General features: G+C 59.9%; 57 protein-coding genes and 2 pseudogenes (1 of these 59 running past the window's edge). 30 read left to right on the top strand and 29 right to left on the bottom strand.

Annotation, left to right across the window (positions count from 1 at the left end; translation table 11 throughout):
- The 6 genes and pseudogenes from FS320_RS02250 to FS320_RS02230 form a co-directional block, all read left to right on the top strand.
- Positions 1-960: the final stretch of a BREX-1 system adenine-specific DNA-methyltransferase PglX gene (locus FS320_RS02250; RefSeq protein WP_152708985.1), read on the top strand. Its footprint begins 1,176 nt before the window's first position; only the last 960 of its 2,136 coding nucleotides appear in the window; the start codon falls outside the window, past its left edge; the stop codon is at positions 958-960.
- 12 nt (positions 961-972) lie between these two features.
- On the top strand, positions 973-3,504 hold the full coding sequence (locus FS320_RS02245) for a PglZ domain-containing protein (protein WP_152708984.1): 2,532 nt from the start codon (positions 973-975) through the stop codon (positions 3,502-3,504).
- 2 nt (positions 3,505-3,506) lie between these two features.
- Positions 3,507-5,549, top strand: coding sequence for a protease Lon-related BREX system protein BrxL (gene brxL, locus FS320_RS02240; protein WP_152708983.1), 2,043 nt, complete (start codon positions 3,507-3,509; stop codon positions 5,547-5,549).
- A 101-nt stretch (positions 5,550-5,650) separates the two neighbouring features.
- Positions 5,651-5,920, top strand: a pseudogene (locus FS320_RS50625) (exonuclease domain-containing protein); the annotation flags it as partial.
- Between the two features lie 276 nt (positions 5,921-6,196).
- A complete protein-coding gene (locus tag FS320_RS02235) occupies positions 6,197-8,008 on the top strand; it encodes an exonuclease domain-containing protein (protein ID WP_244626925.1) in 1,812 nt (603 codons plus the stop codon).
- A 19-nt stretch (positions 8,009-8,027) separates the two neighbouring features.
- Entirely contained in the window at positions 8,028-8,528 is a 501-nt protein-coding gene (locus tag FS320_RS02230) for a hypothetical protein (protein ID WP_152708981.1), read from the top strand.
- Here FS320_RS02230 and FS320_RS02225 read toward each other — a convergent pair.
- On the bottom strand, positions 8,497-9,039 hold the full coding sequence (locus tag FS320_RS02225; protein WP_152708980.1) for an ankyrin repeat domain-containing protein: 543 nt from the start codon (positions 9,037-9,039) through the stop codon (positions 8,497-8,499). The genes FS320_RS02230 and FS320_RS02225 overlap by 32 nt on opposite strands.
- Positions 9,040-10,142: 1,103 nt before the next feature.
- Between FS320_RS02225 and FS320_RS02220 the strand changes: the two genes are divergently transcribed.
- Positions 10,143-10,418 carry a hypothetical protein gene (locus tag FS320_RS02220; RefSeq protein ID WP_152708979.1) on the top strand — a complete coding sequence of 92 codons (276 nt, stop codon included), beginning with the start codon at positions 10,143-10,145 and terminating at the stop codon, positions 10,416-10,418.
- Between the two features lie 125 nt (positions 10,419-10,543).
- Here the strand turns inward: FS320_RS02220 and FS320_RS02215 are convergent, their stop codons facing one another.
- Complete coding sequence (locus tag FS320_RS02215) at positions 10,544-11,458, bottom strand: hypothetical protein (RefSeq protein WP_152708978.1); 915 nt, start codon at positions 11,456-11,458, stop codon at positions 10,544-10,546.
- Between the two features lie 377 nt (positions 11,459-11,835).
- On the opposite strand from FS320_RS02215, the gene FS320_RS02210 reads away from it, so the two are divergent.
- From FS320_RS02210 to FS320_RS02200, 3 genes are all read left to right on the top strand, one after another.
- Positions 11,836-13,524 (top strand): helix-turn-helix domain-containing protein, encoded by a 1,689-nt coding sequence (locus tag FS320_RS02210; protein ID WP_152708977.1) that lies wholly within the window; start codon positions 11,836-11,838, stop codon positions 13,522-13,524.
- Positions 13,525-13,802: 278 nt separating this feature from the next.
- Positions 13,803-14,915, top strand: a complete 1,113-nt coding sequence (locus FS320_RS02205; protein WP_162002810.1) for a helix-turn-helix domain-containing protein — start codon at positions 13,803-13,805, stop codon at positions 14,913-14,915.
- Positions 14,916-15,062: 147 nt separating this feature from the next.
- Complete coding sequence (locus FS320_RS02200; RefSeq protein WP_152708975.1) at positions 15,063-15,617, top strand: hypothetical protein; 555 nt, start codon at positions 15,063-15,065, stop codon at positions 15,615-15,617.
- 23 nt (positions 15,618-15,640) lie between these two features.
- Here the strand turns inward: FS320_RS02200 and FS320_RS02195 are convergent, their stop codons facing one another.
- The gene (locus FS320_RS02195; RefSeq protein WP_152708974.1) at positions 15,641-15,985 is read right to left on the bottom strand and encodes a hypothetical protein; all 345 of its coding nucleotides are present in this window, start codon (positions 15,983-15,985) and stop codon (positions 15,641-15,643) included.
- Between the two features lie 1,787 nt (positions 15,986-17,772).
- On the opposite strand from FS320_RS02195, the gene FS320_RS02185 reads away from it, so the two are divergent.
- Entirely contained in the window at positions 17,773-18,045 is a 273-nt protein-coding gene (locus FS320_RS02185; protein WP_152708972.1) for an SWIB/MDM2 domain-containing protein, read from the top strand.
- Between the two features lie 311 nt (positions 18,046-18,356).
- Here FS320_RS02185 and FS320_RS02180 read toward each other — a convergent pair whose 3' ends face one another.
- Positions 18,357-19,265 carry a hypothetical protein gene (locus tag FS320_RS02180; RefSeq protein WP_152708971.1) on the bottom strand — a complete coding sequence of 303 codons (909 nt, stop codon included), beginning with the start codon at positions 19,263-19,265 and terminating at the stop codon, positions 18,357-18,359.
- Between the two features lie 452 nt (positions 19,266-19,717).
- On the opposite strand from FS320_RS02180, the gene FS320_RS02175 reads away from it, so the two are divergent.
- Together FS320_RS02175 and FS320_RS02170 are read left to right on the top strand one after the other, a co-directional pair.
- Positions 19,718-20,371 (top strand): SOS response-associated peptidase family protein, encoded by a 654-nt coding sequence (locus FS320_RS02175; protein ID WP_162002817.1) that lies wholly within the window; start codon positions 19,718-19,720, stop codon positions 20,369-20,371.
- Positions 20,372-20,616: 245 nt separating this feature from the next.
- Positions 20,617-20,949: a hypothetical protein gene (locus FS320_RS02170; RefSeq protein WP_152708969.1), complete on the top strand. Its 333-nt coding sequence runs from the start codon at positions 20,617-20,619 to the stop codon at positions 20,947-20,949.
- A 151-nt stretch (positions 20,950-21,100) separates the two neighbouring features.
- Here the strand turns inward: FS320_RS02170 and FS320_RS02165 are convergent.
- A pseudogene (locus FS320_RS02165) lies at positions 21,101-21,292 on the bottom strand (putative PEP-binding protein); the annotation flags it as partial.
- 278 nt (positions 21,293-21,570) lie between these two features.
- Between FS320_RS02165 and FS320_RS02160 the strand changes: the two are divergent.
- Entirely contained in the window at positions 21,571-22,899 is a 1,329-nt protein-coding gene (locus FS320_RS02160; protein ID WP_338105285.1) for an amidohydrolase, read from the top strand.
- 653 nt (positions 22,900-23,552) lie between these two features.
- Here the strand turns inward: FS320_RS02160 and FS320_RS02155 are convergent.
- On the bottom strand, positions 23,553-23,993 hold the full coding sequence (locus tag FS320_RS02155) for a hypothetical protein (protein ID WP_152708968.1): 441 nt from the start codon (positions 23,991-23,993) through the stop codon (positions 23,553-23,555).
- A gap of 142 nt (positions 23,994-24,135) precedes the next feature.
- On the bottom strand, positions 24,136-25,347 hold the full coding sequence (locus tag FS320_RS02150; protein WP_152708967.1) for a coiled-coil domain-containing protein: 1,212 nt from the start codon (positions 25,345-25,347) through the stop codon (positions 24,136-24,138).
- Positions 25,348-25,487: 140 nt separating this feature from the next.
- Between FS320_RS02150 and FS320_RS02145 the strand changes: the two genes are divergently transcribed.
- The 3 genes from FS320_RS02145 to FS320_RS02135 all read left to right on the top strand — a co-directional run bounded on the left by FS320_RS02145 (position 25,488) and on the right by FS320_RS02135 (position 27,814).
- The gene (locus tag FS320_RS02145) at positions 25,488-25,976 is read left to right on the top strand and encodes a YciE/YciF ferroxidase family protein (RefSeq protein ID WP_152708966.1); all 489 of its coding nucleotides are present in this window, start codon (positions 25,488-25,490) and stop codon (positions 25,974-25,976) included.
- Positions 25,977-25,996: 20 nt separating this feature from the next.
- Positions 25,997-26,551 carry a DNA-3-methyladenine glycosylase gene (locus tag FS320_RS02140; protein WP_152708965.1) on the top strand — a complete coding sequence of 185 codons (555 nt, stop codon included), beginning with the start codon at positions 25,997-25,999 and terminating at the stop codon, positions 26,549-26,551.
- A gap of 228 nt (positions 26,552-26,779) precedes the next feature.
- Positions 26,780-27,814 carry an IS630 family transposase gene (locus tag FS320_RS02135; protein WP_152708964.1) on the top strand — a complete coding sequence of 345 codons (1,035 nt, stop codon included), beginning with the start codon at positions 26,780-26,782 and terminating at the stop codon, positions 27,812-27,814.
- On the opposite strand, the gene FS320_RS02130 is transcribed toward FS320_RS02135, so the two are convergent.
- On the bottom strand, positions 27,762-28,118 hold the full coding sequence (locus FS320_RS02130; protein ID WP_152708963.1) for a hypothetical protein: 357 nt from the start codon (positions 28,116-28,118) through the stop codon (positions 27,762-27,764). The genes FS320_RS02135 and FS320_RS02130 overlap by 53 nt on opposite strands.
- Before the next feature lie 233 nt (positions 28,119-28,351).
- Positions 28,352-28,561: a cold-shock protein gene (locus tag FS320_RS02125; RefSeq protein ID WP_152708962.1), complete on the bottom strand. Its 210-nt coding sequence runs from the start codon at positions 28,559-28,561 to the stop codon at positions 28,352-28,354.
- A 293-nt stretch (positions 28,562-28,854) separates the two neighbouring features.
- Between FS320_RS02125 and FS320_RS02120 the strand changes: the two genes are divergently transcribed.
- The gene (locus tag FS320_RS02120; protein ID WP_152708961.1) at positions 28,855-29,295 is read left to right on the top strand and encodes an Ivy family c-type lysozyme inhibitor; all 441 of its coding nucleotides are present in this window, start codon (positions 28,855-28,857) and stop codon (positions 29,293-29,295) included.
- 387 nt (positions 29,296-29,682) lie between these two features.
- Here the strand turns inward: FS320_RS02120 and glgC are convergent, their stop codons facing one another.
- The gene (gene glgC / locus FS320_RS02115; RefSeq protein WP_152708960.1) at positions 29,683-30,942 is read right to left on the bottom strand and encodes a glucose-1-phosphate adenylyltransferase; all 1,260 of its coding nucleotides are present in this window, start codon (positions 30,940-30,942) and stop codon (positions 29,683-29,685) included.
- A 560-nt stretch (positions 30,943-31,502) separates the two neighbouring features.
- On the opposite strand from glgC, the gene FS320_RS50620 reads away from it, so the two are divergent.
- The gene (locus FS320_RS50620) at positions 31,503-31,805 is read left to right on the top strand and encodes a LuxR C-terminal-related transcriptional regulator (protein ID WP_152708959.1); all 303 of its coding nucleotides are present in this window, start codon (positions 31,503-31,505) and stop codon (positions 31,803-31,805) included.
- A 554-nt stretch (positions 31,806-32,359) separates the two neighbouring features.
- Here the strand turns inward: FS320_RS50620 and FS320_RS02105 are convergent.
- From FS320_RS02105 to FS320_RS02090, 4 genes are all read right to left on the bottom strand, one after another.
- Complete coding sequence (locus FS320_RS02105; protein WP_152708958.1) at positions 32,360-32,623, bottom strand: hypothetical protein; 264 nt, start codon at positions 32,621-32,623, stop codon at positions 32,360-32,362.
- A 153-nt stretch (positions 32,624-32,776) separates the two neighbouring features.
- Entirely contained in the window at positions 32,777-33,220 is a 444-nt protein-coding gene (locus FS320_RS02100) for a DUF3574 domain-containing protein (RefSeq protein WP_152708957.1), read from the bottom strand.
- Positions 33,221-33,261: 41 nt separating this feature from the next.
- Positions 33,262-33,939, bottom strand: coding sequence for a CYTH domain-containing protein (locus tag FS320_RS02095; RefSeq protein ID WP_152708956.1), 678 nt, complete (start codon positions 33,937-33,939; stop codon positions 33,262-33,264).
- Positions 33,940-34,038: 99 nt separating this feature from the next.
- Complete coding sequence (locus tag FS320_RS02090; protein WP_152708955.1) at positions 34,039-34,290, bottom strand: hypothetical protein; 252 nt, start codon at positions 34,288-34,290, stop codon at positions 34,039-34,041.
- Between the two features lie 483 nt (positions 34,291-34,773).
- On the opposite strand from FS320_RS02090, the gene FS320_RS02085 reads away from it, so the two are divergent.
- Together FS320_RS02085 and FS320_RS02080 are read left to right on the top strand one after the other, a co-directional pair.
- On the top strand, positions 34,774-35,043 hold the full coding sequence (locus tag FS320_RS02085) for a DUF6894 family protein (RefSeq protein WP_152708954.1): 270 nt from the start codon (positions 34,774-34,776) through the stop codon (positions 35,041-35,043).
- A gap of 561 nt (positions 35,044-35,604) precedes the next feature.
- Positions 35,605-35,859 (top strand): hypothetical protein, encoded by a 255-nt coding sequence (locus FS320_RS02080; RefSeq protein WP_152708953.1) that lies wholly within the window; start codon positions 35,605-35,607, stop codon positions 35,857-35,859.
- Between the two features lie 853 nt (positions 35,860-36,712).
- Here the strand turns inward: FS320_RS02080 and FS320_RS02075 are convergent.
- On the bottom strand, positions 36,713-38,098 hold the full coding sequence (locus FS320_RS02075; protein WP_152708952.1) for an LLM class flavin-dependent oxidoreductase: 1,386 nt from the start codon (positions 38,096-38,098) through the stop codon (positions 36,713-36,715).
- Positions 38,099-38,375: 277 nt separating this feature from the next.
- Between FS320_RS02075 and FS320_RS02070 the strand changes: the two genes are divergently transcribed.
- Complete coding sequence (locus tag FS320_RS02070) at positions 38,376-39,152, top strand: MetQ/NlpA family ABC transporter substrate-binding protein (protein ID WP_152708951.1); 777 nt, start codon at positions 38,376-38,378, stop codon at positions 39,150-39,152.
- Between the two features lie 68 nt (positions 39,153-39,220).
- Here the strand turns inward: FS320_RS02070 and FS320_RS02065 are convergent, their stop codons facing one another.
- On the bottom strand, positions 39,221-39,571 hold the full coding sequence (locus tag FS320_RS02065; protein WP_152708950.1) for a hypothetical protein: 351 nt from the start codon (positions 39,569-39,571) through the stop codon (positions 39,221-39,223).
- 232 nt (positions 39,572-39,803) lie between these two features.
- Between FS320_RS02065 and FS320_RS02060 the strand changes: the two genes are divergently transcribed.
- Positions 39,804-39,959, top strand: coding sequence for a DUF1127 domain-containing protein (locus FS320_RS02060; protein WP_152708949.1), 156 nt, complete (start codon positions 39,804-39,806; stop codon positions 39,957-39,959).
- Between the two features lie 116 nt (positions 39,960-40,075).
- Positions 40,076-40,369 (top strand): hypothetical protein, encoded by a 294-nt coding sequence (locus tag FS320_RS02055; RefSeq protein ID WP_152708948.1) that lies wholly within the window; start codon positions 40,076-40,078, stop codon positions 40,367-40,369.
- Positions 40,370-40,510: 141 nt separating this feature from the next.
- Here FS320_RS02055 and ilvA read toward each other — a convergent pair whose 3' ends face one another.
- From ilvA to FS320_RS50615, 4 genes are all read right to left on the bottom strand, one after another.
- Positions 40,511-42,052: a threonine ammonia-lyase, biosynthetic gene (ilvA, locus tag FS320_RS02050; RefSeq protein WP_162002815.1), complete on the bottom strand. Its 1,542-nt coding sequence runs from the start codon at positions 42,050-42,052 to the stop codon at positions 40,511-40,513.
- 95 nt (positions 42,053-42,147) lie between these two features.
- Positions 42,148-43,371 (bottom strand): LL-diaminopimelate aminotransferase, encoded by a 1,224-nt coding sequence (locus FS320_RS02045; RefSeq protein WP_152708947.1) that lies wholly within the window; start codon positions 43,369-43,371, stop codon positions 42,148-42,150.
- Positions 43,372-43,376: 5 nt separating this feature from the next.
- A complete protein-coding gene (locus FS320_RS02040; RefSeq protein ID WP_152708946.1) occupies positions 43,377-43,733 on the bottom strand; it encodes an integration host factor subunit alpha in 357 nt (118 codons plus the stop codon).
- Between the two features lie 341 nt (positions 43,734-44,074).
- On the bottom strand, positions 44,075-44,290 hold the full coding sequence (locus FS320_RS50615) for a GcrA family cell cycle regulator (protein WP_152708945.1): 216 nt from the start codon (positions 44,288-44,290) through the stop codon (positions 44,075-44,077).
- Between the two features lie 572 nt (positions 44,291-44,862).
- Here FS320_RS50615 and FS320_RS02030 point away from each other — a divergent pair.
- On the top strand, positions 44,863-45,429 hold the full coding sequence (locus FS320_RS02030) for a TetR/AcrR family transcriptional regulator (RefSeq protein ID WP_162002809.1): 567 nt from the start codon (positions 44,863-44,865) through the stop codon (positions 45,427-45,429).
- A gap of 132 nt (positions 45,430-45,561) precedes the next feature.
- Here the strand turns inward: FS320_RS02030 and FS320_RS02025 are convergent, their stop codons facing one another.
- Positions 45,562-45,780 (bottom strand): dodecin, encoded by a 219-nt coding sequence (locus tag FS320_RS02025; RefSeq protein WP_152708943.1) that lies wholly within the window; start codon positions 45,778-45,780, stop codon positions 45,562-45,564.
- A gap of 82 nt (positions 45,781-45,862) precedes the next feature.
- Positions 45,863-46,204 (bottom strand): hypothetical protein, encoded by a 342-nt coding sequence (locus FS320_RS02020; protein ID WP_152708942.1) that lies wholly within the window; start codon positions 46,202-46,204, stop codon positions 45,863-45,865.
- Positions 46,205-46,458: 254 nt separating this feature from the next.
- Between FS320_RS02020 and FS320_RS45025 the strand changes: the two genes are divergently transcribed.
- Positions 46,459-46,632 carry a hypothetical protein gene (locus FS320_RS45025; RefSeq protein WP_153885278.1) on the top strand — a complete coding sequence of 58 codons (174 nt, stop codon included), beginning with the start codon at positions 46,459-46,461 and terminating at the stop codon, positions 46,630-46,632.
- Positions 46,633-47,239: 607 nt separating this feature from the next.
- Here FS320_RS45025 and FS320_RS02010 read toward each other — a convergent pair.
- The 3 genes from FS320_RS02010 to FS320_RS02000 all read right to left on the bottom strand — a co-directional run bounded on the left by FS320_RS02010 (position 47,240) and on the right by FS320_RS02000 (position 48,939).
- The gene (locus tag FS320_RS02010) at positions 47,240-47,524 is read right to left on the bottom strand and encodes a hypothetical protein (protein WP_152708940.1); all 285 of its coding nucleotides are present in this window, start codon (positions 47,522-47,524) and stop codon (positions 47,240-47,242) included.
- 168 nt (positions 47,525-47,692) lie between these two features.
- Positions 47,693-48,451, bottom strand: coding sequence for a proteasome-type protease (locus FS320_RS02005; protein WP_152708939.1), 759 nt, complete (start codon positions 48,449-48,451; stop codon positions 47,693-47,695).
- Positions 48,452-48,582: 131 nt separating this feature from the next.
- A complete protein-coding gene (locus tag FS320_RS02000; RefSeq protein WP_152708938.1) occupies positions 48,583-48,939 on the bottom strand; it encodes a hypothetical protein in 357 nt (118 codons plus the stop codon).
- A gap of 382 nt (positions 48,940-49,321) precedes the next feature.
- Here FS320_RS02000 and FS320_RS01995 point away from each other — a divergent pair, with 382 nt between their 5' ends.
- The 4 genes from FS320_RS01995 to FS320_RS01980 all read left to right on the top strand — a co-directional run bounded on the left by FS320_RS01995 (position 49,322) and on the right by FS320_RS01980 (position 50,871).
- A complete protein-coding gene (locus FS320_RS01995) occupies positions 49,322-49,516 on the top strand; it encodes a hypothetical protein (RefSeq protein ID WP_152708937.1) in 195 nt (64 codons plus the stop codon).
- 231 nt (positions 49,517-49,747) lie between these two features.
- Entirely contained in the window at positions 49,748-50,050 is a 303-nt protein-coding gene (locus FS320_RS01990) for a helix-turn-helix domain-containing protein (protein WP_152708936.1), read from the top strand.
- 82 nt (positions 50,051-50,132) lie between these two features.
- Positions 50,133-50,441 carry a hypothetical protein gene (locus FS320_RS01985; protein ID WP_152708935.1) on the top strand — a complete coding sequence of 103 codons (309 nt, stop codon included), beginning with the start codon at positions 50,133-50,135 and terminating at the stop codon, positions 50,439-50,441.
- A 157-nt stretch (positions 50,442-50,598) separates the two neighbouring features.
- Positions 50,599-50,871: a hypothetical protein gene (locus FS320_RS01980; protein ID WP_152708934.1), complete on the top strand. Its 273-nt coding sequence runs from the start codon at positions 50,599-50,601 to the stop codon at positions 50,869-50,871.
- A gap of 251 nt (positions 50,872-51,122) precedes the next feature.
- Here FS320_RS01980 and FS320_RS01975 read toward each other — a convergent pair whose 3' ends face one another.
- The 4 genes from FS320_RS01975 to FS320_RS01960 all read right to left on the bottom strand — a co-directional run.
- Positions 51,123-51,950: a uroporphyrinogen-III synthase gene (locus tag FS320_RS01975; protein ID WP_152708933.1), complete on the bottom strand. Its 828-nt coding sequence runs from the start codon at positions 51,948-51,950 to the stop codon at positions 51,123-51,125.
- Between the two features lie 113 nt (positions 51,951-52,063).
- A complete protein-coding gene (locus tag FS320_RS01970) occupies positions 52,064-53,275 on the bottom strand; it encodes an MFS transporter (protein WP_152708932.1) in 1,212 nt (403 codons plus the stop codon).
- Between the two features lie 13 nt (positions 53,276-53,288).
- Positions 53,289-54,767 (bottom strand): siroheme synthase CysG, encoded by a 1,479-nt coding sequence (cysG, locus tag FS320_RS01965; protein WP_152708931.1) that lies wholly within the window; start codon positions 54,765-54,767, stop codon positions 53,289-53,291.
- A partial coding sequence (locus FS320_RS01960) for a molybdopterin dinucleotide binding domain-containing protein (RefSeq protein WP_192926243.1) occupies positions 54,739-55,943 on the bottom strand: 1,205 nt, incomplete at its 5' end. The genes FS320_RS01960 and cysG, both read right to left, overlap by 29 nt.

Genomic DNA, 55,943 nt, shown 5'->3' with positions numbered 1-55,943 from the left:
GGACCGTTTTCCCCTTTGCCAGTAGTGAGTCCTGGAATGTTGCCTAAGGGCGACCCGATGTTTCATGTCAACAACGGCATCCTCGTTGAAGACCCTGGCCATCCAGATGATGTAACTTCTATCGTCGCATCCATCTTTGAAACAACAAAGATTTCATATGTGGGTGGCGCAGATACCTGGACCTTGCGGTTTGGGGAAACATCGTCGGGCTTGTTCATGCCCGAAGTCTATCGCGCTTGGCTGCGCCGGCAGGCCTTCCCTGCTCATATCAAAATGTATTCTAAGAGTCGTCGCAAAGCGCCAATCTACTGGCGTCTCGGGACAGCTTCGGGAAGCTATGCCGTATGGCTTTACATCCACAAGTTCACTAAAGATACGCTGTTCCGAGTACAAAATGACTATGTTGCGCCTAAGCTTGCGCACGAGCAAAGGCAACTTGATGCGCTGAAGTCAGATGCAGGAAGTAGCCCGTCAGCGACTCAACGTAAGGCCATCGACGCGCAAGTCGCTTTCGTCGAGGAAATCCAAATCTTCTTCAATGAACTGAAGCGAGTTGCTCCACTCTGGAATCCTGACCTTGACGACGGGGTTATCATTAACTCCGCGCCTCTCTGGCGCTTGGTTGCTCATAACAAGCCCTGGCAGAAGGAGCTTAGGACTGCATGGGAGGCACTTCAGCGCGGTGATTTCGATTGGTCGCACTTGGCGATGCATCTTTGGCCCGAACGGGTTGTGCCGAAGTGCGTCACTGACCGAAGCTTGGCCATTGCTCATGAGCTAGAGGATGTCTTCTGGTTTGAAGACGAATCCGGTAAATGGAAGCCTCGTAAAACTCCTACCCACCCAGTCAGCGAACTCGTCGGCGAGCGCACGTCAGACGCAGTCAAGGCTGCGCTAAAGGATCTCCTCAGCGCGTCAGAACCAGCGGGTGGCACGCGGCGCGGCCGTCGGAAGGTATAACCGGATAACGTCATGCATCCTCTTCACGACTATATTGCTGGCCAGCTCACCGACCGCCTCAAGGAGCGGAGTGTTATCATTTTTTACGATCCCCGCTCCGAGATGGAGGGGTTCTTCGATGAGCTAAGAGCTGGAGAGACGCGGGACTACGGTCTTTCAAGTGTGCGGATCGGCGGCCGCCTGGTGAAGCTCGTGCAGTATGTGGGATCGTACCTAGAGGTGCGATGGGCAGCAGAGCGGGCGGCCGGCAACGACGATCCCGATGAGGTTCTCGTTTATCTTCCAGGTGTCACCCGGGATGAGCATGGCTCCCTTCTAATGGAGGTTGAGAAAGCTGGCTTGGTCTACGAGCGCCCTCTCAAGCACATGGCCCGGCCAGTCCTGAAGCGTCGTTTCACTGATGTCGAGATCGACGAGATCCTCAGGTCGGAGAATCTCACCTATGCCGATCTCGCAAAGATCGCTCAAGCGAGTGCTAACGGGGAGAATGCCTCAATCCTGCGCAGCCTCTTCGACAACACCTCCGACACGCTCACTATCCTGGTCCGGTGGATCCTCAACTCCGCCACTGACGTCGCCATCCAAGAGAAGGGTGCCGTAGCCGAGTTGCGCAAACTCGCCGAGGTGCGCCTGGGACTTTCGTTCACTGAAGACACGGCGTTGCCCAAGGCGCGCTCCATCGCTCTCCGCCATGTCCTCGGCAACGAGTTCATGCTCGACCTCAACACCGAGGAGGTATCCGTCAGCCTGCCAGGCCTGACGCCCCCGACAACCCGGGACCAGGAGCATGCAATCCGAGAGGTGGCACGGCGCCTCCGTGTCGAAGCCCCAGATGCCTATGAAGCCTTGGCTGATCAGGCTGCCTCGGAACTTGGCATCGAAAAGCTCCCAATCTCCGGCGATGCCTTGGGCTCCATCGACACGTTCAGGTCAGAGGAGCGCTTGGTGATCGCGCGTTGCTTCGAACTGATAGCGGACAGGCGCTTTTCCGAGGCTGGAGCCATCCTGGATGCGCGCCAGGCAAGCTACTGGGTCAATCGCGACAAGGACAGGACCCTGGTCTGGAGCGCTTGCCGGTTCATGATCGACCTCGGGATCATCGCCGGGGAGGTCGAGGCGACCCTTGCCAAGGCAAACGGGACGCCTTCCATCTGGTTCAGCCGCTACACTGAACCGAAGGGATGGCATCGCCTCGACCGCGCCCAGCGCGAGTTGGAGGCGATCATCGCAGCGTGCGAAGAGCACGTTGATGAGCGTGCGCTTGTCACCGTACGGCAAACCTACGAGGACGTGTGCGACCGCATGGCCTCGGGTTTTGTGAAGGCCCTCGACAAGAACGAGTGGTCGGTCGCTGGCGGCCAGACCCAAATTCGTATCTTCGCTGACCTTGTCGCACCGCGCCCAAAGCCCGTCGCCTACATCCTTGTCGATGCCCTGCGGTACGAGATGGGCGTGGAGCTGTCCGAGCGGATCGCCAAACTTGTCACCGAGATGACCGTCACCCCCGCTATCGGGGCCCTGCCGAGCATCACGCCCATCGGGATGGCCGCTCTGCAACCAGGTGCGTCGTCGACATTCTCGGTCGGTGAGCGCAACGGCAAACTCGGCGCAGAGATCGATGGCACCTTCTTGGCTGACCTGAAGGCCAGGCAAAACTTTGCCAAGGGGATGCTCCCCTCCTCAGTGGACCTGACCTTGGACACTGTGTTCCAAGGCAACATCAAATCATTGAAGACCAAGATCGGTGACGCCCAAGTGATCTTCGTCCGGTCACAGGAGATCGACGAAGCCGGCGAAGGGGCATCCTCGTTCGCCCGCCGGGTTATGGGAGGGGTCATTGAAGACCTGGCACGGTGCCTGAGCCGCCTCGCCTCGGCGGGTGTCGAGCATGCCGTGATCACCGCAGACCACGGCCACCTCTTCTTCGGCCAGGACCGGGCAGAGGCAATGCGCATCGACGCCCCCGGCGGGGCGACAGTTGATCTGCATCGAAGGTGCTGGGTGGGACGCGGCGGGGCCACGCCGCCCGGGACCGTTCGCGTCTCCGCCGCACGGCTGGGCTACGCCTCCGACCTCGACTTCGTGTTCCCTCTCGGGGCCAAGGTCTTCAAGGCTGGTGGCGACCTCGCCTACCACCATGGCGGGCCGTCCCTGCAGGAAATGATCGTTCCCGTGCTGGGCGTCCGGCTTCAGGTGGAGGCCGCGGCGGTCAACGAGAAGAACGCGCTGCAGGTCGCCCATGACGATGTGATCACGAACCGGGTGTTCACGGTGCGGATCGAGCTCGGAAACTCGCTCTTCAGCGCGGCCCGCAGCATCAGGCCCACTGTCGTCAGCGGTGACCGCCAAGTCGCCCTGATGGGCATGAGCGACCCGCCAAAGGAGCCGGACGGATCCCTCAGGCTGGAACCCCGCAAGACGGCCATGGTCGGATTCCTGCTACGGGATGACGACGCCAAGTCGGTCCGGATCCAGATCCTCGACGGGGATACCGACGCGGTCCTGTACTCGTCGAAGGAAATCCCGGTTCGTTTAGGAGTTTGAATATGAATGCGTTTGATGGACCGGTTCGCGACGATCTCGATAACAAGGCCAACCGGCTGTTCGCCGGCAAGGTCGTCCGCAAGGATTTGGTGAGGAAGGTCAAGGTCGGCGCGAACGTGCCGGTCTTCGTCCTGGAGTTCCTCCTCGGCAAGTACTGCGCGTCCTCGGACGAGATGGCGATCCAGATGGGTCTGCAAGTCGTCAACGACACGTTGGCCAACAACTACATTCGGGATGACGAGTCCCAGAAGGCGCAGAGCCGGGTCAAGGAGCATGGGAGGCACACCTTCATCGACAAGGTCAAAGTTCGCCTGGTCGATTCCGACTACTGGGCGGAGGCCTCCAAATTCGGACACAAGTTCCTTCACATCCCGAGTGAGTACGTCCGCAACTACGAGCGTCTCCTCACCGGCGGGGTATGGGCGCAGCTCGACCTCAAATACGCCTACGACGAGGAAAGCCGTGGGAAGAATCCGTTCTGGATCGAGAAGCTGACACCCATCCAGATCGCCGCATTTGATCTGGAGGAATACCGCTCCGTTCGGCGCGAGTTCACCACCGAGGAGTGGATCGACCTGCTTCTGCGCAGCATGGGCTACGAGCCCGCGACGATGGACCGGCGCCTCAAGCTGCTGTTCCTGATGAGGCTCATCCCGCTTGTCGAGCGCAACTACAATCTGGTGGAGCTCGGGCCCAGGGGCACGGGCAAGAGCTACGTCATTCAGGAGGTTTCTCCCTACGCCTCGCTCCTTACAGGCCCAACCACGGTTGCCAACCTGTTTGGACACATGGGCGGACGGCAGAAGGGCATGGTGCAGATCTGGGATGTTGTTGGCTTCGACGAAGTGGCCGATCTTGAGAAGATGCCGAAGGAGGTCGTCACCACGATGAAGACCTTCTGCGAATCCGGCACCTTCCAGCGCGGCCAGGAGGCCGCCACGGGTGACGCCAGCATCGCGATGTTCGGCAACACCAACCAGCCTGTCGAGGTGATGGTCCAGACCGGACACCTGTTTGAGCCGATGCCGGGTGTCATCCGCGACGACATGGCGTTCATTGACCGACTTCACTTCTACCTGCCTGGCTGGGAAATCCCGAAGATGCGTGCGGACCTGTTCACGAACCACTACGGCTTTGTCGTGGACTATCTGGCCGAGGCCCTCAGGGAGCTGCGGAAGCACAATTTCACCGAAGTGGCTGAGCGCCATTTCTCGTTCGGCTCCCACCTGAACGCGCGCGACCGCAAGGCGGTGAACAAAACCGTCTCCGGTCTCATGAAGATCATCCACCCACACGGCGATGCGAGCCGCGAGGAGGTTGCTGAACTCCTTGAGCTCGCGATGGAGGGCCGCAGGCGTGTCAAGGAGCAGCTCAAGAAGATGGGCTCCTTCGAATATTATCAGGTGTCCTTCAGCTACACGGACCGGGAAAGCGGCGAGGAGCGATTTGTCGGCGTCCCGGAACAAGGGGGTCGCGACATGATCTCCTCGGATCCGCTCTCCCCTGGGAGCGTCTACAGCGCGGGCGTCGCGTCGGATGGCACCGTCGGGCTGTATCGCATCGAGGTTTCAACCTCCGTGGGCGGCGCCAAGCTGCGGCTGGCAGGTGGCGTGTCCGGGGCCATGAAGGAATCCATCAATCGTGCCTTCAGCTATCTCATGACCAAGAAGGGGGAGCTGGGGATCGCACGTGAGGTCGATACGGCCGACTTCCACGTTGAGGTGATTGACCTTATTGGAAACCGGGTCGATGCCGATCTCGGCGTAGCCTTCTTCGTCGCCTGCATTTCCGCCTTGAAAAAAGCTCCAGTCGCTGCGGCGACACTGGTGCTCGGTGACCTCAGCCTCCAGGGCAACATCAAGGGCGTGCGCTCTCTGGTCGAGCCGCTCCAGGTCGCGATGGATAACGGCGGCAAGCGGGCCCTCATCCCGATTGAGAACAAGCGGAGCTTCCTTGAGGTCACCGGGGACGTGGCCGAACACGTAGATCCTGTGTTCTACGGCGATCCCAAGACGGCGGCGTTCAAAGCCCTCGGCCTGAACTGAATGCCAGGAATGCCCCAGAAGGCTCAAAGGACGATGATGCTGGCTCACTGCCAGCACTTCGGACGGAACGTGCTGGTACGCGGTAGTAGGACACACGCATAATGGTGAGTGGGGCGCCTGGGGCAATTTTCTACGAGCACGCGATGCAGGTCTGCGGCGACCTCAATTTCGTTGCCTTGGCGCCGATTCGGTCTGGTGATGACGATGAGGAAATGCCGCCGCAGATCGGCAAGGTCGAAGACAGGCTCATGGTGATCGAGCCACTTCTCCGCCAGGCGGCAGAACTCGGTCACAAGGAGGCCCAATTCTGCTTCGGTGCCTTGTGGGCTAGCGGCCTGTTCGTTGAGAGAAACGGTGAAGAAGCGTTGCGGTGGTACCGCAAAGCGGCTCAAAAGGGGCACCCTGAGGCGGCCTTTCAGGTCGTGCAGTACCTTCACCTCGACTCGGACGACGAGGGAGTTCTGACCAAGGAAGAGGTCACGCATTTGCTCAGGGTGGCCGCTAAGGGAGGGCATGTTGAAGCCCAATTTCAGCTTGGGCTTCGCCAGATAAAATTCGAAAAGCGCGATGGCCGCCGTGGATCGGAGCTGATCGACAAAGGCATTTGTTGGCTCACCGCAGCAGCTGCCCAGGGACATTTGGATGCTATGTGGACCATCTCCGACATCTATGATGAGGAGAACCGCACCGCCGACGGGGCTGAGTGGTGGCATGCACACCGACAGGCCCGCATGCTCCTTGGGCAAGCGACCATTGATGCGTTTGAAGACAATGACACCGACTACCCATCACGGGTCATCGACTGGACCGTGACTGCGCTCCACTTGGGGGGCGCCGATGCCGCCTACCGCGTAGGCATGCAGTACCATGCTGGCGACATTGTTGATGAGGATCGATACGAAGCGGCGCGGTGGTTCAGGGTTGCCGCCGAACTCGGACACGCGGAAGCCGCTCACCTTCTCGGCGACTTCCTGGAGAGCTGCTGGATTTGGAACGGTGACCTTGAGGCTGGGTTAGAAGCGGCGAAGTGGTATCAGGTCGCCGTCGACAGGGGACACGCCCCAGCCCAGGCGGCTCAGGCTAAGCTGCACATGTGGCTTGCAGAGCACTATGACCCTGCGGACGGTGAGGAGCCCAATCCGGCCGAGGCCTTGCGCTGGTACAACCTGGCGGCAGCTTCCGGTCACGTGGACGCGCAGTTTCGCTTGGCCCAAATTCTCGCTGAGGAAAGCCCGGACACGAATTCCGTCATCGCCTTCTCGTGGTTTCTCAAGGCCGCAACCCAAGGCCACGCCGAGGCGCAGTGGCATGTGGCCACAATGTACGCGGACGGGAACGGCGTGACCCGAGACTTGGGAGAGGCCGCCCGTTGGTTCCGGGCGGCGGCGGAACAGGACCATGCAGACGCACAGAACATGATCGGCTGCTGCTACCTGGACGGAGACGGCGTGCCTCAGGATTATTCCGAAGCCCTGGATTGGTTCAACAGAGCTATGGCCAATGGATCAGACATTGCCGCATACAACCTGGGTTCAATGCACCTCAACGGGTGGGGCACCCTTACGGATTTAGATCAGGCGCTCCTGTTCTTCCGCAAGGCGGCGGAGACAGGAGACGAGGATGCCCTCCGCAAGATTGATGAGCTTACCCGCCCGCCCCCTGAGCCGAACGTTGCACCGGCTCCTCCGCCGCCCGTTGCCGTTCACGTTCCGGCTGACACCCAGGGCGGCGTGACAGGGAAGCGCTACGTGGTGCTCGACTTCGAAACCTCGGGCCTGTCGCCGGCAAGGGGTGACCGGGTGATTGAGGTCGGGGCTGTCGAGGTCATCGACGGACGCATTGGGCGCCAGTACCAGAGCCTGGCCAATCCAGGCTTTCCGATCTCCGCCAGGATCACCGAGATCACAACAATCACGAATGCCATGCTGCGTACCGCGCCGCCGGTGGAGCAGGTCATGCGCGAGCTGGCCGCATTTATCGAAGGGGCGACCCTCGTGGCCCATAACGCACCTTTCGACCTGAAATTCCTCCAGGCCGAACTGGAGCGCCTCGATCTCTGGGACGAATGCGACATCCTCTGTACGCTGCAGCTTGGACGTCGTACCTGCCCTGGCCTTCCAAGCTACAAACTGCGTGAACTGGCGATCCACCTCGGCGTGGAGCTGCCGGACACGTTCCACCGGGCCATGGCCGATGCCATGACCGCCGCGCACATCTTCGTCCGTATCCAGACACCCACAGGTTCGGCCACCATCGATCTCTTCCGCGATCCTCCTCGGCAACCCGAGCCGCCCCGGATACCGGCAGTACAGCCAGCGCCGATGCCACCGCCTGTGCAGACTCCCGCGCCCCCGGCTACGCCGCCGCCTCCCCGTGATCCCGTCCCGCCACCCACGGCGCCTCAGGTCCGCGATGAGCCGCCGTCGATGTGGAACCGGATTGTTCGGGTCTTTCGTTGATGCGGTCAGGAGGGCCATCATGACGCAGGGCGACGCCAGCCATCACGACGATGAGGACGCCGACGATTCGGTCCAGGCAATGGCGATGGCCGGATACACCAAGTTCCTCGCTGAGGGCCCTGGAGCAGAGTTCGATCATGAAACCAACAACTGCATGTACGACATGGCCGTCGCCGGTAAGCGGCCGTTCGAGAATCTGGAGACGTACCTGGCTCTGTACCCGACCAAGGACCGCGATGCCGTCCGCAGGATGATCCTGAACGTGCGGGAGTTCGAAAAGAACCGCCGCACCTACACCGTCCAACCGGGCGACACCGTCATGGTCGCCAAGGATCGCGAGCTTCCCCATGAAGGTCCCGACAGCCTGTCCGAGTTCATCCCGTGCCGGCTAGAGGACGCCGTCTCCGCGATAGTGGTCGAGCATGATGGCTGGTGGCTCTCTTTCAGGATGCCTGATGGAACGACGGAGCGTGTGATGGCCCTTGGGTTCAGGGATACAGGTAGGTGCACCACCGCTTGAAGAACGCGCCAGCGAGAGCGTTCCAGCCGTCGTTGGTGCAGATATGGATGTCTGCACCGTGCTCGATCAGGAAGTCGTAAGTGGCGCGATTACCGGTGATCGAGGCCCATATCAGAGCAGTCCACCCATTGCTGTCACGCACGGAGATCTCTGCACCATGGGCGACCATGAAGCGTGCTAGATCGAAATACTCGTTCTCCAGTGCAATTCTGAGCGGGCTGCGCGAACCGCCCACGATCAGGTTCAGCTTTGAGCCCTTAGCTATGAGAAATTGAGCGACATCCACGTATCCGAGGCTCACGGCCTTGCTCAAGTTGGGGCAGGCCTGCTCTCCCGGATCGAAGATTGGATCATTCGCCAGTCGGCGCGAGATCGTGGAAAAGCCGGCGTCGAGTGCGAACGTCAGGGCACCCGGTAGCTCGTGACGGAGTTCTTCAGGGTCGCCATTGACGAGGATTCTCTCGACTTCCGAGATGCAGCCAGACTCCACTGCTTTTTGTAAAACCGACATGCTTATTTGCTCTCGTGGATCGAAGGAAATTTATATTGTAGCGATTCTTTTTAGCCCGTGAACTTGGCCTGATCTTCTCTACCCGATCTCGCCGCTTGTGGGCTTAGGAGCTGCATCTCCAAGCGTCCTTGAGCCTCATCTGTAGGGCGAAACAAGGTCGTCCCACGCTGGGTGACAGGGGCATGAAAGCCTTGCGGGCTACCGCGACTGGGGCAAGGTTCTGATACCTGATCGTCGTTGCCGCATGCTCCACGCGGGGTGCTACACAAGATGCCTATAGGCGTCTCTAAGTCATTGATATTTCATAGGTTCGCGAAATTTTTTGCGGTGTCTCCCCCGCACACGCGGGGATCAGCCAGGGCATCATCACAAGTACCAAGCCGCCTCGCAGTATCCGCCGCATACGCGGGATCAACCCTTGCAGATCATGACTGCAAGTAAGAACCGTACGTCTCCCCTGCCTACTCGGGGATTACCCCATGAAGGACCTGGGCGTCATTGCTGGCATTCCGTCTCCCCCGCATACGCGGGGATTGACCTCGCATTATGCTCCCACGAGCGTCATGAAGAATCCAGGCGATGATCGAGACCTACCAGAGTTTCGTCGAACAAATGATTTCTCCCGTTCGAGAATTCTCGCGACGGTAAGGGTGCCCCAATGAGGTTGCTCTGACATCCCTGCTCAAAAATGGAATCTATCCCAAAAAGGCCGATCAGGCCTTCGTGGTGGAACTCGACAGGCTGCCGGATCCGGATGTTGCGGCGTATCGAGTCTTTCAGGCAGCGAATGAATTGTGATGGGTTACAGCCAAAAAAGTTTGGCGTGGATGGAAATTTCTAGCGCGAGGGCGCGGGCTTTCGACTTGGCATTCTGACCGTACCGGAGGGGTGCCCCGGGTAGTAGGTAGGGCACGGCCGAGTGCCGATGCCGCGGCTCGTGGCAACTCAGGAGCGAGTGCGCCAAACCGATTGCCGCAACCATTTGGAATGCCTTAAAGTAGCTGAGGCTAGGGCTCAATTTGAGTGTGCGTCTGCGGCTGCTCTTAACCCTGCCGTCCCCATGATCGTGCCCTTGATCAGATCCTCCTCCTCATCGTCTGTACTTGGCCTTTGCCGTGTATGCTTGGATCGACTTCACCGACACGGCGCGCGATGGTTTCGCTAATCTTGGTTTGTTTCTGGCGACCTATCCCGTGGCCGCGGTGGGGGTAGCCCTCACTTGGGCTCTGGGCCAGACCGGCTTTGTGCTTATTCCCAGCGGAATGGGCTACTACACTGCCCATGCGGTCTACTTTTGGCCGGCTGCGCTCCTGATTGCAGCGCTGCTCTTTGGCATGTGCTCCTGGATCAGCTGCCTTTTTGCCAGAAGGTCCAAGTGAAGCGTCTGCAGGGCCGTCGGGATCCTAGGTGATCGAATAAAGCGAATCCCCAAGAGGACGAGTCCTACGCTACAGGAGACATGCAGGATCGGTCGGTCGGGCTGACGTGCCGGTCGTGTGAACTCTTATGAACATGATCGGATTAGGAATTGGCCCTTAAGAGACTTGGAAGGGGTTGGGGTCCAGTACTCATATGCGAAGGACGCGCCCTGCTTCATCGCTTTGACAGGCTCTGACTTCTCGCAGAGCGTTTGCCGGGCATACAGTTCGAAGCCGTGAATTTCATCCGCTCCGTAGGAATCGACGATTTCATGGATGTATTTCATCGTTAACCCTTCGACGCGTACATCGACGAGGGTGACTCCTTGGCCGACCTTCCTGGGAAGCGACTGGCGTAGGGATGTGGCGGATTGAGCCAAGAGAGTTTCCTTCTCGGCACGCGAAGGCGACATAATTTTGCTCATGGTCTCGCGGCCGATCACTTTGCCAAGCCCTCCGCCAATGAGGACAATCGCCAGAAACCCTATCACCGGGATGGTTCGGGTTCCCCATTTCGACTTGAATGCGGGCGGCCGAGCAGAAGACACCGGGGCAGGCTTGCTAGCTTGGCTGGGTCCGTGGCTTACGTTCAGGGCTTTGGCGAGGGATCGCTTGACCCTATAGCTCTGCCAGAAGGAGAGGCCTTTTCTCGGCTCCCGTGTCCCGCTTCCAGATCCAGAAATGACCAGAAAGCCCGCTAAGCCAACCAGGATCAGGGGTGTAAGACCTCCTAGAAGCAAACCCTGAGTTATCGAGCGGGTGCGTCTGACGTAGAGGCCGTGCTGAACAAATATCCGGATCTGTTCGCCAGCCTTCAGGCCAAGTGTTGGCTCATCAACGGCGAGGACATGCGGTCGGGTTGTCATATAGACCGGAAGGGCCAGCCGCTCCTCGGTGTTGTCGTTCTGATCGTAGAATGTCCATTCTAGGTGATAGACGACAAGGCATGCCGCAATCGCCAGAAGAACGCCAAAAAGCCACCACCGCTGCGGTCTTGTCATGTTGCCCCACCATTCAGCCGCCTTCTTATATCCTATAGCGAAGCTTGGGTGCCGCAACTTTGATGAGCTTGCTCTTTAGAAGGGGTAGAGCACCCATTTGAATTGCAATGGCCGACCGGCCGTGAATTGGCGGAATCCGAGCTGCTGCGGGACAGAGACTGCAAAAAGGGTTAATCGCCGTTAAGGCCTTGCTTTATTGGGTTTTTGGAAACGCTGTCCGGCGGCTCGAAAACCCATCAAATTGAATCGTACGAATCTAGATTCGCGTCTGACCCCGTTTTGTGGTCATTGTAATTGCAACAAAGATTCCACCGGATGAACTGTGGAATCACCACGCACACTGCGGAATGGGGGCAAAGCCGTGAGGCTTTGGATCGATGCTGGGTGTTGAGGCTTGCAGATGGCTTTTTGAGCCTCTGAGCCTCACTGCATGCGAGCTTCCGTTCTGGAGTAACCGGAACGAGTTGATGAAGGCTACTGTCGCTATGTCTGAGACTGCCCGAGCGGAGCGCATCGTCGCTGCCGCCCCGGCAGCTCATCCAGACGGCGACGAGGTTCAGGCACTAAAGGCCGAGTTGTTCAAAGCCGCCCAGCATGCTGGTATTGGCCTGAAGCTTCTCGGCACCGATCGCGCCGTTCTTACTGCCCTGGTCGCCTGCTTCCATAGCCGGCCGCTCAACGGTAGCCCTTATGTCGTGTGGCCATCGGACCAGACCTTGGTGGACCGCACCCGACGGTCGCGCCGGACGATCCATTACTCGCTTAACCGCCTCATCGACCTCGGGCTGATTGCCCGGGAGTCCAGCGCCACTCGGCGACGGTTTGCGATCACTAGGCGTGATAGGACCGTCGTAAAGGCGTTCGGGATCGATCTTGAGCCCCTTCTGACGCGCGCCCATGACCTCTCTGCGGCAGCGGCAGGTGTACGACAGCAGCGGCAGAGGGAGACCGACCTCGGCACAATGATCGCTGCAGAGCGGGCTGGGGTGAAGCGCGCATTAGCCATCTTGGAGAAGACCAAGTCCGAAAGCGCTCGAGACTGGCAGGGCCGGTTCGCACTCCTCGATGCCGAGACGCCGCGCTGGTCGAAGTGCAATCGTCCGAGCGATGTTCTGCTTGCCCGCTGGTCGGCGGAGCGTAGCGCCATCGAGGCTGAGCTGCCTAAGCCCATGAATTTTCTCTTTTTTTCAGGCCAAATTGCGCACCAAGGCACCATCGGTTGCGCACCGGTTGAGACTCTCCCCAAGATTCTAAACGAAGTTTGTAACAACGCCGCGGGCGATTGCGTGACAGCAGCGGACCAGGACGGCACCCACTCAACCAGACGCCTCGATACGGCTTCTGTAGCGCCCAAAGGGCTTGGCGAGGCCAGGATCGGAGTTGCGGTAGTGGGAGCTGATCTCCCCTCTCCTCTCCCAGACGCGAAATCGGCTCCTTTGGATCCGATCGACATGCTCGTTCCCTTGGTAGGGCCGGCGTATGAAGCTACCAGCGAAGCTGACATCTATGATCTCGGCTATCAGCCGCATGAGGTTCAAGCGGTTCTTGGTCTAATTGCCCCTCTACGGGCGGCGATCGACAAATCCGGTCGCCCACTGGAGAGTGCCTCAGACCTGGTCCGCGGCGGCCATCGCTTGCGGCGGGTGATCGGGCTGCATCAATCAGCGTGGGTCGAGGCACTCGCCATGATCGGCGAACTCGATACCTACATGCTGGCCTACTGGACGGTGCAGCGAACCTGGCTGGCAGAAAAGGGGTTGGTCCCGAGCGTAGCGAATGCTGCAGGGCTATTCCGCTCCAGCGCCCAGAAGATGGCTTCCGGAGCGTTTGATCTGCGGAAAGCCTTGGCGTCGGTCGCACATAAGGCCGGGGCTGAAATACCGTCAGATGTTGCGAATCTGCCGCTTGGAAACCCTAACAGACGAGAAGATTCGGAATCTAATCCATTTCTTCGAGACTCCCGCGGGAGCGCGTGTTACCGGGTCAACAAGAAAGATCGGTTTTCAGGAAGATTGCACCTGCCTGAGATCCTGGAACAAACCTTGGAATCTAAGATGACGCACTAAGGATCGATAAAAAGAAAAAGCCGAACCCCCGTAAGAGGATCCGGCCTTTTCACCGAGTGGGGCAACCCGGCGCTGAACACCCGTTTTGTACCTCTCGGCTGAATTGGCTGCAAGGAATTTTTGCGCCTTTTAATGAGGTTTCTGCTTCCTTTTTTCGATCTGCGTTCTGGAGAACGTAGATGTTAGAAACAGTACAGTTCAGACCGGCATTCAGCCCAGTAAGCCCTTCGTTTCCCGCCGTTGTTTCGTCGATCAGCCTGGATCTCGCGGACGAAACTGTGGCTGATACGTGCTCGGCTCCCCAGAAGATCGACGTAAAGGCCCTTCGTGGCATCCTTTTCAAGGCTGCTGCTGACGCCGGAAAGGCTCTCCGGCTTTCGCCGGTGGAGCAGGCCGCTCTTTCCGCTCTCATCGTTTGCATCAATGTCAGCTCCATTCGGGACCAGACCATCGGGGTTTCCCCCTCGGCTCAGCAACTCGAGGACCTGACCGGTTTCTCAGCCTCCTCACTTAGTGCCGCGTTGAAGTCCCTTTCGGAGCACCATCTGATCAGGAGAGTAGCGAGCCGCGCAAACCGCCGCTTTGAGGTAGAATGCTCCGAGATCGGGCAGCGGGCTTTCTACGGCTTTGATTTGGCGCCGCTGCAGGCTCAGGCCGATCAACTCCGCGCCGGCGCCAGACGCATTGACTCTGAGCGTCGATGGCTCCGCGAGTTGCGGCATCAGATCCTTTGCCTTTCGGCGGAAGTGAGGAAGGGTCTTGATATCCTGCTGGGCCAGGCTGGGCCTGAAAAGGCCGGTGCTGTCACGCCATGGGTCGATGAATATGAGGCCTTACTCAAGAAGGGGGCCTCCCGTTCATTGCCGCTCGATCAGGCACAAACGCTCGTTGACGCTTGGTCGGACTTTGCTGCCCGGATGAACGGACATCGGTCCACGGCGGCCGAGCGTGCGGAGGGTATGACGGGGGAGCCTCTCCCCTCCTCTGCTGCCGAGGCTGCAGAATCCGTGTTGATGGACGGACGGTGTGAGAACAAGTCGGTCGACGAGGTTAGCATCCTTGCTCTGGTGAATGGGAACCTTCCTGTTGTCGCAGAAACGATAGGCCAACCGGTCGCCGAGCTGAAGGACCTGACAGAAAGCGCTCCGGTTCTGGCTCTCATGACAGGGATCGGATTGGAGACATGGGTGAAGGTTCAGCGAGAACACGGCCCGGTTATAGGAGCTCTGGTGCTGAGTTATTTTGCTCAGATCCAGGGAGAAGATGCCACGTCCGGTCGGTGGAAGATCAAAAGTCCTAAGGCCTACCTACTCTCGTTATCTGAACGCGTGCGCCAGAGCGATGACATCATCAGCTGGATTGAAGGATTACATCGACGTCCGAGGCATTAGGACAGAACCCGATTGCCCAGGCACCATTGATGCAAGCTAGCCCATGATGTCGCAGAGATCGCTTTCACACTCGTTCCCGCTTGTCACTCGCCGCAAATCGTACGATTCCTGGTTCATCAGTCTCCAGATTGATTCCCGGAAAATCGCATGTGCAATTGGTGGGCGGATCGTCGCGAATGTGACGTTGTCGAGGATGATTTGGCTCGTGCCAAGTCTGCGTTGATCGCTATTCGAGTTCGGCTCGACAAGCACGGCATAGAGAAGGCTCGCGCCTGTGGCGACGCTCTCATTCATGTGGCCCGAATGTTGTCGGACGGATTCAGCATCGGTGTGTCTGAGGCGCTGGCCGGGCGTGGGTTGCGCGCCAAGGACCTGGATGCCGCCTATCGCGATCTAGAGCGGAGCGTGCATCGCTGCCGGACATTCATGGTCGAGACGTCGCCCTGCTTTGAGGTAGCGGACGACCTGGTGAATGCCTGTTCTCTTCTAGAGCACATTTATAGGATGCGGTTCCACTCGATGATGGCGGATCCCAAGCTGCGACCTGCGTGCGAGGAGGTTGCTCAGAACCTCGTTCTTCTGGTCGGGACGCTCCCACGGCTTGGAGCGAAGCAGACGCAGACAGTCGCCGATCGTGGATCGACGCGGATTGCAGCGCGACGCGTGGCGCCAGGGTCGTTCCGGTACAAACGTGACGAGTGAGAAAGACTTTCCGCCGGTAGGGCTCAGTAGCCGACGTACTTGAGGAACGTGTAGACGCCGATCGCGAGAATGATGATCCAGCCTATGACCATGAGGATCGCGTTTCTGACAATCGGCCAGAACAGGCACCAAGCGCCGTAGAGGATGCACAGCCCAATTACGACTGCGATGAGTGAATCCCATAGAGAGCTGATTGTGGACGAGATTCCTGATCCTGAGCTGGGTCCGGCCAGGAGGTAAACAATAAGGCTGCCGGCGATGAGACCGACAGCTAGGGCAGGATAGGTTCTCGGTCTCGCAGGTTGTTCTAGTGGTCCGTCTCCCCTGCCAGAGCGCGTTAACTGGGATTGCGGATCGACAGTCGTCATTTCATGCTCATAGGCAGATCTGATCCTGCCCCATATAGACTGTTGTGACGAGGTTTGATCATCCCCCCTGCCCTCATGAGAGCCGCTCGTATGTGAAATGCGGTTCGACATCCTGACCTCGTCCGCCGATAGGTTCGGCGGCCGGATTATTGCCGAGGTCAAATGGTTTGTGAACTAGGTCGGAGGTCGCCGGGGGCGACGTTCTCGTGTGTCCATCGGCTCTCCAAGCTCTCGATTTGCAGCAACCCCTCTCGCCGACACCGTGCCGCGTGGCTTCAATGCTTCCTGTCTCCAGCGCCGTTAGCCTGGAGCCTACTGAATATCGCCTTCTCTGCCAGTCGACGTCGCCAAACCTCAGAGAGATTGGCTACTGCGGTAGTGCGGATCTGACTTCACCTCATAAGTATGCGCATCCAAGCCGAATTCGTTGATTATCCGAGTCAAGCTATGAGGATGTTGCAACTTTCTGTCAGCATAGAGAGTGAAGTATTGACTTGTCGTATTGAAGACAATTCGACCGCGGGGCCACTCTTCATATTCATATGATAAGATCTGTAACGGCCATCCTTGTTTCTTGAGGAAAGCTGCGCCTTTCCTTCGCAATTTTTCCCAGAACTCGTAGTGACCTCTTGGATGGGTGAGAAATTCTCCATAGATCTCAGCCTCACTTAAAGTCGACTTGTCTGTGACGAGACAAGTGTCCGTGAACCCTCTGATTCCCCAAAAGATACCGACGCAGGGGTCGCAGATCATGGGTTTTACTCCGGTTCAAATTGCGACCATTAAAGATTGTGCTTGATCCACCCACGCTGATAGTGAGCTTTTCCTTTTTCCTTGTGGGTGAGCTGTCCAGAGCATGCCAGGCGAACCCTGGTAAGGTGGGCGGGTCTGGGCACCACTTGGGCTTAGTTCCCAACTCCGCAATGAATTGCTCTGTGTGGCCTTGGCGATAATGTCTGGAGCATAAGTGCCAGTGACAAAGACAACGAGCGAAGGCTGGTAGGCCTCGATCTCTGCTCGTAAGCTTTCGACAGCCAAGTCGCGCTGGATCGCCAGAAAACGCCCCTCAGGGTTGCCTGTCCGGACACCAATCTTGCACAAGTTTGACCAAATAAGATTACTGAGAGGTGGCGCTCCATGCTGCGTGAACGCTTGAGACAGGCACTTTGCGTGGTGCCAAAACGCTGAGCTGTAGCCCCCGTTTCTGACCCATTCAACGAAGCTCCGCGTACAAGCCTTCCGACCTTCCGGAGAATTATCCTCAGCGTACTCCCGGTCATACCATGAGCCCGCTGTCGCTTTGCCAACGTATAAAATGGTTCCTGGTGCCCCCGGGGTATAGCCATCCATGGGCGCAGAAAGAAAAGGAGAAACCAAATTATTCGATCCAAGCTCGGCACAGGACCGTCCATGTAGGGCGATCCATTCATTCTCGATCTCAGATAATTTCTTATTCATTTGCCCCTCAGACGAAGTTGGATTTCGCTCCCGTATTTAGCGGATGCATACATGAGCCGTTTTGGGAGTTCCAATTCAGACTTTTAGCCGGAAACTTTGTTGGACGACGGAATCGACTCAGGACGGGGCGTAGTTCGAAGCCGCCATTAGGCCTGCATCACCAAGGCGTTGGTCAAGGGGGTGAATGAGGACCTCTGGCTGATCAACAAGTCACACATCTAGATTGGGAGTACTAAAGCGAGGTTAGGAAGCTATTAGGTGCTGGTTCGTCATCGTCCCGCCCCTTTTACGCCTAAACAGGGCGAATTGGACAAGTAGAGGAGTTGTGAATGACCGAAACCAAAGCAACCAAGAAACCGAACCCCGCCCTGGCCAAGCCGCTGCAGCCGTCGAACGAACTTGCGGCCGTTGTCGGATCGGCGCCGCTCCCGCGGACTGAGGTCGTGAGCAAGGTCTGGGAATACATCAAGGCCAACAACCTGCAGAACCCCGCAAACAAGCGGGAGATCCTGGCAGACGCGAAGCTTCAGGCGGTATTCGGCGGCAAGGACAAGGTCAGCATGTTCGAAATGAACAAGCACTTCGCTCAGCATCTCTCCTGAACCTTCCTGCGGTGGCCGAGGATACTTCGTGGGCGGTGTGCACGATTTTTTAAGCGTGGCCATATGAAGATGCCCCCATCGGGCGTGTAGCGTATTAGCCCGCACATACTCCATTGCCCCCAACGCGTGGAGCTAGCCCTGGCCGAGAGCCCCTACCCTCTCAGCCGGGGCATTTTGCGCTGAACCGATTTTAGTTCAAAGCTGGAGCTGCTGCTTACGGGTGGCTGGGAGGACTCGACTTCTGCCGAAGGAGAACCTCAGGATCTTAAGAGGACCACAGCCTGCGACTTGGTTCAGCCAGCGTGAACCTGCTATGCATATCCGTACATCAGGACTGCAGCGATGGTAATCTCGGTATCCGCACAAGAAATAGTCCTGAAGCACCCGGAAGTGAATTGACCTGAGTCATGAGCGGCGAGGATCTCAGCGACGGCACGCGAAATCTTCGGCTCGCAACTCGAACGTATCGGCACATCGTTGTCGTGCCAACCGTCGAATTGGGCGCTGAACGCAGCAATCGCGTTCCCAATATCTGGGTGAACAGAGCCGAAGTTGCCACTAGGACCGCAATTGATGACCACGTAGAGGGTGTGACCCCATGTGTGGGCCCCTATGACCGCATCGCTCTCGGAATCGGTTTCGATTTCCAAGTCGCAGCCACCATCTTGGGTCCAGATGCTCAGATGGTCTGACCCCAAGTTGCTCAGATTCACAAAGAAGGAGAACCTAGGCGGCGGTCTGTTGTGCTCTAGCAGCAGCCCATACGCTTCAGCCATGAAACTTTCTGCCTCTGCAAGGCTGCTGGTAGCGCCATAAGTTCTAAATGGCACTCTCTTAGTGGTGCTGTGGGCGTACATGGACCATCCCCAGACCTCCCATTTCTCGGGATAAATCCAGCGGCCCATCAACTCGTTGAAAAAAGGCGAGTCATCGTTCCTATGTATCCGGAAGACTCTCCCGACGTTCTTATCGCTAAATTTATCGAAGGCGAGGAAGTCAGGTTGGGTCAAAACGCTAGGATCAACTGCATCAGGATAAACGTCGATACGAGATCGCCAAGAGATATTGACGCCCCGTTGTTTCGCTTTTGCGAGCCTCTCTTCCGAAGTTGTGCTGTCTTTCTCCTGGGCTGAGTCGATATCTTCTTCCTGGTCGGAGTAAGCATCTATTATTGATGCAGCATCTGCGCCTGCGCCGAATGTTCTCTCAAAGTCGCCCATGTTCTGCGCCCACACTGCTAGTCATTATCCGTATTCTCGTCATATTGCCCTGTCTCACGGCATCTTGCCAGATCTTCCGCCCTGGCAATGACCCTTTTCAGACCCCGTTTGCCTTCGTCCTTCCTTGCCGGATCTGGTTTCTGAACGGACCTAGAAGGGTTATTTTGCCGCTCCTGAACCGGATCCCACGGACTGTGGGGCAACCCTGACTGGACCAGAACGGTAGACTAGGAGGACCCGCAATTCCTTGGTTTCGGTTCACGGTCTTATCTGAAAATTGCGAAGCGCTGTTTGCACGCGTGACGGTGTAAATCCGCAGTCGCGCGGACTCCAGTCGATTGAAGTCTATAGCTGCAAGGGTTGCGCATGGCAGGACTTCTTGTAACTTTGGGCAACGAGATAATCGCAGTTGTGAGACAAAACTCGGAATGCCGAGACGGAAGGTGCCGCCGGTGTGCAATCTTTATAGCTCCTACGCGACCCAGGCGACGATGCGGCAGGCCTTCAATGTCACCCGCGACAGTGCAGGCAACCTCCCTCCCCTGCCGGCGATCTTTCCGGACCAGATGGCGCCGGTCATCAGAACTCATGAGGGTGAGCGCGAGCTGATCCAAATGCGCTGGGGCTTCCCCCCTCCCCCGAAGGTCGGGAACCATCCAGTGACGAATGTGCGGAATGTTGGATCGCCGTTCTGGCGTGCGTGGCTCAAGCCGCAGTATCGAGCGCTTATTCCGTTGACTAGTTTCAGTGAGTACAAGGATACTCGTCCACGCAAGACACCCGTTTGGTTTGCCCTCAATGAAGAGCGCCCCCTTGCTGCGTTTGCTGGCATTTGGCGGCCATGGACCGGCGTACGTGGAACGAAGGCCGATCCTGTCGAAGGTGAACACCTGCTCTATTCATTTCTGACATCGGAACCGAATGGCGTGGTGGGGCCGATCCATCCGAAAGCGATGCCGGTCATCCTGACCACGCCCGAAGAATATGACGTTTGGCTCAACGCGCCGCCGGAAGAGGCCCTGAAACTTCAGAGACCCCTACCCGATGAAATGCTGCAAATTGTTGCAGAAGGGGAAAGATCAGACCAAACCAAGGTGTCAGCGTGAACGCTCACCGTCACAGCCAAAGTGTGAGGCACTACCCTTGTTCGGCGCTACGCCGGGAAGCGAGCGATGTTCTGACGTCATTACAGCGACAGCTAATCTAGGGGTTCGTTCGCATTCCTGACGGTGATGATCGACCCTTTGTGAAACATCTCACAGAATAGTCCTTGCGACGTCTGCCAAAGTGACCGTTCGCCGTCGGAGAACTCCTCGGCGGAAGCGAGCAGACCTTCTGGAAAGGACATCTCATGAGTGGCTACAATCTACTCTACGAATCGAGCACCAACGAAATGCCGTCCGGCGGCGGAGCGCCTGCAATCGCTGTGGGAGAACCCAATCCGGGAGCACCCATACCGGTGGAACCGAACGGCGGCCCTGGCGGTGACGTGGGTCCGTTGTACGGCGGAAATCCGTTGTCACACCTGTTGGAGGATCTCTCGTCCTGGTTCCCTCACGGCGATGACCATGGCGGCGGCTATCCTCCCTTTTATGCAGCGCCTCCCGCTTCGGGAGATGGACCCTACATCATCCCTGGTTATGGCGAAGCCTCTCCCGGCCACGGTGACGGTCTGGATTGGTGAGACAGTCCGGAGCGTCGCTGGTGGAACGCTGCGACGCTCCGAGTTGGTCCACAAACCCTCAACAAGGGGCGAGCCGAGTGGCCTATATTATGGGTTTCTGCAAAAGGCTTTAACTTAGATCCTCGAGCGCGGCCGCAAGCCGTGCGATAGACTAGCGGTACGGCGAGCAGGAGATGTAGTCGAGCCCGACCGACTGGCAGAAGTGGATCGACCCCGGATCGCCCCCGTGCCCGCCGCAGATTCCGAGCTTGATGCTATTGCGGGCGGTCCTGCCGCGTTCGGCCGCGAGCTTCACCAGTTCGCCCACGCCTTCCTGAGCGATCGTGACGTAGGGATCTCCGGCAGCAGAAAGACGACCGTGATGATCCGGATGGATTGTAGGAGAACGAGGTGGCTCGTCAGAGTTCGGAGTTGCCTTTTTATCGGAACAGCAGGCTCACGAGAACGCCCATAACCGCATCGCACCCGTGCGAGTTCCCATCTTGCCAAGCCGCTCAGGGAACCTAGTGTCAAAAGGTGTAACCAACCCGGGGAGGAACGATGCTTCATATCGGTGACAACAGAATGGTCCGGCAGTTCCGGGCTGACGAGGTCTTCCCGGAGACGTCGCGCCGAGGCTTCCTGAAAGGGCTGGCCTGCGCTTGCTGCGTTATTCCAGTCTTCAAAACACTCCCAGCCGGAGCTGCTGCAAATGTACAGGCCGCCGCGGCTCGGCCGATCCACGCGAAACTGGATGAGGCCGCGAAGGCTGTCGAAGCCAAAATGATCGCTTGGCGTCGCGACATCCACGAGAACCCGGAACTCGGCAACCAGGAAACCCGGACGGCCGCTTTGGTCGCAAAACACCTCAAGGATCTCGGATACGAGGTTAAGGAAGGTGTGGCCAAAACCGGCGTTGTCGCGGTCCTGAAAGGCGAGGGCGGACCCGGCCCGGTCGTAGCCCTAAGAGCCGATATGGACGCTCTACCAGTCAGTGAAGAGGTTGACCTGCCATTTGCTTCGAAAGCCCGCACGAAGTGGGAGGGGCAGGATGTGGGCGTGATGCATGCCTGTGGTCATGATTGCCATGTGGCCATTCTGATGGCGGCTGCCGAGGTCCTTGCGCAGCATAAAGCGGAGCTTAAAGGGACGGTCAAACTGCTGTTCCAGCCGGCAGAGGAGAAACTGCCCAACGGCGAAATCGGCGGCGCAAGACTGATGGTCGATGAAGGCGCTATGGAGAACCCAAAGCCGGATGCCGTCTTTGGCCTCCACGTGACCAGTGCGGTGAGCATCGGATCGATCGGATATCGTGCTGGTGCCGTGAATGCGAGCTCGGATGGCTTCCGGCTGATCGTAAATGGCAAGCAGACCCATGGAGCCATGCCCTGGAACGGCGTTGACCCGGTCGTTGTCGGATCGCAAATCGTCTCTGCCCTCCAGACGCTCGTAAGTCGCGAAACCGACCTTACGAAACAGGCTGTGGTCCTCAGCGTCAGTACCTTCCATGCTGGCGTCCGGTACAACATCATCCCGGACAAGGCAGAAATGTCCGGTACCCTCAGAACCTATGATGAGAACACCCGCCAAAGAATCCAGCGGCGAGTGAAGGAGGTCGCAGAAGGCGTGGCATCCAGCATGAACGCGTCCGCGGAGGTGATCTGGGAAGCCAACGGATACCCGCCCATCATGGCAGATCCTGATCTGGTCGCGAAGATGGCGCCAAGCCTGGTGCGGGTTGCCGGAGACAAAGCTAACGAAGCAGAACGCAGCTCCGCAGGCGAAGACTTTTCCTACTTCGCGCAAAAGGCCCCGGGGATGTTCTTCTTCGTCGGCATCACCCCCGAAGGAGTGGAGAACGCCGCTCCAAACCATTCTCCTAGGTTTAAGGTCGACGAAGCTGGCCTGATCACCGGCCTTCGGGCCATGCTCCACATCGTGGCCGACTATACAGGCACTGGAGCTGCCTAGACGAGGGATCATCAGCAACAGCAACAAGAAGAGGGCGGCGAGCAATCGCCGCCCTCGTCACTTTTAACGAAGGAAAATTGGGTACAGAGTTGTGATCTGAGCTTGTCAATGGGCACGTTGGCGTGAGATCACTGATTTTCGAACAGTCATGGGCATCTTGGCGTGAGACTCGGAGGCGTTGGAATCTCACGTTAACTGCCAGTGAAAGACAGCTTCGGGAAGCCCTCTGCTCTCCTCCACTCCAGATAACGCAATGATCTTCTTGGCTTTGATGCGCGACTAAACACACAGATCGTTTGTTGGTCGGATGGTCTCAACCCATTCCAAATCCAGGCGACGTTTGTGAGCCGGAATCTCACGTTAACTGCCCAAAGCCAATGCGAATCTCAGGGTATGTGCCAAACTGTCGTCTCAGGGCCCAAGCTAAGTTACGGAAATCATTAGATTTCCTGTCTCACCCCGAAATGTCCAGTGACACTGATCAAACATTACAGACGATCAGCGCTATCCTATCGCCAAACGGTCGGAACCATTGTGACATTTTAACTTTGGGGCTACATCGAAATCGCGCTGAACAAACATTTTGACAAGAAGTCTGCGGTCGATGCCAAGGTAAGATTGCATGGCCAAGGGGCTTCCATCTGCTCCATCGTTCAACGTTTCGAGCCGGTTTGCTGTTTTCCCATTGGAGAGCCGACGGAGGAAGTGCTTGGATGTGAAGCCGCGTTCTGGTTGAAGTAGGTATTGATCAGAGCCACAACCTTTCGGCCCAGCGCCTGGTCCTCTTCACGGCTGCCCGTATCGAGTATCTCGAGCCGGATCTCGAAATCAGGGTCACAAATGAGAATGCCCGGATCCTGCTCGTTACCTTCTTCCAGGCTGTCCAGGAACCAGCCTTCATCAGGATTCGGATCTTCGACATTCACACCCGCATTCAGGCTCTCGACAAGAAACCTCGCCAGACGATCGTTGATCTTCGTGCCATCGTCTTCACCAAAGATGAGCCGAGGCTCGCCTTGGGGATCGCGAATGACGTGCTGCCGATCTCTTCCGGGGCGGGCGATGAACAGCGTCCATTGTGAGGATGGGACCATGGCTATTCTTCTCGTGAGCTTCGGTGAAGACCTTGAGCAAAGCTACGTTCCTGCGTCAAGCACTGCCCTTTTGCGTCGAGTTTGTTCACGACAGGCTTTATGTCGGGCACTGAAGCACCAGCAGCCGGAACGAGCGGGCTTGTCACTGGGGTGTTTCGGGTGACATGGGAGCTGCATCGGTTGGAGCACCAGTTCCAGATGTACCCTGAGCAGGGGGTGGCGCTGCAAGCTGCTGCCTTGCTCCAGCCAATTGGCCCTGAGCATCAGCAAGCTCCTGACGGGTGGCCTGAAGCCGCCCCTCCAGCTCTGCGATCTCTCGGTTGCGGGCGGCCAGGTCATCGGTTGCCCTCGCCAGCTGAGCCTGAAGATCGGTCCGTTGCTGGGCCGCTTGGTTCTGGGCTTCAGCCTGCTCCCTCGTCAGGCGCTCCCGCTCCGAGCGAAGGTTGGCAAGATCCGTCTGCGTGGATGCTTGCGCCTCACGTGCCTGCTGGAGGCGTTGCTCAGTCTCGCTGAGCTCGGCTCGCCGAGATGACAGTTCCTCGGTGGCTCGACCCACCGTCTCGCGGGCTGCTGCCGCCTCACGACGAGCCTCCTCCATCTGACGGCTTAGATCACTTAACTCCTGTTTGCGTGCCATGCCGGTTTGTTCGCTTGTCACAAGCTCCTCCTTCACCGTGGCCAGCCGTTGCTCCGCCTGCGGCAGTTGGTCCTGGAGTTCCGACAAACGTTGCGATAGGGCCGTGACGTTGCGGTTCAGCTCGGCGGCCCGTTGCTCATTAGCCTGCAGGGCCTGCTGCGCTGCGGAGGTCTGAGACTGAACCTCGGTGCGCGTCTGGGTGAGCTGCGTCAGTTGCAGCTGTTGCGCCTGCAGGTCCTGCAGAGTGGCGGTAAGCTGCGATTGGGCCTGCTCACGCGCTTGTATGACCTGGGCCAGCTGCTGTTGGGTTGCCTGGAGCGACTGCTGCAGAGTACCAAGCTGCGCCTGAAGCTGATCGCGCGACTGAGCTGTCTGCGTGAGCTGCTGCTGAGACGCCTGGGTTGTTTGTTGCAGGGTAGCAAGCTGGGTCCGCGCCTGCTCATGCACCTGTGTGACCTGGGCTAACTGCTGCTCCGCACCAGCTACCCTGGCCTGCAAGTCCGCGAGGGTTCCTCCGGTGCGCTGCTGCTCATCAACCTGGCGGCGCAGGGTGGCTTCAGCCTGCTGCAGCCGCGTTGTTTCCGCTTGGGCTTGCTGCAGTTGGTCGGAGGAGGAGAGCCCAAGGCTGAGTGCCAGAAGCCATCCCAGGATGGCAACTCCAGCCAACGCCAGAGACAAAGGCCGCTTCAGCTCGGAGCGGTAATCAAATGCCATCATGGTTCTCCTGCGTGTTGGCTGCTCGATCTAACGCAGGAGCCTCATGAGCGTTGCCCGCCCAAGGCTGGCGAGCTGCGCGGAACACCGAGGTGCCTGACGGATTGTCCGTATCGCTGCACCATCTGACCAGGAGACCGACCATGGCCGACAAGGATCTGAAAGCGCTCTTCTTGCACCAGCTCAAAGATACCTACTTCGCCGAGACTGCCATTCTCAAAGCCCTGCCGCAAATGGCAGACGCCGCGCAGGCTGAGGAGCTCAAGGGCGCTTTTGCCGTCCACCTGAAAGAAACCGAGGGGCAGGTGAAGCGCCTGGAGCAGGTATTTCAACTGCTCGGGGAAAAGCCTGCGGGTGTTGAATGCAAGGCCATTCAGGGCATCATCGAGGAAGGACAAGAAGTCCTGCAGGAGTTCAGCGGCGGCGAGGCTCTCGACGCCGGCCTGATTGCTGCCGCCCAAGCGGTGGAGCATTACGAAATTACCCGCTATGGCACCCTGCTGGCATGGGCCAAGCAGCTTGGCCTCACAGAGGCCGAGGGGCTCATCCAGGAGACTTTGATCGAGGAAGAAAACACGGACCAGATCCTTTCTGAGTTGGCCGAGGATGCCATCAATCCTGCCGCCGCTTAGGAGGTGACGCTGACGGGCGCATGGCAACAACGTTGCCTCAGTCGTACTTCGCGCGCGATGCGGTAGCGGTCGCCCGCGAGCTCATCGGAGCCATCCTGCTTGTCGATGGGATCGGAGGACGGGTCGTCGAGACTGAGGCCTACACCAGCGACGATCCGGCCTCCCACAGCTTTCGTGGCCCGACGCCGAGGAACGCAGCCATGTTCGGTCCTGCGGGCAACGCTTACGTGTACCGGTCGTACGGCATGCACTGGTGCCTGAACTTCGTCTGTCTGCCGGGCAGCGCGGTGCTGGTCAGAGCTCTTGAGCCAACCACCGGCATCGAGATCATGAAGGTGCGACGTCACGTCGACGATCTTCGCCTTCTCTGCTCAGGTCCCGGTCGCGTGTGCCAAGCTCTTGGCGTGACCATCACGCACAATGAGCTGCCGCTGGACCAAGTACCCTTTCAGCTCTTCCGCCGAAAGAGCCCGGTTGAGATCACCACAGGAATGCGAATCGGGATCACCCGCGCCACTGACATGCCCTGGCGCTTTACTCTCGCGGGATCACGCTTCGTCAGCCGGAAAATCTGATTACATTCTGAGGGCCATCCGATGCTCACCATCCGTGCCGCGGTTCACTATGCCGCGGGTCATCGGCAACGCCGGGCGGCCGCTCATAGGGCTCGCCGCGACGGGTGCGCTGGGGCTCATCAGGCAAGCCCGGCTCGCGCCCTGGTCCCGGTTCGGACACGCCATTTAATGATCTTCACGAAGGTGGTGTAACATAGGGCGGTGTCGATCCTCGTGAGGAGGTGCGCGATGGATGACGACGTGTGGCGGCCGACGCATTTGACATCCGAGCAGATGGAGGAGCGGCGTCTGGCAGGCGCGAGGCTGTTGCGCCAAGGGCGGCTCTCCCAGGCCCAGATCGCCCGCAAACTTGGGGTCAGCCGCGCCAGTGTCTGCCGCTGGGCCGCAACCCTCGCCCAGGAGGGCGTGCATGGCCTGGAGGCTCGCCCCATTCCGGGTCGGGACCCTCGGCTCGATGAGAAGGCCTGGGCCCGTCTGGGTCGGCTGCTGGACCGGGGCGCCATGGCGGCGGGCTTTGCCACCGAGCGCTGGACCCTCAAGCGTATCGCGGCCCTGATCGAGTGCGCGTTCGGAGTGCGCTACCATCCGCGTTATCTGGAGCGACCCCTCAGGGCGCATGGCTTCAGCGTGCAGCGCCCCGCCACCCGAGCACGAGAGCGCAATGAGCTTGTCATCGCCGTCTGGCCCAAGCGGGACTGGATAGCGCTCAAAAAAAGTCGCAGCGGGAGAAGCGCACGCTCCTCCTCTGGGACGAGACCGGCCACAGCTTCCGGGCGCGGCCAGGCACGACCTGGGGCGCGGCGCGGGATCACCCCGGTCCTCCAGCGGCTGAGCAAGCGGCGCGAGGTGTCGAGCATTGTGGCGATCACGCCCGACGGGCGGCTGTATGCCCGTCACTTTCGCACCAGCGTGTCGAGCAACACCGTGATCTCGGCCCTGCGGTATTTCCGTCGCAAGATCGGCACGCCGCTGCTGGTGGTGTGGGATCGGCTCAACGCCCATCGCTCACGAGCCACCACCGACTTCATCGCAGCGCACGCGCAGGACTATGCGGTCGCCTATCTGCCGGCCTATGCCCCCGAGCTGAATCCGGAAGAGCAGTGCAATGCCCTCGTCAAGCGAGCCATGGAGAATGCACTGCCCGGATCAGTCGCCGATCTCCACCGTCTGGTGCGCCGCGAGTTCTGTCGCCTGCAGCGCCGACCCGAGATCATCGTCCGCTTCTTTGGGCACGCAGGTCTCTCGGTTGCAGGATTTCCGTGAAGATCAATAAGAGGGCAAGGCTGCCCTGCAGCACAGAACGAACTGTATCGACAGCGATGTCGGCGATGTCGCGCAGGCGGAGATCGCCGATGTCGGCATCGGAGCGATGCTGAGTTTGGCCGTATGAGGTGTACGGGTCTGCAGGAGAGCGCTCCGGCATCAGGCCCGAGAACACACCGGCCCCGCCCAAGATGGCGAGCAGAACCAGTGGAATCACAAGTCGGAGTGCCAATCCGACGATCCTGGACACGATGACGTAGCCGATGATGAGGACAATTGCGGTTGCGATGATGCCGGTGCTCAAGGTGCTTGTAACCTCGTAAGGGTCGAAGCGGAGCGCAGGCCATTCAGGATATCGGCGGCTTTTTTGTGAGCGTGATCGACGAGAAGGGCAAGAGCAATGGGCGAGCCCCGCCTTAAGCTGGAGCCGTGCCCCTGCCTTTCTCAGCGCTTGAAGGGGAGACGACGATCAAAAAAGCCCGCTCAGTCAGGAGCGGCTTGAATAGTTCGTCCTAAGTCCGCCAAGCTATCTGCTCATCAAGCCTTTTGCAGGTTGGTTGCAGACTCCTTGCCGGTACGCCGGTCGGATTCCACCTCATAGGAGATCTTCTGGCCTTCAGCGAGGCCGCGCATGCCGGCCCGCTCAAGCGCTGTCGCATGGACGAAAACATCCTTGCCGCCATTGTCTGGTTGAATGAACCCATAACCTTTGGTGTCGTTATACCACTTCACAGTACCGGTCGCCATTGAATGTTCCTTCAGTCACGTCAGATGCGCTTCCGCAAGAGCATCCTGCCGCGTCTAGTCAAGAGGTCAAGCGTCTGCCGGACGCAGGTGCGCACATCAGCCTCCTTTCGGCGGCCTCTTCCGGGCACTAGCATCAGAGCAGAGTGGCTCTGAACCCCACACCGGCATTTACCCTCTCGTGAATTCTCTCTGGAGACCTAACATGCGGTCTAGACTGCCTCCGTTGCGGGGCTAACGTCCTGCCGGGTTCGTGAGACGGTCGACATGCCGGAGCGAACTCGGAAGGCTCGGCGATGGCATTTTTGAACTTCAGGTCCGGATGGGTCGTCGGGATTATCCTCTCCGGTGCAGTTCTTTGTTTGGGATTGCCCGCTGAGGCTGCATCGCCTGGTATGCCGGATTACGTATGGGATCTGCGCAAGAAAAAGCCATCCCATTATCGGGCGTATTTGAAGATACTCCCTGCGAAGCTGAAGCACCTATCCTGGTTCGGGCGTCTCGATGGTACGGGAATGCCACTTGAACGGGTGATGGTCAATGGGAATACCTATTATGCCAGCTCGATCTGCAAGCCGCACGATTGCGCTGACAATTTTCTGACCTTCCTGGTGGAGGTGGACGGATCGCGAGCCGTCGCGATGGTGAAGGCGCCGGAGATAGGCAGTCGGGTTGTGGAGCTTGGACGTCCAACGGCGGCAGAAAGAAAATTTATGGAGAAAGAGTTTGAAGACTGACACGGCCGCAGACGTTGAGTGCTCCTGGCTCATATACCTCTTCCATATCCTGGCTCCTCACAGAATCGAGGCTCCAGCATCCTTCGAACGGTGCGAGTCTTTGAAGCCGTTCCGGACATCTTGAACGATCGGCGTCCGTGTGGCGGCTGTGGTTAGGGAACGATCCGTCTCACGCTGATCATGGAGACACATCCGGCCATAGGCTCGCGACTGAGCAGGCTGGGTGAGGCGACAAGGAAGGCAGTGCCTCCGTGCCTGTCCTTGTCCCTCAGGCCAAACGGCCACAGGGCTCACCTAAAGTGACTCGATGACAGCCTCATGACGCGGCGGTGGCTGATCTTTGGTCGGGCGTAACAGCGTGAGCAGAAACAATCCGCACCAGGAATGTTACTCGAGCCGATCGAGCATGGGCTGGGTAATCAGGCAGATGCCACTGTCCGTGCGCCGGAAGCGTCGCGCATCAAGATCCGGATCCTCTCCCACCACAAGTCCCTCCGGGATGTGCACGCCACGGTCAACAATGACCTTGGATAGTCGGGCAGAAGGGGCGATCTCAACTCCGGGCAGCACCACAGCGTCCTCCAGATGGGCATCTGAGTGGACACGAGTTCCGGTAAACAAAATCGAGCGCCGCAAGACGGCTCCCGATACGATGCAGCCGCCGGAGAGAACGCAGTCGATCGCCTCCCCTCGCCCGGATCCATCCCGCGTCAGCTTTGCCGGTGGCGTGATCTCGGCATAAGTCCAGATCGGCCAGGCCGTGTCGTAGAGATCCAGGCCTGGTGTTGCTTGGGTCAGGTCAATGTTGGCTGCCCAGTAGGCATCGAGCGTGCCGACATCGCGCCAGTAGGCCTCCGTCTCCGCTGACGACCGCACGCACGAGTGTGTGAAGCGATGGGCGACGGCTTTGCCGTGCTCCACGAGGTACGGGATGATGTCTTTGCCGAAATCCCGGCTGGAGCCTGGCTCGGCCGCGTCCCGCCTGAGTTCATCCAGCAGAAACCGGGTCGTGAAGACATAGATGCCCATGCTGGCCAGCGCCATGTCCGGGTTGTCGGGCATGCCGGGCGGGTTCTTAGGCTTCTCCAGGAACGAGACGATGCGGTCGGTCTCGTCAATGGCCATGACGCCGAAGCCGGTCGCCTCCAGGCGCGGCACCTCGAGACAGCCGACCGTCACGTCAGCCCCTTGGTTGACATGCTGCTGGAGCATGACCTCATAGTCCATCTTGTAGATGTGGTCGCCGGCCAGGATCACGATGAACTCAGGGGCATAGCTCTCGATGATGTCGATGTTCTGGTAGACCGCATCGGCCGTGCCCTCGTACCACATCGTTTCGGACACCCGCTGGCTCGCCGGCAGGATGTCAAAGCTCTCATTGCGCTCAGACCGAAAGAAGTTCCAGCCGCGCTGGAGGTGGCGGATCAGGCTGTGAGCTTTGTACTGGGTGGCAACTGCGATGTGACGGATGCCGGAGTTGAGGGCGTTCGAGAGGGCAAAGTCGATGATGCGCGACTTTGCCCCGAAGTAAACCGCCGGCTTGACCCGCTTATCAGTCAGCTCCAGCAGGCGACTGCCGCGGCCTCCGGCCAGAACATAGGCCATGGTGCGGCGAGAGAGCGGGGCAGAGGCAGGGCTCGTCGGCATCAGCTTTCCTCCCATTCAAGCGGGGCTCTTCTGGTCCGCTAAGCTTCTATGCTCTGAGATGAGGGGAAGTTCCCCAGGGGCAAGGGAGGGCATCCGCCAGAGCAGGCTCCCTAAGCCAACAGAGTATGGATCAAGAGGACACCGCCATCGGCTTCTTTGCCTCAGAGCTACACGCGGGAGCGTACGCAAAGCGCACGTGAGGTCAGGTTCCCAGCTTCAGCAGTGTGCCACGCTGCCGCGCCTTGCTCGAAGCGCTTGTCACCTCCGGCAAATCAGCTCACTCTGACTCCAGCTGCCTCTCAACGACAGCTGTTGACGAGCCCCGGGAGTTGGCACGGATGGACTGCCCTCCCGGGCTCCTCGTCGGAGGTCAGCGCCCGTTGTACGATCCACACGGGAGAGTTAGACCACTGTCACTTCACTCCTTCATGTCATTCCTTCAGCAGGACCTACACGTTCTCCGAAGAGTGGGACGGGCGGCTGCTCTACCTCCGAAGCGCTGTGGCAACTCCTCTCGCATCAAGGGCAAAGTTTTACCAAAGGGTTGATCCGTAGGGGCGATGGTGGCCAGGTTCATTTCAACAATTCAGTACCCCGGCGCAGTTGGGCCGCCACTCGCGGCCAATCTCAACCACTCCCGGAACCGGTCCCTGACAGATCCAGAAGCTCAGATTCTTCTTCTCTTGAAAGCCGGTAGGGCGAAGGCCGAGATTGCTGCTGAAGTTGGCGCGGACGAGGCCGCCGTGAAAGAGCACATCAAGGCCATCTTGCGAAAGGCTGTTGGGTCATCCAGCCAGAGGCTTAGTCCGAAAAGACCTGTATGCCTCGTCCCGGATGCATCTCGTCCTGTGGTGGAACAATAAAGGCTCAGCGACCGGCTGAGGCGTCGAGTACGCCCTCCTCGACACCCGGAGCAAGCGACATCCGCACAGCCGATATTCCAGGTTCGTCTCTCGAGCATCACGGAAAGACGGCTTCGAGGTTCCGGACGGCTGGCGGCGGAGAGATCGGCAGCCGGGGTATACAGGCAGACGAGGATCTGCCGCCGTACCTGACGCGGCTTCAGGAGGCGCGGTCCCAATGATGGGTAAAGTCCCGGGCCTGATGATCTTCATCCTGCAAGCGCTGTGCATCGTCGCGATCGCTCTTGCCCCGCGCATCATCGACACTCTGGGGCTGGCATCGCGCTAGGTTCCAAGCAACCCATGCCGGCTGTCCGACCATGCATCTTCAGATGGAAGTACGTTCGGTCTGCACAGAAAGAGAACCCGACCAAGTCCAACGATGAGAGAGATCGAGGTCCTGGGCTTGGCCGGGAGTACGGTCGGGCAACCGGTGTCCCAAGATGCGCGTCGACCCCTGAACTATCGGTGAACGCAGATCAGCGTTCTGGCTGAATTTCACTGAATGGGATGGCTCAGCCCTCCCAGGCATCGCCATGGCGATTGTTGGTTTTCATCTGTGGCTGGCCGAGCCACTCACAGAGATCCTCCAACGAGGCGAAGACATGTTCGAGCTCCGTGAAGGGCGCTGGCCTCCGAGATGGAGGGACATCCTCGAGCAGTTCCGCTGTCCAGGTGTAAGGCTGGAATGAGGTGGTACGCACCACACTGCCCACAACCTCTCCATGCAGGAGGAGATCATAGGCCCCGGGCGCGAGTTGGATCAGGCTGTAGCTCATACCGAGTTCATATCAGGGGCCAGCTCTCATCAAGCCACGCATAGATTCGAAGCCATGGTGAGGGTCGGGCGCTGTTTGGTTATCGCCCCAAAGTCATCCATTCCAGGCCACTTGGACCAAGGCGGATCTGATACCCTCAGCCGCTTTGCCGGATCAGAAGCGTGCGCAGGTCGCGGTACGCTCGCGCAGGACGGCCTCCTGGTCAAAGCGCTGTCGGTAGGCGGCCATGACCTCTGAGATCTTCCCGCGTGTCGTGGGGTCACCGGCATGGAGTACGGTCACGACTTGGGAGACTTCTTGCTCGATGTGGCCGTTGGCATTACGCCATTGCCCGGTCGCCTTCATCACCGTTAACCCATCTGGAAAGCGTGGCGTGATGACTTCATTCAGGAACTGCCGCCACTCGGCCTCGCGGACTCTTCCCCCGTTGGGGCGGTTATGGCCAAAGTAGAGCGTGTCGCGAACCATCGACTGATCGCCCGCCTCGCACGCCCATCCGCTTGGATGAATGGGCGAAGAGGACGAAGCGCAGCCTGCCAACCCCAGCAGGAGCAGAGCCAGAACTGCGTGCCGGTGCATGGGATTGGTGTGGTTCATACGACCGCCACTCCGTTAACTCCATGAATCGGAGGAGAGGTTCAGCGCCCCTGCGGCTGCAACGAACGGGCGAGTTCCCGGATCACGCTGTCCTCAATCTTGAGCCCATCGAGTTCGCGTTCGGCGTCTGGGTCCAAGACGGTCTCGGATGTCTCAGGTTCAGGAGCCACCCAGGTCGGCTGCGGCTGCGGCTCCCCAGCCCGGTTCCCCAAGGCATCGAGGAGGCTGTTAAGGGCCGCATCCGTGACTTCCACCTCCGGGGTAGAGGGCGGGCCGGCGAGTGCGATAGCGCGGGTTCCATAGCCGAGATCGCTGGTGACCTCGGGACCAAACCAGACCGGCGGCTGGAACTTTCGCGCTGCCTTTTCGTGCTTGAACGCGACGCTGATCAGATCGAGCGACGCTGGAGCGACGAAGCGCTGGATGGTGGCACTGTGCGAGCCGGTGTCGATCGGGATGCTCAGATACTCGGTCCGTCCGGCGGTCAGATCGAGCAGCGCCTCAGCCTGAGCACGAGAGATTTCAGCAGGCTCCTCGAGTGGGCCGGCAGCATGATGGGAGACCAGGATGAGGTGCCCAGTATCGCCTGCCAGCTGCACATGGGCACTCCGGCCTGGTCGATCCGGGAAGAAGCCCTGCCGGACGAGGTGGCCTCCCCTTTCCCTCTCGATCAGGCGAGCCAGGGCAGAGGCGAGCAGAAAGACACGGGTGGTACTCATCGGGGGCTGCCTTCCGCAACAGGTGATGCTGACTAAGCCAGCTCTTCTCAAGCTAGGGTGTCATAACGGGTCAGGGAAGGGAGTTCGGCACTGTCTCTGTCAGACGGGAAGGGAGCCGACTGATCTTTGCTCAAGGAGGGCTGTCAATTCGCGGAGATAGTTTTCCCGCCGTTGGTGGTGCCGAGATTCAAGCATCGCGAGCGCGCGATCCTTCACGCCCGTGTTGGGCAATGTCGCGATGAGGCTCTGTCGCTCCCGCTCGTATTGGTCATCCAGCTCCTTCAAAATGGCTCGAAGGGATTTCACGAGAGGATGATCCTCGACAGCTGGACGGCCTACGTTCTGATCCATCACTCCCCGCTCCTCTTGACCACTACCCTTCAACAGTCTGGGAAAATAAGTGCGGTGTCTGTCGGGAAAACGACAGATCCGATGAATTCAACGGGGTTTGGCATCTATTTCCGCAAAGAGCTCCAATGATGACCAAGCTTTGCCGAAACAATGGCCATTTCAATCGTCACGAAGACGTGTTGGTCTGCGGCGGGTATCGGCCCATACCTCACGGATGTTCTTGTAGCATTGTCCATTAGACAGATACGGATTGTTTACCACGGCCGCGACAGGATGCTTGCGCCGGGCGCGTGGCGTATCAGCCCGAACAGACACTCCGGTGCCATTCGTAATGGCATTGAGGTGGGTGGAGGGCTTCCTCTCCGCTGACGCCCTGGCTGTGAGGATTTTGAGGCAGCACTCTCAGCCAGGGCGCTTTGACGTGCCGAATGCCCGTCGATCGCAATCTCAGACAGAACAGGGGCCGGCCCAGAGGAGAGTGCCGTGGCCCGCTACTATTTCGATGTCCAGAACGGGAAGCCGCTCGTGCGCGATGACGAGGGCCCCGACTTCGACAGCCTGGACGCTGCCGTGCATGCGGCGGCCCGCTCGGCGGCTGAGATTGGCACGAGCCAGCTGGCGAAGGGCAATACCAGCGATGTTGTCATCGAGGTGCGGGACGAGCAGAACCAGCGGGTCTGCACGGTAACCGCGTCGATGCGGATCGAGCGACACGGCCCATCTCATCAGGGGCCGCATTCCTGGAGCGCGTGAGCCCGAGCAATGACTCTCTCGAATCCGAGGACCGAGTAAGGGTTCGGGGATCTGTGGGTAGCTTGGCCATCGGCAACCAACTGTCGGCCAGCTAAGTTGTCTTCGATGTGTGACGCACGGAGGGTTCCCTGATGACCCGGAAGGATCGTGTTGCGCTGTGGGGACGCGTTGGACTTGTCATGCTGTCTCTTGCCTTGATAAGCGGAATCGTGGCCGAGCCGCTGCTCCGGCCCTTGTGGTCCCCTCAGTTGACCATTGCCCAACGTTAAGGGTTTGGGGTGATCACCAATGAGAAACCCGACGGCTGAAGACGGCTTCAACCGTTGTTGACGATGCGGACGCGAGCGGCTGGCTGGTGGAAGACCGCCTTGCCTTGTCGCGAATCCGACCGGGATCGCCGAAGAAGACGATCTCGTATAAGCTTCTGTCAGTGTATCGAGGTTGCCTTCACGGTGCGCTCAACCGTCTCCAGCAGCTCTGTAAGGCGCGAGCCAGAAGCAAACCACATCTGGCAATGGCGTCCCAGGAGCAAGTTCGCTCCTTCGAAACAATGATGCCTCTGTGACCGGGTTCGAGAGCAATCAGCATGGTGCAATCAAAGCATACGATGGGCGATCGGTTTCTAAGGACGCACAGCCTTTGAACGTTGCTTGGGGCGGACATTTAACCCTGTGCCCACAAGCCACCCAGCACGCTGACGTTATGGAACTTGCGTCTGCAGCTGATCACATCTTCAACGCCACGATCATCACTGTGCTTGCGCTTCTGCTGACCTTGTCAGCCGGCGCAGGCTTGCGGCATCCAGCTCAGGTGTGATGGCCGGTGCCGTATCTCGTTGAGACCTCTCGATTGCTCCGTGTCCGCCCGGCGTTGGGGTTTTGACGGCCGCTACCTGACCATTGCGGTCCTGTGGCTGCGGCTTGTCTCCTGAGGCTGCTTTTACGGGCGGTGATTTGCCTGTCTTTGCCGCGATTGATCCCGTCTGGGATCCTGTGTCACTGATCTCGCTGGTGCGGAGACTTTCCTTGGCATCAGGTCTCACGGGAGGCAACGCCGGCTTGGTTTGATCCATCGGCTGAGACAGTCGGGCGAGCCCTGTGCGTGCAGCTGCAAGATCTGCACGCAACTGCCCCATTTCGGACAGCGACGCTCGCGTTTTCGCCCGCTCCGAGAGGAGCTTTGCTTGGGTATCCTGCAGGCTTGCCACCTCACGCCGAAGTTGACCCTCCAGCTTGGTCGCGGACTGGCTTGAGACGGCAAACGAGGCCCATCCTGCAGCGGCCGACAGGCTGAGCGACAAAACAAGAACACAGTGGACATTTAGGATGCGGGTTGAAAGGTCTCGGAACATTGGGCCCTCCTCTCATACGCAACACAGCCGATCTCCGGTGCGACTCATTCATGTCGAGCAGTGTGGGCACAAAGAGGCGGGCAATGCTTCTGTCCGCGCAATGGCAGGATTTTCGTTGATGTGGTTAAGACTATGTTGCCAACGGCGAGCGCTTGTCGGGCTTCAGATCAGATCACTGAGGGAGCGGCTAGGCCGGTCCGTCGCCCCTCGTGCTCCGTCGGAATGATGGTGACGCCCCGACCAAGTGGCGCATGGCCTGCTTGAGGTCATCCGAGGGGATTATCGAACTCTCGCGTTGCCCTTGCATCGCGGCAGCGTCTACTCAGCCGCATCAAGGCCCTGTCCGAGCCTGCGATAAGAAGCGCCGGGATGCGTGGCAGGCAGGAGCGCCTGCCCCTGGCCAAACAGCTTCTCACGCAGAGTGCCCTCGGCATAATCCCGCTTGTAAATTCCGCGCTCCTGCAGGATCGGCACGACGAGTTCGACGAAATCCTCGAGCGTCTCCGGCGTCACGACGCGGCTGATGTTGAACCCGTCGACGCCGGTCTCCTCAACCCAGGACTGGAGCTCGTCCGCCACCTCTTCGGCGGAGCCGACCAGGGGCGGATTGCGGGCCCCGAGGCCCTTGTCGAAGATCTTGCGCAAAGTCCAAACCTGAGAGCTGTCGCGGGTGAACGCCTCAAGCATGGACGCCATCGCGTCTGTCTTCTGGTACTGGAGCGGCTCATCCAGATCATACTGGGAAAAGTCGATGCCGACCGTGCTCGAGAAATGCGCCAGTGCGCCTTCGGCGCTCGCATAGCGGTAATACTCCTCGTACTTCTCCTCCGCCTCTTTCCTCGTGCGACCAACCACGATGGCTCGCCCAAGAAAGAACTGCACGCCATTCGGATTACGTCCCAGTTTGGCCGCACGCTGCCGCACATCCTCAACCGCTTTGCGCGTGTGTTCCTTATTAGGGCCATACAGGAAGACGCATTCCGCGTGACTGGCGGCAAAGTCCTTGCCGCGCGCCGAGGCGCCGGCCTGATAGAGCACGGGTGTCCGCTGCGGCGACGGCTCTGACAAATGGATCGCATCGACGTTGTAGTGCCGGCCGGCATGCTGGATGCGATGCACTTTGTCGGGACGGGCATAGAGGCGCCGCTCCCGGTCGCGCACGACTGCGTCGCTCTCCCAACTGCCCTCCCACAGCTTGTACATCACTTCCATGAACTCATCGGCCACATCATAGCGGTCGTCATGCTCCCGCTGCGCCGTGAAGCCCATGGCACGGGCAGCGCTGTCGAGATAGCCGGTGACAATGTTCCACCCGACGCGACCGCCGGTAAGGTGATCCAGCGTCGACATGCGGCGGGCAAAGAGATAGGGCGTCTCGTAGGTAAGATTGGCCGTGACCCCGAACCCGATGTGCTTGGTGGCGGCGGCCATGACGGGAACGACGAGCAGCGGATCGTTGACGGGCACCTGCACGGCATTTTCCAGCGAAGGGGCCGGACTGCCCTTATAGACGTCGTAGACACCGACGATGTCGGCCAGGAAGATGCCATCGAACTTGCCGCGCTCTGCTGTCTTGGCGAGGTTCTGCCAGTATTCGATGGTGTTGTAGGCCGTGGAGCGGTCACGCGGGTGGGTCCACAGGCCATGCTGGATATGGCCCACACAGTTCATGTCGAAGGCGTTGAGGCGGATCTGCTTCTTCATCTCGATCTCTGTTGGGCTGGCATCGGGTTGTCGCTCTTACCGAGCGTACTTTGTATAGAACGTATCCGGGATCTGCCAACCCCTTTCAGCGCGGTAGGGCCTCGCTTTTCAGAGTTTTAGCCGTCAAGCTTGACCGGGAACGGAACAATTTTACCCTAGGTAGCCCTATCATGTTCTTTATGACGAACGATTCCTTGACAGAAAACGGGCGCCTGATCACACTGCTCAACATTCCTGCCGTTCGATACGGAAGCACCCAAACCCAAAGGGAACCCACATGCTGCGACGCTTGCTTGCTGTCTCCTGCTTGGCGCTGTTTACACTCACAGGTGCTCAGGCCGAGACAATCAAGGTCGGGGTCACGGCGGGCCCCTTTGCAGAGGTCCTCGACGTTGCCAAGGCAAATGCGGCTCGCGATGGACTTATCATTGAGTCAGTGGAGTTCAGCGACTTTGTCGGGCCGAATGCCGCCCTTGCGGCCGGAGATCTGCACGCAAACTCCTATCAGCACCGGCCCTTCCTGCAGGCTCAGATCGATGCCCGCGGCTATGATCTTGTCCCAGTCGGCAAGACAATTCTGGTTCCGATTGCCTTCTACTCCAAGCGCTACAAGAGCGTGGATGAGATCCCGGCGGGCGCAACCATCGCGATCCCGAATGATCCCAGCAACGAGGCGCGCACGCTTCTGCTTCTGGAGACGACAGGGTTGATCAAGCTGCGCCCCAATGCCGGCTTCAAAGCCACTCCGGTCGACATTGTCGAGAATCCCAAGAACATCAAGTTCATCGAGCTCGAAGCCGCGCAACTCGCGCGCGTGCTCGATGATGTTCATGCTGCGGCCGTGAACACGAATTATGCCCTTCAGGCAGGGCTCAACCCTCTGGAGTCGCTTGTCCGGGAGGGGCCGCAATCCCGCTATATCTGTGAGGTGGTGGTTCGTCGTCAGGATGTCGACAAACCTTGGGTCAAGCAGCTGGTGGCTGCATTCCATTCCCCCAACGTGAAAGAGTTCATCGACAAGCGCTTCAAGGGTGCCGTTATTGCCGGCTGGTAGGCCGGCACGCCTGCAGTGGACTGGCAGATGGCTATTGACGGCCCACTACGTGCTCCACAGCGCCCCGTCTATGGATCAGGATCTACACCCGTACTGGGTGCGTCAAACCATTCAGAGTAAGGCGTATTTCTTGCGAGCCGCCGGTTATAGTCAGGGGCGCCATCGGTCCACCAAACCGGGCCGCGTTCACCAAGGGCATGTTTCGCCGCGTCGACCTGAGCACGCGCTTTGGCAAGAGCCTCGGCATCGTTCCTGGCCCTCCGGACGGCCCGGCGTGCTGCCATCAGCTCGCGGACAAGGACCTCCCGCACCTCGGGGGCGAGCCCAGGATTACTCAGCCGCCAAAGCCGACCTCCGACCAGGAAGTAGCGACCATCGGGCGTGTGCGGGTAATGGTTAGGCAAGGGCGTACGGCTCATTAACTTCTCAGGGCGACTGGGTCTTTGTCAGGACAGCCATTGGACAATTCACGACGGCCACGATGAGGGTGCGCCCGTGAATGAACACGGGCAGGATGCCCTTATGCCACTAAAGCATAACAGGGCTTCCGGATCGCCGCTCCTCAGGACTCCGGCGCATCCTTATATGCGGCCTGAAGCAAGAGCATTGATCACCGGCCGCTGGGGCCGGTCACCTGCTGGGGGGATTTTCATGTTCGTCACCTACATTCTGTCCAAGATCCGCGCCTATAAGGTCTACCGTGAAACCGTCCAGGAGCTGGCCCAGCTTTCCGACCGTGAGCTGGCCGATCTCGGCATCGCCCGGTTCGACATCACCCGGGTCGCCCGCAAGGCGTCGTTCGCGTAAGTCGCACCCACGGCGCCTGATCCAGGTTCGCGCCCGCCCGATGGCGGGCGTTCGCTTGTGAAGGGCTTGCATTTCCCGGATCGAACCATCTTCACAGTCCGTACAGAAACAGCATCATGCCGACGACCAAGAAGAAGCTGCAGGGGACTCGCTCCAGCCTTCGCTTTGAGTCGCCCACATTGGACGAGGCCATCTATGCCGCGCAGGGCTTGGCAACCGACGTGGACGGGCAAACGGAAATCGCCGCCATGCTGATGGGTTTGCCGGAGGCCGAGGTGAAATCGGCCATTCTGAAAGCTGCTGCGCCAGCAGCCCGGAGTGCCACGCAGTCAGCGGTACCGTTCCGATCCGGCTCCAATCGATCGATCGTCGTAGTTGAACGGCGGAACCCCCGTTTTGTGATGCGGTAAGACGTAGGGCCTGATTAGACCTGGCCTTTGGCGAGACGGCAGAACCAGCGCCCAATTACGAGCGCCCTACAGTTGAACAGGGCTGCCGCCCCTGTGCCAATTAGCAGAGCGTGAGACAGGAAGCCTGCGAAGAACACATTCTCAGAGGATAGTGGACACACTCATCGCGTCACGGTTCAGGAACGAGCGGTATGCCGGATTGTCACTCTCGTCCCAGTACGGGTATCCCAGCTCATCCAAACTGCGCTTGAGTTGCGCCCGCTCTGCAGCGGGCACCTGGATCCCGGCCAGAACCCGCCCGTAATCAGCGCCATGGTTGCGGTAGTGAAACAGCGAGATGTTCCAGCTGCCGGACAGCCCGTTGAGGAACTTCAACAGGGCGCCGGGCCGCTCCGGGAACTGGAAGCGGAAGATCAGCTCATCCTCTAGGCCAGGAGTATGACCGCCGACCATGTAGCGCACGTGGAGTTTGGCCATCTCGTTGTCACTCATGTCGAGCACCGGATAGCCCTGCTCCTGCAGCATCGTGATGATCTGCCGCTTCTCGAGGTCTCCTTCCGAGAGTTGCACACCCACAAAGATCTGCGCCGCCCGAGGATCGGAATAGCGGTAGTTGAACTCGGTGATCGAGCGCTTGCCGAGCAACTGGATAAAGCGGCGGTAGCTGCCCGGCTGCTCGGGAATGGTCACCGCCAGCAGGGCCTCGCGATGTTCGCCGAGCTCAGCCCGCTCGGCGATGTGGCGGAGCCGGTCGAAGTTCATGTTGGCACCGCTGTTGATCGCAACCAATCCTTGCTGTCGGGCCCCTAACCGTTCCACATACCGCTTCAAGCCGGCGAGGCTGACGGCCCCGGAGGGTTCGGCAATCGCACGGGTGTCCTCGAAGATGTCCTTCACGGCCGCGCAGATCTCGTCCGTACTGACCGTGATCACCTCGTCGAGCAGCTCACGGCAGAGGCGGAAGGTCTCCTCGCCCGCCTGCCGCACCGCGACCCCATCGGCAAACAGCCCGACCTGGTTCAGAATGATGCGCTCGCCGGCCGCAAGCGCACCGGCCATGCTGGCGGCGTCCTCCGGCTCAACCCCGATGACCTTCACCTCAGGCCTCAGGAACTTGGTATAGACAGCAACGCCCGCAGCCAGCCCGCCTCCTCCAATCGGCACGAACACCGCCTCGAGCAGATCGGGGTGCTGACGCAGGATCTCCATGCCGACGGTGCCCTGCCCGGCGATGACGTCGGGATCGTCATAGGGATGAATGAAGGTCAAGCCCTTCTCGGTCTCAAGCTGGCGGGCGTGGGTATAGGCCTCATCGAAGCTCTCGCCGTGGAGCACGACGCGGCCACCCTGCCCTTTCACCGCTTGAACCTTGATGGCCGGTGTGGTGCGCGGCATCACGATGGTGGCCTTGGCGCCCAGCTTCTGAGCCGCCACTGCCACGCCCTGAGCGTGATTGCCGGCCGAGGCGCAGATCACGCCTCGCTCGAGGGCCTCGCGTGGCAGGCTCACCATCTTGGCGTAGGCGCCACGCAGCTTGAACGAGAACACCGGCTGGAGATCTTCGCGCTTGAGCCGAACAGGACTTCCCAGGCGCTGAGACAGGCGCGGCATGGGATCGAGCGGGCTCTCGATGGCCACGTCATAAACCCGAGCGGTCAAGATCTTGCGGATATAGTCCTGCACGTCAGAGATGCCTTCTCGTTCAGCAAGGAAGCGCACGCGCTCTCCTGTGCTTCTTGTACTCCCTAAACCAAGCACGGCATCGGGTTCGAAAAAACCTACTTTGTCCGTGCGGATCGTGGCACGACGTTATGGAGCGTCTGGTCCGCATTGTCGAAGAACTTGCGGATGTTCCGCGCGGCCTGGCGGATGCGCTGCTCGTTTTCCACAAGCGCGATGCGGACATAATCGTCGCCGTGCTCGCCGAAGCCGATGCCGGGAGCGACCGCCACGTCGGCCTTCTCCACCAGGAGCTTCGAGAATTCGAGGCTGCCCAGTGACCGGAATTTTTCCGGGATCTGGACCCAGGCGAACATGGAGGCGGTGGGCACCGGCACGGTCCAGCCGGCCTTGGCGAAGGAATAGACCATCACGTCGCGGCGGCGCTTATAGGTGGCGCGCATCTCGCGGATGCACTCGTCCGGGCCGTTGAGGGCGGCGGTGGCCGCCACCTGAACCGGCGTGAAGGCCCCGTAGTCGAGATAGGACTTCACGCGCGCCAAGGCCGCCAGCAGACGCTCGTTGCCGACCGCGAAGCCGATACGCCAGCCGGCCATGGAAAAGGTCTTGGACATGGAGGTGAATTCCACCGCCACGTCGATGGCGCCCGGCACCTGCAGGATGGAGGGCGGCGGGTTCGATTCGTCGAAATAGACCTCCGAATAGGCCAGATCCGACAACAGGATCAGCTCATGCTTCTTCGCGAAGGCCACGAGATCCCGGTAGAAGTCGAGAGAAGCCACATAGGCCGTCGGGTTCGACGGATAGCAGACGACGAGCGCCACGGGCTTGGGGATCGAGTGCGCGACGGCACGCTCGGCCGCGACGAAGAACTCCGGCGTCGGCTCGGCCGGAACCGAGCGGATGACACCGCCCGCCATCAGGAAGCCGAAGGCATGGATCGGGTAGCTCGGGTTCGGCACCAGAATCACGTCGCCCGGCTCGGTGATGGCCTGGGCCATGTTGGCGAACCCCTCCTTGGAGCCGAGCGTCGCCACCACCTGCGTATCGGGATTGAGCTTCACGCCGAAGCGGCGCTCGTAATAGCCGGCCTGGGCACGGCGCAGGCCACCGATGCCCTTCGAGGCCGAATAGCGGTCGGTGCGTGGCTTGCCGACGGTCTCCACCAGCTTGTCGATGACGTGCTGGGGGGCCTGGAGGTCCGGATTGCCCATCCCGAGGTCGATGATGTCCGCTCCATTGGCGCGCGCAGCGGCCTTGATGCGGTTGACCTGCTCGAAGACGTAAGGCGGGAGGCGCTTAATCCGGTAAAAGTCAGGCATGGGTCTCATTCCGTTGCCGATCGAGCCAGCAGAGGCTCCTTGCGGATCCGCCGTGAACGGGGCTCGGGTGTACCGCCGTTCATGCGGGTGATCAGTAGAGGCGACGCGCTGAAGGTTAGCGATTGGCGGGGCTCGATCGGCACCGTCACGCCGGTCCTGGGATTACGGCCGACGCGCTCGTTCTTGTGGCGGACAGTGAAAACACCAAAGCCTGACAGCTTCACGCTCTCGCCCGATGCGAGAGCTGCACTCATTTCCCCAAGAACCTGCTCGACCAAGTTCGCCGATCCTGCCCGCGAGAGTCCGATTTTATCAGCGACAGCCTCGGTCAGATTGGCCCGGGTGATGGTCTTGCCCGTCATTGTGGTTCCCTGGTGCTGATCCTGCATTCAAGAAAAAGGCCGCTGTTGCCAGCGACCTGAGGTGCAGAGGACCTATCCCTCTGAAAGGAACGGCGCCGCAGGGTAGAGAGGCGACGCTCCGCAAGCTCATTATCGAAATTGGCTGCGCATTGAAATGAAATTTCCTCAACGGGCCCATGCGCGCAACGCATGATCAATATGCAAGCCAGGTTGATGCAGAGCCAGCAGGCATAATCTGGCAATGCATCTTTCTGTGGCGAATTCTGCAGGTTGGGGCCGTTCACCTAACAGGGACGATCGCTGAAGCACTGATCTGCTCACAGAATGACAATCCCGGATTGTCATGCAGAGCGTTTCCCGGCACCGGATCCGGCCATGAGGGGCTTCGCGTAGACCAAGCGCCGGTGCCATGGGCACCAGCTCGAGCCCTCCTGCGTCTCTCCTCCGCAAAAGATTGCTTGGGACTGATCCTCTGAGACAATGAAGCGGCATTGCCGCGCCTGGAGCTTGAACAGGCTGGTTCGGGTCTGCGGGGATGGCTCGCTGATCTCAGGCATGGCTCCGACATCCGGTACAGGACCAGAGAGCAACACGATGAGGGCTCGGAAGAGTTCCACGCCTGCGTGAGCTATCAACAGCTTGATCGATGACACGTCAGATTGCCGAGGTCACCGCATCGCAAGTCGGTCGAGGAGCGTTCCTACAGCAACTGAGCGCACAGGCTGATGACGGCAAGCGCAGCGGATGCCGCGGTGGCCGTCAGCCAAAGATCAATGGCCTGCGGCCGGTGAGAGACAAGTCGCTTCATCAGGGCACGATTCAAAGGATCAGGTGAGGAGCAATGGATGGCTGGGAAGGCACAATGCCCAGCCGTAAACCCCGGTGGATCGATCCGGTTCCCACGGCGGATCCCATTTTGGCAGCAGCCGAAAGTCTCACTTTGCCGAGCAGACCTACGTATGAACGAGAATACATTCCGACCACTTCCTCTGAAGCCTGACATCGACATCATGACAGAACCACGCCGAGCCTCTTAGCGGCATGGTCGTGCTCTCGCCTTGACGCTGACAGGCTGGGCGCTGATATGGCGGATGGACTTTCGGCCGGACGGTTTAGCGCAAGGATAGCGATGGCGGGACGTGTTCGAGGCCGGAAGAGTTCGCGCGAGAGAATTCTTGATGCGGCTGCGGAGCTTGTGAGCGAGATGGGTTCGGGACGGCTGACGCTGGACACGGTGGCCGAGCGCGCTGGGCTCAGCAAGGGTGGGCTTCTCTACAACTTTCCCACCAAGGACGCGTTGCTTCAGGCCATGATCCAGCGCCTGGTCGATGAGGTCGCGGCGGAGCGGGAGGCGCTCCGCGCTCAGGCCGAGCCCGGGCGCAACCTGGAAGCACGCCTGTGCACGGCGGCGCTGCTCAAGCTGCGCCAGGGCAGGACAAAGGAGGTCGCCAATGGCATGCTGGCAGCCTCGGCCGAGAACCCGCACCTGCTTGATCCCGTGCGCGAGGTCATCAAGACGACCCTGGAGAACCTGAAAGCGACGTCGGATGATCTGGACGCGGCGCTGGTGGGCTGGCTGGCCATTGAGGGCCTGAACAGCCTCGAGATGCATGACCTCAGCCCCTTTTCGGAGAAGGAGCACGAGCGGGTCGTCCAGGCGGTCAACCGCCTGTTACGCAAGGGCATCGCTGAGTAGAGCCCCCAGACGCACGGCGGACGAGTTGGATTTGGAGGCGCGGCTCCCATCCTTCGTGCTGCTTGAGACGGAATAAAACTCTGCCGAGTACCATCGCCTTCATGGGCGAAAAGGGAGGCTCGTCTCACCTCGCTATGGCCGTTCGCCTTCCAGCGTAAAACCAGCCTTGAGCACGACCTGATAGTGGTGAACCTCGCCGTTCTCCACGTGCCCGCGGGTTTGCACCACCTCAAACCAGCGCAGGTTTCGCAGGGTCTGGTCTGCGCGCTTGATGGCGGTTTGGATCGCATCCTCGATGCTGCTCGTCGATGAGCCTACCAGTTCAACGACCTTGTAGACGTGATCGGACATCACAAACTCCCCTGCTCTTCCGGAGAGCAGATAGAGCCTGACACGGCACTTGCTAGTGCTCCAATCCCTTTTGCTGGCTGTGTTACATCGTGGATGACGCCTGCTGTTGTCTCTGCGAGCCTTCGTGCAGAGGTGCTTGAGCGCAAAGCTGATGTCCGGTGGGTTCTAAAAGTGCCGCGAGTTGTTGCATATAGGGCAGACGCCTGATGCGGTACTGGTCCTTGAGCTTTATGAGCAGCCGGGACTTCAGCGTGGCGCCGAGCGAGCTTCTACGGAGGGCCTGCTGCTCCCGTTCGAATTCCAGGTCGAGGTCGACCAATGTGTCGATCAGCCCTTGCCGCGAGGGCTTATCCTTGGACCCATCCGTGCAGGACGATGGTGCTTCGTCGCTTAAGCCGACGTTGTACAATTCTCCCGCAACCATACCTTGCTCCTCCCGGTTGCCAGTTTCCACAACAGGTCACAATCAGCGGCTGGATAGCCTCGCGCTCTGCTCGGTCTAAGAGGCTCCTTCCAGGGAGCAGATCGCGATGAAGATGGAGATGACCCCAAGCAAAGGGATGAGTTCACTGAACACCGACGCCATGACGTCCTCGCAATGATAACGGCTTGTGCCCGCCCCCTAAGCTGAAACTTATGCGATAGTAACGACCTCCCAGCGAAAAAGGATTGCACTCGATGGCTTTCAATATCGGCAAGTTGCGCCTCAATTTTGAGCATTGTGCAAAGGGAGTAGCCTTGCTGTCGTTGTGTTGTTTGCCTAAGGACGATCTGGGACACGGATCGCTGCTGCATCATGTGCATCCTTGCGTCGTCACTCTCGTCAGACAAACCTATGCTCTCATCAGCTGATGTTGTTTTAAAATCATCTCGGCACCTTGTTTATTGCTGATGACGTACAGCGCGTCCCCATGATCCACGATGGGGAGAATGCGCACCACCTCGTAGATACTGCTGGTCGACCTTCGGACGCGTACGAGCTCACCAGGCGAGAAGAAGGATCGCATCGACTCCTCCGCTCACGACGGGCCGCACCGCCACATGTGCGATCACGGTGGGCCTCAGCTGACATCGCAGGGCTTGATGGTCTGATCAGAAGTGGCGAAACGGTCCGCGTCTCTGCCGGCGGTTCTTATCAAACGCGCGTATGCGGAACTCAAGGTCGTAGCGATCTGAGGCTGACGCGAGATGCTCCGCATCACATTCCTCATCACTCGGCAGGAGCTCGTGTCTGATCCAGCTCAGATGGCGCCCCAGGTGTATGGACAGCGGCGGCAGATTGCCCGCAGCGAGTTTGCAAAGCGAGAACAAAACCATGTCATGGCTCCTCAGATGAAGATGGAGCCTTCCTGGTGTTTCCTATGTCAATTTATTGTCGCGGCATTCAGACCCTTGAGGGCAGCACTTGTCAGCTGCCCTAGAGGTAGCGGGCCGAGATGAAGGATCCGTTATGCGGACCTCAGCTTCGTTGAACGCGAGAGCCTCTGCGCCTGATCACCGTGATCTCTGTCTGTCGATTGCGAGCGGGCACGACGCGGCTGTTTCGGGTGTGAGCCCGCGCCAGCAGCACCCGGGGCCTCACCTCATCCTCCGACAGGCCGATCAGCTGAGCGGCGATTTCGATTTGGCTTTCAATCTGATCCGTCAGACCCTGGGCCGCTGCAATCGCTTCTTCAAGGGCTGGAGGATCGTGGCGCGTCCGTCGCCGGCACCACTCAGCAGGGAGAGTCTTCTTGTGATCCATTGCCGGTCTCCAGCCTCTTAACAGCAAACGATGGAGAAGACTTTTTGTGCGATGCACAATTGTCGCAGGCTTGGCCGCTAGTCGCTAGTGCCGTAGTGCCACGCGGCCTCTGGCATGTAATCTGGAGAACGGTGCAGCATCGATGGCCGACATGAGCCAAGTCGACTTTCAATGACCCGATTGCGGTTCCCCTCCATAAGGTGGACGGGGGATACTCTTGTGGGCGGCCCGCAGGGCGGCCGACCAGCGCTCGCTCAAGTCATGGAAGTAAGGCTCACCCGGCTCAATGCGGTGGAGCACTTCGAAGGCGAACGCATCGCGCCGGGAAATCGCCAGATCAATGGGAAGCCCAACCCCGATGTTCGAGCGCATGGTCGAGTCCATTGAGATCAAGCTGATCTTCAGGGCCTCATAGAGATCCGTGTTGTAGCGAACGGCCCGATCCAGAATCGGCTTGCCGTACTTGTGCTCGCCGATCTGGAGATAGGGGGCATCGGGCCCGCAGCGAATGAAGTTACCGGCTGAGTAGACGAGGTAGAGTTCCATCGGGCCGTCCGCGATCTGCCCTCCGAACAGGAAGGTCACGTCGAACCTCAGGTTCGCCTGCTCCAGGGCTGTCTGCTCCATTGTCCGTACTTGCCGAATGGCTCGGCCAATCAGCAGGGCGGCCTGAAACAGTGTTGGGACCGTCTGCAGCGTCTCGGCCTCGCCGGTCTCCTCATGGCGCAGCCCCTCTGTCAGCAGACCCAGCACAGACTGTGACAGGGACAGATTGCCGGCACTGGCGAGGACCAGAACACGCTCACCCGGGACTGAGATCGTTATGAGCTTGCGATAGGTAGAGATGTCGTCAAGCCCCGCATTGGTGCGGGTATCGGCGATCAGCACCAGGCCCTGCTCCACCAGAACACCGACGCAATACGTCATCGACGGCCCTCACCTGTACCACCAGTGCTCAGAGAATGCCGAGCCCGATCGCGTCTTGCAACAAACGTCTGCCGCGCGGGATTGAACCCTCCCCGGGCTGATCGAGAGCCAGAAGAGCAGCAAGCTTAACTCTAAGAAATCACTGTGCTCTCGATGCAAGCTAAAGCATTCGTGCTGCGGAAAAGGGGCGAACAACGCTGATGTAAGCCACAAGTTCCAGATGAAAATTTAGGCTTGCTTGCCGGTTGCTTCGGCGCGAAGGTCCGGGGGCGACGCGTCTGCTGCGTTGCAGAGGCGTCGCCGATAGGAGAAGCGCCATGACGAACCGTCAGCAAGACCAAGGCAATCAGGGCCAGGATCGAAACCAGCAAAGCCAGAACAACCAAGGCCGGAACCCACAGGGTTCGGACCAGAAGAACCAAGGCCAATCCCGGGATCAGCAGAACCAGAGTGGCCAGGCTCGGAAGCAACAGGATCAACAGAACCAAGGCCGGAATCCGCAGGGTTCAGATCAGAATCGGGATGAAAAGCAACGGTGATTGCTGGCCGTTCAAAGCACGGCTTCGCCACTCGGCTGAGCCGTGCCCGTGGAACCAAGCGGAATATCAATTAGGGCTCTGACAGCCTGCTAAGTCGTAGCCGGCGAGGTTGCTGAAGAAGGCGATGGCGGCCTCATGTGTCCGCCACGTGAGCAAGGCATCCCGTTCAGCATCAACGATCCGACCGGCTTGGCAGAGCGCAGCTTGCCACCCATGCCGACAAGATCTCCGAGGAACAACCTTCGCTCCTCTCGTGCTAGCGGCAGTACTTTAAGGATGTTTAGGCATAGTTCTTGCTTAGCGGAGCGAACCCTCCTGTTCTGAGGCTAGGATGCTGAACTATCTCCTCTCATTGCTCGAAACCCTGAACCAGGCCGAGCGCGATCTCAGGCGTCAAGGCTACGTTGTCATCTATGGTGGAATGACCTCCATCATCGTACCGATTGGCTCAAGCGAGCAAACGCCACGGCCGCGTGGAAAGCCCCTGTGGCTTTCGGGGGCGGCTCCAGCGGCGTTTGGGCTCTGATCAGAACCCCTGACCTTTCTCGCCATGCGAGCGATCCGCGGCATCGACGGCAAAGCGGAGCTTGGCCTGTGTTCAGTGCAAGATTGCAGCGCGGATAGCTTCATCTGAACACCTCAACATGCTCTTTGGACACCTTCGTCCTACTTCTGTTCTTGCCCAGAAAGCCTTTCACGACGCCTTGGCACCGTTACGCCCGGGTCATGCCGTCGGACTCGCACAGGGATCATCGTGATGTACGAGAGACCCATCATCCCGGCACAGCTACGTGCCGGACGAGCGCTCCTCGGATTATCCCAGACTGAGCTCGCCGGACGTGCGTGTCTGCCCCTGCCAACCATCAAGCGAGCGGAGACAGATGGTAAACTTGGCGCCTCGGCAGCCGCTGTGGCGGCCATCCGGGTTGCGCTTGAGGAACAGGGTGTGATCTTTCTCGAGGCTGCAGGAGGTGAAGGGCCCGGCGTTCGCCTGCGCAGCTTTGGGCCACCCGACGAGGGCCTGAGGCCCAACCAGTTGACGAGCGACAATGATCTCTGACCCAGTGACTACCAACTGCGTCCGCTCTGTTAGAGAATAGGGAGGTATGCCATGGTAGGTCTCGTGATGCTGGAACCCTCCCATGGCCTACCAGGTCCGGTGGCAACTCGTTGGCCGATCCGGGCAGCCGCTCGACAGCGGTTACCTCGGCGATGGCATTGGCGGGTACCGTGACGCAGTGGTGGCAGTAGTCGAGTTCCTGCGGCTCTACCCGGAGGTGAGCCACTGCTCGACAGAAAACTACTGGCTGGCCCGCCGGTCCTGTGAGGCTGATCTGGCGGTCTGGGTCTGGATCGAGCGGCATGAGACCGAAGAACAAACCGGGGCAGGCCGTGCGTGGATGTTTTCACGTGAGGCCACGGACCAGGTTGCGACATCTGTGACCAACTGACGTGGCAAGTTCATATCCTCCAGTGCTGCCGATCCTTGCTGGATCCTCAGGTCGGACACTTGGCTTGAGCTCAGCATCTTTAACCCAGATCTAACTTCCATCGGCTTCTCTGGAGAGCATGCGTGCGCGCTTAACGGCTGCCGAGAGGTTGCGAGACATGAAGCTGTATCGCCTCAATGTCACTGCGGACGGGGAGCCCTCCGCCATCTTTGCTCTTGCCGAGGATGTGGACAGCCTGCTCCACGCCCTCGAGTACGAGGACCATGGCGAAGCGGACGAGGAGAGCCTGCTTCCTTATTTCGACGGGGAGAAGAAGCCGCGGGTGGTCAGAAGCCTGGAGGATGTGCCGGAGGATTACCTGGACTTCATCGGCCTGGGCGACAATTCAGAGGAACTTACGGTGGCCGAGTTCTTCGACACGCAGGAGTAATCACCCAAGTGGTGCAGGTCGCCTGGAGCGGGCGGCAGACCGAACCGGGTGTCCCGCATTTGGCCTTTTTGAAGCGACGTCGTCCGCTGTCTGCAAGGAGTGCCTGTGCCGCATTGTGACCTGGCGCGCCGATCAGCCCGAACGTGCACTTGAGATCAAGCTGACTCATAATCGTCTAAAGCCAGGGCGACGGCGTGGGGCGCATCGAGACGCAACGAAGGGATGCAGTGTTCAAGCCCTGCATGAGAACGTTAGGCGAGAGGAGGACGACTGCTGTCTCCGGCCAGCCTCTTGCCGAGCGCGACAATCATCGGTTTCAGGTGAAAGCTGTCCTTTGGCATCGCCCCTACAGGCCAGCCCGCGTCCTCGACGGCTTGTGCGGTGACGGGACCGATCGCGGCAATGGCGATCCGGTGCATCGCCGCATCAAGCGCCGACGCCCTGTTGAATTTCCGCGCGACGTCCTGAAGCCGACGCACCTGCGCCGTGCTGGTGAACGCGATCAGATCGATGGCTCCCGCCACAAGTTCATCAATCAGATGAACGACCTGCTCGTCCTCCTCATCCGAAGCATAGCGGTAGCACAAGATCGGATCGGCCTCAGCGCCAGCTCCTTTTAAGAACCCCGTCAACAAATCCTCACCCCCCGGATAGAGCTGCACGCCAACGCGGCGGCCTCTCAGGTCGAGAGCCGACAGGGTCGCAATCAATCCGGCCGTGGTGGGCTCCTCTGCCGTCATGTCCGGGCTGAGCCCAATGCTGCGCAGGACCTTGGCCGGCTTAGGCCCACGAACGATCTTGCGCGTCTGTCGCAGGCCGGCGATCACTTCAGCCTCAATGCCGCCGCGGCGAGCGAATCCCAGGAGTCGGGCCAGTCCTTCCCCCGTGTACAGGATGAGGCTGTCGTGCTGGCCTCCAGCAAGCCGCTCGAGCCAGGCCTGGACCGGCGCGGCATCCTCCACATCATGGATTGACACCAGCGGACAGCGAACGGTGACCGCACCCTGCCGCTCCAGCATGCCGGCGAACAAATCCAGCTCCCGGCTCTCGGGCACTGCAATCCTGCGACCCTGCAGCATCGTCGTCCTTTCACAGCTGTTCCAGCGCCAGCGCCCGCTCCTGCGGATCTACAGAGCGGGTCCGGCAGCGCTGCGCGACCGGCCGCTCCCGATCAACGGGGATGACCTAGCAGTTAAATCCGGGCCAGACCAAGGCTTGCCCCCCATGTCGTGCGCCACCGCGATTTGATTCCCGTCAGGCCCAGGAGCGCCAGCGCGGCGAGGCTCGCGAAGACCAGGAACCCGATCTGATAGCTTCCGGTCAACTGCTTCGAGTAACCGAGACTGGAAGCGAGATAAAATCCTCCGATACCACCTGTCATGCCCACGAGGCCCGTCATCACGCCGATCTCGCGACGGAAGCGCTGGGGCACAAGCTGGAACACCGATCCGTTGCCCATGCCCAGTGCCAGCATGCCGATGATGAAGACGACGAGCGCCATCCACGCCTGCGGCAGGCGAAGACTGACGACGGCGAGGGCGACGGCCGCGACGACGTACATGATCGAAAGGGCACGGATGCCACCGATACGATCGGCCAAGGCTCCACCGACCGGGCGCACGAGGGAGCCCGCAAACACCGCAGCCGCTGTGAAGTAGCCTGCGGTGACCGGGCTCAACCCGTACTCCGAGTTGAAATAAATGGTCAGTGAGGACGCGAGCCCGCTGAAGCCGCCGAACGAGACGGCGTAGAAGAACATGAACCACCATGCGTCGCCCTCACGCAGGACGGCCAGATACTCCAGGAACGTTTTCGGCGGGGGCTGATTTGGGCTATCCTTCGCGGCGAGGATGTAAACCACTAGGGCAACACCAAGCGGGATGGCGGCCAATCCCAGAACATTCGTCCAGCCGAAGATCGCGGCTAGTCCTGGGGCAAAGAGAGCAGCAAAGACAGTCCCGGAATTACCGGCGCCAGCAATCCCGAGGGCAATCCCCTGATATTGCGGTGGGTACCACCGCGACGCGAGGGGGAGGGCAACGGCGAAAGATGCGCCAGCCACCCCGAGGATAATGCCAAGCAGCACCACCTGCGTGAACGAGTGGATCCCGACGAACCAAGCCGTCAGGAGACCGGCAATCACTATGACCTGACCGATCAGACCGGTTGTCTTAGGACCGATGCGATCCACAAGAACGCCGTTGACGACGCGCAGAACGGCTCCGGCGAGAAGCGGAACGGCGACCATGAGGCCTTTCTGGGCGGCGTCGAGCTGAAGTTCCGCGGCCGCCTGAACTCCCAAGGGGCCAAGAACGACCCAGACCATGAAGGCCATATCGAAATAGAAGAAAGCAGCAAACAGCGTCGGCGTGTGGCCCGCCTTCAGAAACTCTTTGTTGATCATCGTCCCTGTCTCCTCACGCATGCGCCATGCTCTGTAGAAGCGGATCGACGCCGTGCCGAACGCTTGACTGATTTGCTCGCTCAAAAACACGGCCCACGCCGATAATCACGGGCTTCGACGGATCGCGCCGTTCGCTGGCCCAGCCGAGATTGGCGATGGCACCGGCCCACCGCTCGTCACCGCGGGAGACATCCGACACCATCACGGCTGGAAGAGACGAAGAGCATCCGGCAGCGATGAGGCGCTCGGCGATAGCGCCTGCCGTGCCGCCGGCCATGTAGAAGATCGTCGTCGTGTTCGGATCAGCAAGCCCGTGCCAGTCGAGACCGCTCGGAAGCTGCCCTGTTTTGGCGCAGCCCGTCACGAACCGCACGGATTGCGCCATATCGCGATGGGTGAGCGACGTGCCGAGCACCGAGGCGAGGGCAATGCCAGCGGTGATGCCGGGCACCACGTCGACCGGGATGCCCGCCTTTTCCAGATGCTCGATCTCCTCTCCGGCCCGTCCGAAGATCATCGGATCGCCGGACTTGAGCCGCACCACCTGCTTGCCCTGCAGTGCCAGGCGCACCATCAGGTCATTGATGTCGTCCTGAGCACAGGAGGCGCGCCCGCCCCGTTTGCCGACCATCATGCGCTTTGCCTCGCGGCGGGCGAGTTCGAGCACGTCCTCGGACACGAGGTCGTCGAAGAGAATGACATCCGCGGATTGAAGCGCCCGCATCGCTTTCAGCGTGAGCAGTTCCGCATCTCCAGGTCCCGCGCCGACGAGGGTGACGCGCCCAACCTTCTCTCCCGCCTGCCCAGCAATGCGCTCGAGCACATTCTCCATCGTGTTGCCATAGGCTTCCGGCTCCTTGCCGCGGAATGCCAGATCGGAGAGGCGCTCCCAGAACGTGCGTCGCGCCAGGCCCTGCGGCAGATGCTGCATCACGCGCTCGCGGACATGCTTGGCGAAGGTCGCCCAGGACGCGACGGAGGGGTGCAGCAAGGTCTCGATCTTGCGCCGGATCGCCTGACCCAGGATCGGCGCCGCGCCGTCCGTCGAGATGCCAATGACGACGGGCGAACGGTTGACGACGGAGCCGAACTGGAAATCGCAGAAGGCCGGTTTGTCGACCACGTTCACAGGCACGCCCGCATCGCGCGCGGCGGCGGCGAACGACTGGGCCTCCTTCTCATCCTCCACATCGGCAACCGCGAGAGCCGCATCGTTCAGGATATCTTCCGACCATGCCGTGCGGTGCAGGGTGAGTGAACCGTCCGCCGCGCCACGCGCCAGCAGGTTCTCCATTTCTGATGAAGGTTCGGCCGCATAGATGTCGACATCGGCGCCGGCGGCGGCCAGAAGCTCCGCCTTCCACGCCGCGCCTGCCGATCCTCCGACGAGCACCGCACGGCGTCCTTTCAGATCGAAGAAGACCGGCAGCTTGGCGAGGCGGCCGAGCCGTGCCGGTTCGGCCTCAGCCGGTTTTCTTAAGGGCTGCAGCATCGATCAACCTCCTGATTTCAACGCGGCAGGAGCCGCAATTCGTGCCAGCGCGCAAAGCGGCGCCGACAGCTTCCACACTGGCCGCGCCGCTCTCGACAGCAGCCGCGATCTGGTTGGCGCCGACGGAGAAGCAGGCGCAGACGATGGGGCCGGGATCGGCCTGATCGGCACCGGGCCGCCCGCTCAACAGGCGCAGGCGCTCAGTTCCGCGGATTTCTTTCGTTGACAGGTGTTCGATGGCCCATGTGCGAGACACGGCCACCGGCTGCGGCGCGACGAACAGCGCGCCCAGCAAAGCATCGCCGGAAAAGGTCGCGAGTCGGAAGCTGGCTTGGTCCTGATCGCTATACGACAGCGTCTCCAGGTCCTCGCCGCTCCCGATCAGATCCGCCGCATAGGCAATCCAATCCTCAACTGGTTCAACTCCGGCAAGCTCGACGCGCCACCCTCCCTCGGCCTGCGCAATCGCCCAGTAATCCACCGGGATCGTCTCAGGCTTGTTGCGCAGCACTGCGAAGCCATACCAGGCGACATCGAACGGCTCGATGCGCGCGAAGGAGGATTTGAGCCCGGGCTGGCCCGAGACCGGATCGACTGCCGGCAGCACCGCCGCCCCGATGCGCCCCTGCGCCGTCTGCTGGTCCGTCCAGTGCATGGGGACGAAGATGCTTCCCCTCTGCTGCCGCTCCGTCACGAGGGCGCGGACAAGTGCCGTCCCCTGCGGCGTGACGATACGCACGAGGGTGGCGGGAGCGATTCCGGCTTCCTCCGCATCCTCCGGATGGATCTCGCAGAAACTTTCCGCGTAGTGGCTCATGAGACGCGGCGTCTTCGCCGTGCGTGTCATCGTATGCCACTGGTCGCGGATGCGGCCCGTGTTGAGGATCAGCGGGAATTCCGGCGAAACCGCTTGCAGCGCGACCGGCGTCGGGACGAACCGCCCTCGCCTGTCGGGCGTGTAGAAGCCGCCCTCTGCGAAGAAACGTGTCGTCGCGTCATCGAGCGCCTGGCCTTGCCGGCGCGGCCACTGGAACGGCGCCAGCATGTCGTAGGCGCTCTCGCTCAACTCGGCACAGGCGCCGATGTCGAAATCGCGTGTTCCGTCATTCGCAATGCCCGACAAGGCGGCATGCTCGCGGAAGATCTCGGCCGGCGACCGGTAATCGAACGCCTCGG

Origin of the sequence: Microvirga tunisiensis, assembly GCF_009296175.1 — a bacterium.
Lineage (GTDB): Bacteria > Pseudomonadota > Alphaproteobacteria > Rhizobiales > Beijerinckiaceae > Microvirga > Microvirga tunisiensis.
Note: the sequence above shows the minus strand (reverse complement) of the source record. Positions and strands in the feature narration are given on the sequence as shown.

Bases quoted from the DNA above. Each gene is read 5' to 3' on its own strand.
- FS320_RS02145 (WP_152708966.1), top strand. From the start codon at position 25,488: ATGGCCGACAAGGATCTGAAAGCGCTCTTCTTGCACCAGCTCAAAGAT.
- FS320_RS02045 (WP_152708947.1), bottom strand. From the start codon at position 43,371: ATGCCTGACTTTTACCGGATTAAGCGCCTCCCGCCTTACGTCTTCGAG.
- FS320_RS02005 (WP_152708939.1), bottom strand. From the start codon at position 48,451: ATGACGTATTGCGTCGGTGTTCTGGTGGAGCAGGGCCTGGTGCTGATC.
- FS320_RS02200 (WP_152708975.1), top strand. From the start codon at position 15,063: ATGTGCAATTGGTGGGCGGATCGTCGCGAATGTGACGTTGTCGAGGAT.
- glgC (WP_152708960.1), bottom strand. From the start codon at position 30,942: ATGCCGACGAGCCCTGCCTCTGCCCCGCTCTCTCGCCGCACCATGGCC.
- FS320_RS02105 (WP_152708958.1), bottom strand. From the start codon at position 32,623: ATGAGCTACAGCCTGATCCAACTCGCGCCCGGGGCCTATGATCTCCTC.
- FS320_RS02140 (WP_152708965.1), top strand. From the start codon at position 25,997: ATGGCAACAACGTTGCCTCAGTCGTACTTCGCGCGCGATGCGGTAGCG.
- FS320_RS02125 (WP_152708962.1), bottom strand. From the start codon at position 28,561: ATGGCGACCGGTACTGTGAAGTGGTATAACGACACCAAAGGTTATGGG.
- FS320_RS02095 (WP_152708956.1), bottom strand. From the start codon at position 33,939: ATGAGTACCACCCGTGTCTTTCTGCTCGCCTCTGCCCTGGCTCGCCTG.
- FS320_RS50620 (WP_152708959.1), top strand. From the start codon at position 31,503: ATGGTGGCCAGGTTCATTTCAACAATTCAGTACCCCGGCGCAGTTGGG.
- FS320_RS02060 (WP_152708949.1), top strand. From the start codon at position 39,804: ATGTTCGTCACCTACATTCTGTCCAAGATCCGCGCCTATAAGGTCTAC.
- FS320_RS02020 (WP_152708942.1), bottom strand. From the start codon at position 46,204: ATGGTTGCGGGAGAATTGTACAACGTCGGCTTAAGCGACGAAGCACCA.
- FS320_RS02100 (WP_152708957.1), bottom strand. From the start codon at position 33,220: ATGAACCACACCAATCCCATGCACCGGCACGCAGTTCTGGCTCTGCTC.
- FS320_RS01970 (WP_152708932.1), bottom strand. From the start codon at position 53,275: ATGATCAACAAAGAGTTTCTGAAGGCGGGCCACACGCCGACGCTGTTT.
- FS320_RS02230 (WP_152708981.1), top strand. From the start codon at position 8,028: ATGACGCAGGGCGACGCCAGCCATCACGACGATGAGGACGCCGACGAT.
- FS320_RS02070 (WP_152708951.1), top strand. From the start codon at position 38,376: ATGCTGCGACGCTTGCTTGCTGTCTCCTGCTTGGCGCTGTTTACACTC.
- FS320_RS02210 (WP_152708977.1), top strand. From the start codon at position 11,836: ATGCTGGGTGTTGAGGCTTGCAGATGGCTTTTTGAGCCTCTGAGCCTC.
- FS320_RS01990 (WP_152708936.1), top strand. From the start codon at position 49,748: ATGTACGAGAGACCCATCATCCCGGCACAGCTACGTGCCGGACGAGCG.
- FS320_RS01975 (WP_152708933.1), bottom strand. From the start codon at position 51,950: ATGCTGCAGGGTCGCAGGATTGCAGTGCCCGAGAGCCGGGAGCTGGAT.
- FS320_RS02055 (WP_152708948.1), top strand. From the start codon at position 40,076: ATGCCGACGACCAAGAAGAAGCTGCAGGGGACTCGCTCCAGCCTTCGC.
- FS320_RS02235 (WP_244626925.1), top strand. From the start codon at position 6,197: ATGTGGACCATCTCCGACATCTATGATGAGGAGAACCGCACCGCCGAC.
- FS320_RS01995 (WP_152708937.1), top strand. From the start codon at position 49,322: ATGCTGAACTATCTCCTCTCATTGCTCGAAACCCTGAACCAGGCCGAG.
- FS320_RS02195 (WP_152708974.1), bottom strand. From the start codon at position 15,985: ATGACGACTGTCGATCCGCAATCCCAGTTAACGCGCTCTGGCAGGGGA.
- FS320_RS02155 (WP_152708968.1), bottom strand. From the start codon at position 23,993: ATGGTCCCATCCTCACAATGGACGCTGTTCATCGCCCGCCCCGGAAGA.
- cysG (WP_152708931.1), bottom strand. From the start codon at position 54,767: ATGCTGCAGCCCTTAAGAAAACCGGCTGAGGCCGAACCGGCACGGCTC.
- FS320_RS02185 (WP_152708972.1), top strand. From the start codon at position 17,773: ATGACCGAAACCAAAGCAACCAAGAAACCGAACCCCGCCCTGGCCAAG.
- FS320_RS01985 (WP_152708935.1), top strand. From the start codon at position 50,133: ATGGCCTACCAGGTCCGGTGGCAACTCGTTGGCCGATCCGGGCAGCCG.
- FS320_RS02040 (WP_152708946.1), bottom strand. From the start codon at position 43,733: ATGACGGGCAAGACCATCACCCGGGCCAATCTGACCGAGGCTGTCGCT.
- FS320_RS02245 (WP_152708984.1), top strand. From the start codon at position 973: ATGCATCCTCTTCACGACTATATTGCTGGCCAGCTCACCGACCGCCTC.
- FS320_RS02120 (WP_152708961.1), top strand. From the start codon at position 28,855: ATGGCATTTTTGAACTTCAGGTCCGGATGGGTCGTCGGGATTATCCTC.
- FS320_RS50615 (WP_152708945.1), bottom strand. From the start codon at position 44,290: ATGCCTGAGATCAGCGAGCCATCCCCGCAGACCCGAACCAGCCTGTTC.
- FS320_RS02030 (WP_162002809.1), top strand. From the start codon at position 44,863: ATGGCGGGACGTGTTCGAGGCCGGAAGAGTTCGCGCGAGAGAATTCTT.
- brxL (WP_152708983.1), top strand. From the start codon at position 3,507: ATGAATGCGTTTGATGGACCGGTTCGCGACGATCTCGATAACAAGGCC.
- FS320_RS02135 (WP_152708964.1), top strand. From the start codon at position 26,780: ATGGATGACGACGTGTGGCGGCCGACGCATTTGACATCCGAGCAGATG.
- FS320_RS45025 (WP_153885278.1), top strand. From the start codon at position 46,459: ATGGCTTTCAATATCGGCAAGTTGCGCCTCAATTTTGAGCATTGTGCA.
- FS320_RS02065 (WP_152708950.1), bottom strand. From the start codon at position 39,571: ATGAGCCGTACGCCCTTGCCTAACCATTACCCGCACACGCCCGATGGT.
- FS320_RS02010 (WP_152708940.1), bottom strand. From the start codon at position 47,524: ATGGATCACAAGAAGACTCTCCCTGCTGAGTGGTGCCGGCGACGGACG.
- FS320_RS01980 (WP_152708934.1), top strand. From the start codon at position 50,599: ATGAAGCTGTATCGCCTCAATGTCACTGCGGACGGGGAGCCCTCCGCC.
- FS320_RS02090 (WP_152708955.1), bottom strand. From the start codon at position 34,290: ATGGATCAGAACGTAGGCCGTCCAGCTGTCGAGGATCATCCTCTCGTG.
- FS320_RS02180 (WP_152708971.1), bottom strand. From the start codon at position 19,265: ATGGGCGACTTTGAGAGAACATTCGGCGCAGGCGCAGATGCTGCATCA.
- FS320_RS02215 (WP_152708978.1), bottom strand. From the start codon at position 11,458: ATGACAAGACCGCAGCGGTGGTGGCTTTTTGGCGTTCTTCTGGCGATT.
- FS320_RS02025 (WP_152708943.1), bottom strand. From the start codon at position 45,780: ATGTCCGATCACGTCTACAAGGTCGTTGAACTGGTAGGCTCATCGACG.
- FS320_RS02075 (WP_152708952.1), bottom strand. From the start codon at position 38,098: ATGAAGAAGCAGATCCGCCTCAACGCCTTCGACATGAACTGTGTGGGC.
- FS320_RS02150 (WP_152708967.1), bottom strand. From the start codon at position 25,347: ATGATGGCATTTGATTACCGCTCCGAGCTGAAGCGGCCTTTGTCTCTG.
- FS320_RS02225 (WP_152708980.1), bottom strand. From the start codon at position 9,039: ATGTCGGTTTTACAAAAAGCAGTGGAGTCTGGCTGCATCTCGGAAGTC.
- FS320_RS02170 (WP_152708969.1), top strand. From the start codon at position 20,617: ATGAGTGGCTACAATCTACTCTACGAATCGAGCACCAACGAAATGCCG.